This window comes from Sphingomonas glacialis, assembly GCF_006439055.1.
GTDB classification, from domain to species: domain Bacteria; phylum Pseudomonadota; class Alphaproteobacteria; order Sphingomonadales; family Sphingomonadaceae; genus Sphingomonas; species Sphingomonas glacialis_A.
Map to the genome: position 1 here is coordinate 169,261 of NZ_RCZC01000008.1, position 51,648 is coordinate 220,908.

Annotated in this window: 52 protein-coding genes, 1 tRNA gene, 1 rRNA gene, 1 pseudogene and 1 other annotated feature (1 of these 56 only partly in view); of the genes and pseudogenes, 34 read left to right on the plus strand and 21 right to left on the minus strand. The window is 66.5% G+C overall.

Annotation, left to right across the window (positions count from 1 at the left end; translation table 11 throughout):
• Positions 1-359, minus strand: the beginning of a protein-coding gene (locus EAH76_RS20150; protein WP_140852061.1) for a putative bifunctional diguanylate cyclase/phosphodiesterase. The gene continues 1,279 nt to the left of window position 1, outside the view; only the first 359 of its 1,638 coding nucleotides appear in the window; the start codon lies at positions 357-359; its stop codon lies off the left edge, out of view.
• Positions 360-586: 227 nt separating this feature from the next.
• On the opposite strand from EAH76_RS20150, the gene ffh reads away from it, so the two are divergent.
• The 3 genes and pseudogenes from ffh to rimM all read left to right on the plus strand — a co-directional run bounded on the left by ffh (position 587) and on the right by rimM (position 3,192).
• Positions 587-2,077, plus strand: a complete 1,491-nt coding sequence (gene ffh / locus EAH76_RS20155; protein WP_140852062.1) for a signal recognition particle protein — start codon at positions 587-589, stop codon at positions 2,075-2,077.
• Between the two features lie 42 nt (positions 2,078-2,119).
• Positions 2,120-2,560 (plus strand): annotated as a pseudogene (rpsP, locus tag EAH76_RS20160) (30S ribosomal protein S16); the annotation flags it as partial.
• Positions 2,561-2,700: 140 nt separating this feature from the next.
• Entirely contained in the window at positions 2,701-3,192 is a 492-nt protein-coding gene (gene rimM, locus EAH76_RS20165) for a ribosome maturation factor RimM (RefSeq protein ID WP_140852064.1), read from the plus strand.
• Here rimM and EAH76_RS20170 read toward each other — a convergent pair.
• Positions 3,182-4,087 carry an NAD(P)/FAD-dependent oxidoreductase gene (locus EAH76_RS20170; RefSeq protein WP_140852065.1) on the minus strand — a complete coding sequence of 302 codons (906 nt, stop codon included), beginning with the start codon at positions 4,085-4,087 and terminating at the stop codon, positions 3,182-3,184. The two genes, rimM and EAH76_RS20170, sit on opposite strands and share 11 nt — an antisense overlap.
• Positions 4,088-4,169: 82 nt before the next feature.
• On the opposite strand from EAH76_RS20170, the gene EAH76_RS20175 reads away from it, so the two are divergent.
• From EAH76_RS20175 to rplS, 4 genes are read left to right on the plus strand one after another with little or no spacing between them, the layout of a single operon-like run.
• Complete coding sequence (locus EAH76_RS20175) at positions 4,170-4,445, plus strand: AbrB/MazE/SpoVT family DNA-binding domain-containing protein (RefSeq protein WP_140852066.1); 276 nt, start codon at positions 4,170-4,172, stop codon at positions 4,443-4,445.
• Positions 4,442-4,819, plus strand: a complete 378-nt coding sequence (locus EAH76_RS20180) for a type II toxin-antitoxin system VapC family toxin (RefSeq protein WP_194151052.1) — start codon at positions 4,442-4,444, stop codon at positions 4,817-4,819. Before EAH76_RS20175 ends, EAH76_RS20180 begins: the two co-directional genes overlap by 4 nt.
• On the plus strand, positions 4,816-5,547 hold the full coding sequence (gene trmD / locus EAH76_RS20185) for a tRNA (guanosine(37)-N1)-methyltransferase TrmD (RefSeq protein ID WP_140852067.1): 732 nt from the start codon (positions 4,816-4,818) through the stop codon (positions 5,545-5,547). The genes EAH76_RS20180 and trmD overlap by 4 nt, the downstream gene beginning before the upstream one ends.
• A 1-nt stretch (position 5,548) precedes the next feature.
• Complete coding sequence (gene rplS / locus EAH76_RS20190) at positions 5,549-5,941, plus strand: 50S ribosomal protein L19 (protein ID WP_010186138.1); 393 nt, start codon at positions 5,549-5,551, stop codon at positions 5,939-5,941.
• A 69-nt stretch (positions 5,942-6,010) separates the two neighbouring features.
• On the opposite strand, the gene EAH76_RS20195 is transcribed toward rplS, so the two are convergent.
• From EAH76_RS20195 to EAH76_RS20205, 3 genes are all read right to left on the minus strand, one after another.
• A complete protein-coding gene (locus tag EAH76_RS20195) occupies positions 6,011-7,489 on the minus strand; it encodes a SulP family inorganic anion transporter (protein ID WP_140852068.1) in 1,479 nt (492 codons plus the stop codon).
• A gap of 72 nt (positions 7,490-7,561) precedes the next feature.
• Positions 7,562-7,617, minus strand: a sequence feature (sul1 is cis-regulatory element that is thought to sense ions involved in sulfur or methionine metabolism; They are found in Alphaproteobacteria).
• Between the two features lie 52 nt (positions 7,618-7,669).
• Positions 7,670-8,356: a pentapeptide repeat-containing protein gene (locus EAH76_RS20200; protein ID WP_140852069.1), complete on the minus strand. Its 687-nt coding sequence runs from the start codon at positions 8,354-8,356 to the stop codon at positions 7,670-7,672.
• 35 nt (positions 8,357-8,391) lie between these two features.
• On the minus strand, positions 8,392-9,252 hold the full coding sequence (locus EAH76_RS20205; protein ID WP_140852070.1) for an alpha/beta hydrolase: 861 nt from the start codon (positions 9,250-9,252) through the stop codon (positions 8,392-8,394).
• A 109-nt stretch (positions 9,253-9,361) separates the two neighbouring features.
• Here EAH76_RS20205 and EAH76_RS20210 point away from each other — a divergent pair, with 109 nt between their 5' ends.
• From EAH76_RS20210 to EAH76_RS20250, 9 genes are all read left to right on the plus strand, one after another.
• Positions 9,362-10,720, plus strand: a complete 1,359-nt coding sequence (locus EAH76_RS20210) for a DUF418 domain-containing protein (RefSeq protein ID WP_140852071.1) — start codon at positions 9,362-9,364, stop codon at positions 10,718-10,720.
• A gap of 82 nt (positions 10,721-10,802) precedes the next feature.
• A complete protein-coding gene (locus EAH76_RS20215; protein WP_140852072.1) occupies positions 10,803-13,031 on the plus strand; it encodes a S9 family peptidase in 2,229 nt (742 codons plus the stop codon).
• 4 nt (positions 13,032-13,035) lie between these two features.
• Positions 13,036-13,752: an MgtC/SapB family protein gene (locus EAH76_RS20220; protein ID WP_140852073.1), complete on the plus strand. Its 717-nt coding sequence runs from the start codon at positions 13,036-13,038 to the stop codon at positions 13,750-13,752.
• Between the two features lie 61 nt (positions 13,753-13,813).
• A complete protein-coding gene (locus EAH76_RS20225) occupies positions 13,814-14,842 on the plus strand; it encodes an aspartate-semialdehyde dehydrogenase (RefSeq protein WP_140852074.1) in 1,029 nt (342 codons plus the stop codon).
• 221 nt (positions 14,843-15,063) lie between these two features.
• Positions 15,064-15,516, plus strand: a complete 453-nt coding sequence (locus EAH76_RS20230; protein ID WP_241659811.1) for a GFA family protein — start codon at positions 15,064-15,066, stop codon at positions 15,514-15,516.
• Positions 15,513-15,959 (plus strand): GFA family protein, encoded by a 447-nt coding sequence (locus EAH76_RS20235; protein ID WP_140852076.1) that lies wholly within the window; start codon positions 15,513-15,515, stop codon positions 15,957-15,959. The genes EAH76_RS20230 and EAH76_RS20235 overlap by 4 nt, the downstream gene beginning before the upstream one ends.
• Positions 15,940-16,701 carry an alpha/beta fold hydrolase gene (locus EAH76_RS20240; protein WP_140852077.1) on the plus strand — a complete coding sequence of 254 codons (762 nt, stop codon included), beginning with the start codon at positions 15,940-15,942 and terminating at the stop codon, positions 16,699-16,701. The genes EAH76_RS20235 and EAH76_RS20240 overlap by 20 nt, the downstream gene beginning before the upstream one ends.
• 52 nt (positions 16,702-16,753) lie before the next feature.
• Positions 16,754-18,592 (plus strand): M2 family metallopeptidase, encoded by a 1,839-nt coding sequence (locus EAH76_RS20245; RefSeq protein WP_140852078.1) that lies wholly within the window; start codon positions 16,754-16,756, stop codon positions 18,590-18,592.
• Positions 18,586-19,311 carry an SIMPL domain-containing protein gene (locus EAH76_RS20250; protein WP_140852079.1) on the plus strand — a complete coding sequence of 242 codons (726 nt, stop codon included), beginning with the start codon at positions 18,586-18,588 and terminating at the stop codon, positions 19,309-19,311. Before EAH76_RS20245 ends, EAH76_RS20250 begins: the two co-directional genes overlap by 7 nt.
• A 27-nt stretch (positions 19,312-19,338) precedes the next feature.
• Here EAH76_RS20250 and EAH76_RS20255 read toward each other — a convergent pair whose 3' ends face one another.
• The 4 genes from EAH76_RS20255 to EAH76_RS20270 all read right to left on the minus strand — a co-directional run bounded on the left by EAH76_RS20255 (position 19,339) and on the right by EAH76_RS20270 (position 22,323).
• Entirely contained in the window at positions 19,339-19,851 is a 513-nt protein-coding gene (locus tag EAH76_RS20255) for a hypothetical protein (protein ID WP_140852080.1), read from the minus strand.
• A 69-nt stretch (positions 19,852-19,920) separates the two neighbouring features.
• Positions 19,921-21,375, minus strand: a complete 1,455-nt coding sequence (locus tag EAH76_RS20260; RefSeq protein ID WP_140852081.1) for an AMP nucleosidase — start codon at positions 21,373-21,375, stop codon at positions 19,921-19,923.
• An 83-nt stretch (positions 21,376-21,458) separates the two neighbouring features.
• Positions 21,459-21,734 (minus strand): hypothetical protein, encoded by a 276-nt coding sequence (locus EAH76_RS20265; protein WP_140852082.1) that lies wholly within the window; start codon positions 21,732-21,734, stop codon positions 21,459-21,461.
• 109 nt (positions 21,735-21,843) lie between these two features.
• Complete coding sequence (locus EAH76_RS20270) at positions 21,844-22,323, minus strand: peroxiredoxin (protein WP_140852083.1); 480 nt, start codon at positions 22,321-22,323, stop codon at positions 21,844-21,846.
• 119 nt (positions 22,324-22,442) lie between these two features.
• Between EAH76_RS20270 and EAH76_RS20275 the strand changes: the two genes are divergently transcribed.
• Both EAH76_RS20275 and ahcY read left to right on the plus strand, forming a co-directional pair.
• Positions 22,443-23,015: a YqgE/AlgH family protein gene (locus EAH76_RS20275; RefSeq protein ID WP_140852084.1), complete on the plus strand. Its 573-nt coding sequence runs from the start codon at positions 22,443-22,445 to the stop codon at positions 23,013-23,015.
• Between the two features lie 105 nt (positions 23,016-23,120).
• Entirely contained in the window at positions 23,121-24,542 is a 1,422-nt protein-coding gene (gene ahcY, locus EAH76_RS20280; RefSeq protein WP_140852085.1) for an adenosylhomocysteinase, read from the plus strand.
• Positions 24,543-24,658: 116 nt separating this feature from the next.
• Here ahcY and EAH76_RS20285 read toward each other — a convergent pair whose 3' ends face one another.
• Positions 24,659-25,288: a CC0125/CC1285 family lipoprotein gene (locus EAH76_RS20285; RefSeq protein WP_140852086.1), complete on the minus strand. Its 630-nt coding sequence runs from the start codon at positions 25,286-25,288 to the stop codon at positions 24,659-24,661.
• Between the two features lie 295 nt (positions 25,289-25,583).
• On the opposite strand from EAH76_RS20285, the gene EAH76_RS20290 reads away from it, so the two are divergent.
• From EAH76_RS20290 to EAH76_RS20300, 3 genes are all read left to right on the plus strand, one after another.
• Positions 25,584-26,174: a hypothetical protein gene (locus EAH76_RS20290; protein WP_140852087.1), complete on the plus strand. Its 591-nt coding sequence runs from the start codon at positions 25,584-25,586 to the stop codon at positions 26,172-26,174.
• 32 nt (positions 26,175-26,206) lie between these two features.
• Positions 26,207-26,734 (plus strand): DUF2141 domain-containing protein, encoded by a 528-nt coding sequence (locus EAH76_RS20295; RefSeq protein ID WP_140852088.1) that lies wholly within the window; start codon positions 26,207-26,209, stop codon positions 26,732-26,734.
• Between the two features lie 62 nt (positions 26,735-26,796).
• A tRNA-Asn gene (locus EAH76_RS20300) sits at positions 26,797-26,871 on the plus strand.
• Positions 26,872-26,921: 50 nt separating this feature from the next.
• Here the strand turns inward: EAH76_RS20300 and EAH76_RS20305 are convergent.
• Positions 26,922-27,716: an NAD kinase gene (locus tag EAH76_RS20305; protein WP_241659812.1), complete on the minus strand. Its 795-nt coding sequence runs from the start codon at positions 27,714-27,716 to the stop codon at positions 26,922-26,924.
• A 195-nt stretch (positions 27,717-27,911) separates the two neighbouring features.
• Here EAH76_RS20305 and EAH76_RS20310 point away from each other — a divergent pair, with 195 nt between their 5' ends.
• Together EAH76_RS20310 and EAH76_RS20315 are read left to right on the plus strand one after the other, a co-directional pair.
• Positions 27,912-29,900, plus strand: a complete 1,989-nt coding sequence (locus tag EAH76_RS20310) for a putative bifunctional diguanylate cyclase/phosphodiesterase (RefSeq protein WP_140852089.1) — start codon at positions 27,912-27,914, stop codon at positions 29,898-29,900.
• A 12-nt stretch (positions 29,901-29,912) separates the two neighbouring features.
• On the plus strand, positions 29,913-30,368 hold the full coding sequence (locus EAH76_RS20315) for a YybH family protein (protein ID WP_140852090.1): 456 nt from the start codon (positions 29,913-29,915) through the stop codon (positions 30,366-30,368).
• Between the two features lie 199 nt (positions 30,369-30,567).
• Here EAH76_RS20315 and mfd read toward each other — a convergent pair whose 3' ends face one another.
• Both mfd and EAH76_RS20325 read right to left on the minus strand, forming a co-directional pair.
• Positions 30,568-34,134, minus strand: a complete 3,567-nt coding sequence (gene mfd, locus EAH76_RS20320; RefSeq protein WP_140852091.1) for a transcription-repair coupling factor — start codon at positions 34,132-34,134, stop codon at positions 30,568-30,570.
• A gap of 147 nt (positions 34,135-34,281) precedes the next feature.
• Positions 34,282-34,548, minus strand: a complete 267-nt coding sequence (locus EAH76_RS20325) for a succinate dehydrogenase assembly factor 2 (RefSeq protein ID WP_140852092.1) — start codon at positions 34,546-34,548, stop codon at positions 34,282-34,284.
• Between the two features lie 84 nt (positions 34,549-34,632).
• Here EAH76_RS20325 and recG point away from each other — a divergent pair, with 84 nt between their 5' ends.
• Positions 34,633-36,708: an ATP-dependent DNA helicase RecG gene (gene recG, locus EAH76_RS20330; RefSeq protein ID WP_140852093.1), complete on the plus strand. Its 2,076-nt coding sequence runs from the start codon at positions 34,633-34,635 to the stop codon at positions 36,706-36,708.
• Between the two features lie 7 nt (positions 36,709-36,715).
• Here recG and EAH76_RS20335 read toward each other — a convergent pair whose 3' ends face one another.
• From EAH76_RS20335 to serS, 5 genes are all read right to left on the minus strand, one after another.
• Positions 36,716-37,036, minus strand: coding sequence for a PilZ domain-containing protein (locus EAH76_RS20335; RefSeq protein ID WP_140852094.1), 321 nt, complete (start codon positions 37,034-37,036; stop codon positions 36,716-36,718).
• A 101-nt stretch (positions 37,037-37,137) separates the two neighbouring features.
• Positions 37,138-38,364 (minus strand): tyrosine--tRNA ligase, encoded by a 1,227-nt coding sequence (gene tyrS, locus EAH76_RS20340; RefSeq protein WP_140852095.1) that lies wholly within the window; start codon positions 38,362-38,364, stop codon positions 37,138-37,140.
• Positions 38,365-38,540: 176 nt separating this feature from the next.
• On the minus strand, positions 38,541-39,662 hold the full coding sequence (locus tag EAH76_RS20345) for a M23 family metallopeptidase (protein WP_170208053.1): 1,122 nt from the start codon (positions 39,660-39,662) through the stop codon (positions 38,541-38,543).
• Between the two features lie 25 nt (positions 39,663-39,687).
• Positions 39,688-40,452, minus strand: coding sequence for a 5'/3'-nucleotidase SurE (gene surE, locus EAH76_RS20350; protein ID WP_140852096.1), 765 nt, complete (start codon positions 40,450-40,452; stop codon positions 39,688-39,690).
• A gap of 95 nt (positions 40,453-40,547) precedes the next feature.
• On the minus strand, positions 40,548-41,828 hold the full coding sequence (serS, locus tag EAH76_RS20355) for a serine--tRNA ligase (RefSeq protein ID WP_140852097.1): 1,281 nt from the start codon (positions 41,826-41,828) through the stop codon (positions 40,548-40,550).
• 95 nt (positions 41,829-41,923) lie between these two features.
• On the opposite strand from serS, the gene EAH76_RS20360 reads away from it, so the two are divergent.
• From EAH76_RS20360 to EAH76_RS20380, 5 genes are all read left to right on the plus strand, one after another.
• Complete coding sequence (locus tag EAH76_RS20360) at positions 41,924-42,364, plus strand: host attachment family protein (RefSeq protein WP_140852098.1); 441 nt, start codon at positions 41,924-41,926, stop codon at positions 42,362-42,364.
• 84 nt (positions 42,365-42,448) lie between these two features.
• Entirely contained in the window at positions 42,449-42,643 is a 195-nt protein-coding gene (locus tag EAH76_RS20365) for a hypothetical protein (protein WP_140852099.1), read from the plus strand.
• Between the two features lie 21 nt (positions 42,644-42,664).
• Positions 42,665-43,336, plus strand: coding sequence for a hypothetical protein (locus EAH76_RS20370; protein WP_241659813.1), 672 nt, complete (start codon positions 42,665-42,667; stop codon positions 43,334-43,336).
• 511 nt (positions 43,337-43,847) lie between these two features.
• Positions 43,848-44,312 (plus strand): RNA polymerase-binding protein DksA, encoded by a 465-nt coding sequence (gene dksA, locus EAH76_RS20375; protein WP_140852100.1) that lies wholly within the window; start codon positions 43,848-43,850, stop codon positions 44,310-44,312.
• A gap of 76 nt (positions 44,313-44,388) precedes the next feature.
• Entirely contained in the window at positions 44,389-44,769 is a 381-nt protein-coding gene (locus EAH76_RS20380; protein ID WP_140852101.1) for a PilZ domain-containing protein, read from the plus strand.
• A gap of 57 nt (positions 44,770-44,826) precedes the next feature.
• Here the strand turns inward: EAH76_RS20380 and EAH76_RS20385 are convergent, their stop codons facing one another.
• Positions 44,827-44,982: a DUF465 domain-containing protein gene (locus EAH76_RS20385; protein WP_140852102.1), complete on the minus strand. Its 156-nt coding sequence runs from the start codon at positions 44,980-44,982 to the stop codon at positions 44,827-44,829.
• A 177-nt stretch (positions 44,983-45,159) separates the two neighbouring features.
• Here EAH76_RS20385 and EAH76_RS20390 point away from each other — a divergent pair, with 177 nt between their 5' ends.
• Positions 45,160-45,357: a YdcH family protein gene (locus EAH76_RS20390; RefSeq protein ID WP_140852103.1), complete on the plus strand. Its 198-nt coding sequence runs from the start codon at positions 45,160-45,162 to the stop codon at positions 45,355-45,357.
• Between the two features lie 108 nt (positions 45,358-45,465).
• Positions 45,466-45,903 (plus strand): DUF1465 family protein, encoded by a 438-nt coding sequence (locus EAH76_RS20395; RefSeq protein ID WP_194151053.1) that lies wholly within the window; start codon positions 45,466-45,468, stop codon positions 45,901-45,903.
• 28 nt (positions 45,904-45,931) lie between these two features.
• Here the strand turns inward: EAH76_RS20395 and EAH76_RS20400 are convergent, their stop codons facing one another.
• Positions 45,932-46,891 carry an NAD(P)H-dependent flavin oxidoreductase gene (locus tag EAH76_RS20400; RefSeq protein WP_140852105.1) on the minus strand — a complete coding sequence of 320 codons (960 nt, stop codon included), beginning with the start codon at positions 46,889-46,891 and terminating at the stop codon, positions 45,932-45,934.
• A gap of 106 nt (positions 46,892-46,997) precedes the next feature.
• Between EAH76_RS20400 and EAH76_RS20405 the strand changes: the two genes are divergently transcribed.
• Positions 46,998-49,589: a M1 family metallopeptidase gene (locus EAH76_RS20405; RefSeq protein WP_140852106.1), complete on the plus strand. Its 2,592-nt coding sequence runs from the start codon at positions 46,998-47,000 to the stop codon at positions 49,587-49,589.
• A 47-nt stretch (positions 49,590-49,636) separates the two neighbouring features.
• Here EAH76_RS20405 and EAH76_RS20410 read toward each other — a convergent pair whose 3' ends face one another.
• On the minus strand, positions 49,637-50,161 hold the full coding sequence (locus EAH76_RS20410; RefSeq protein WP_140852107.1) for a gamma carbonic anhydrase family protein: 525 nt from the start codon (positions 50,159-50,161) through the stop codon (positions 49,637-49,639).
• 186 nt (positions 50,162-50,347) lie between these two features.
• On the opposite strand from EAH76_RS20410, the gene EAH76_RS20415 reads away from it, so the two are divergent.
• Positions 50,348-50,728 (plus strand): hypothetical protein, encoded by a 381-nt coding sequence (locus tag EAH76_RS20415; RefSeq protein ID WP_140852108.1) that lies wholly within the window; start codon positions 50,348-50,350, stop codon positions 50,726-50,728.
• A gap of 533 nt (positions 50,729-51,261) precedes the next feature.
• Positions 51,262-51,648 (plus strand): 16S ribosomal RNA (locus EAH76_RS20420); the annotation flags it as partial.

Genomic DNA, 51,648 nt, shown 5'->3' on the forward strand with positions numbered 1-51,648 from the left:
GCGCCTTCCTCGGCGAGGCTGCGCCGGTTGAGGAAACCGGTCAGCGGATCCTTGGCGGCGAGCATCTGCGCGCGCTCCTCGGCCGCGGTGCGAATCGTCACTTCGTTGGCGAGCTCGCGGTGGCGGCGCCAGCCGAACAGGATCAGCGCGACGTTGAGCAACAGCGCGATCACCAGCGTCTGGTCGGGCCCGTCGCCGCCGTCGACATAGTGCCGGATGGTGGTCGACAGCACCGAGCTCCCGGTGCCGACGAACAACAGGATCGAGGCGACCGTGATCGCGCCGTTGAGGATCTCGCGGCGTTTGGGCGGGGCAGCACCGCCCGCGTCGCTGGAATCGCCACGTGTCTCGACCGTCATAGAAAGCTGTCCACCCCGTAGTGAGGAAACGTCTTTCCACGCCAGCTGTGTAGATGGGGTTAAGCCCGAGAGTTGCGTGACGCATCGAAACGGCGTAGGGCGCACCGATCGTTCCTGTACAGGACCGTGAGGGCTGCCCCATGGGGCTACGCCGGCCGACGAGGTTTCGTCCGCCGGCGTTCTTTGCGTTACGGTGCGGACGCGATGTTTTGGAAGGTTTTTTTCGGATGTTCGAGAGCCTGAGCGACCGTCTTGGCGGTGTGTTCGATCGGTTGCGGGGGCGCGGTGCGCTTACCGAGGCGGACGTGCGCGCGGCGATGCGCGAAGTGCGAGTCGCGCTGCTCGAGGCCGACGTCGCGCTGCCGGTGGCACGCGATTTCGTCGATAAGGTCACCGAACTGGCGGTCGGCCAGAACGTGCTGCGCTCGGTCACGCCGGGGCAGCAGGTCGTCAAGATCGTCAGCGATGCGCTGACCGAGATGCTCGGCGCCGAGGCGGCCGAGCTCGAACTCGGCGTCACGCCGCCGGCGATCATCATGATGGTCGGCCTGCAGGGCTCGGGCAAGACGACCAGCACGGCCAAGATCGCGCTGCGGCTCGCCAAGCGGCAGGGCAAGAAGGTCTTGATGGCGTCGCTCGACGTCAATCGTCCGAATGCGCAGGAACAGCTTGCGGTGCTCGGCACGCAGGCCGAGGTTTCGACGCTGCCGATCGTCGCCGGGCAGCAGCCGGTCGATATCGCGCGGCGCGCGCTGCAGGCGGCCAAGCTGCAGGGCTATGACGTCCTGATGCTCGACACCGCGGGGCGTCTCCACGTCGATCAGGCGCTGATGGACGAGATGCGCGCCGTCGCCGAAGTCACCAAGCCGACCGAGATCCTGCTCGTCGTTGACTCGCTGACCGGTCAGGACGCCGTCAACGTGGCGCAGAACTTCTCCGAGCAGGTTCCGCTCACCGGTATCGTGCTGACCCGCATGGACGGCGATGCACGTGGCGGTGCGGCGCTGTCGATGCGCGCCGTCACCGGCAAGCCGATCAAGTTCGCCGGCATGGGCGAGAAGCTCGACGCGCTCGAGGCGTTCGATCCCAAGCGTGTCGCTGGCCGCATCCTCGGCATGGGCGACGTGGTCGGGCTGGTCGAGCGCGCGGCGGAAGCGATCCAGGTCGAAGACGCCGAGAAGATGGCCGCCAAGATGGCGAAGGGGCAGTTCGACCTCGACGATCTGCGCGCTCAGCTCAAGCAGATGCAGCGGATGGGCGGCATCGGTGCGCTCGCCGGCATGATCCCCGGCATGGGCAAGGCGAAGGGCATGGTCGATCAGGTCGGCGGCGAAAAGGTCCTCGTGCGGATGGATGCGATCATCACCTCGATGACCGCCAAGGAGCGCCGCAAGCCCGAACTGCTCAACGCCAAGCGCAAGATCCGCGTCGCCAAGGGCTCGGGGACGACCGTGCAGGACGTCAACAAGCTCCTGAAGATGCACCAGGAAATGGCCAACGCCATGAAGAAGATCAAGAAGATGGGCGGCCTCGCCGGCATGGCCAAGATGTTCGGCGGCGGCGGCGGTGGTGGCGGCATGGGCGGCGGCGGCCTGGGTGGCCTTGGCGGGATCGACCCGGCCAAGATGCTCAGCGGCGCCGGCGGCGGGCTCCCCGGTCTCGGCGGCGGCCAGACCAAGCTTCCCCCCGGCTTCGAGAATTTGCTCAAGAAGAAATAAGTTCAACCCAATCAACGTATTAAAGCAAGAAGGTACTCTATCATGGCAGTCAGCATTCGTCTTTCGCGCGGCGGTTCCAAGAAGCGCCCGTATTACCGCATCGTCGTCGCCGATGCGCGTGCACCGCGCGATGGCCAGTTCATCGAGAAGATCGGCACCTACAACCCGCTCCTCGCCAAGGATGACGAGAAGCGCATCGTGCTCGACACCGAGCGTGCGGGCTATTGGCTCGGCGTCGGCGCGCAGCCGACCGACCGCGTCGCCCGCTTCCTCGACGTGAAGGGTGTGCGCGAGCGCGCTGCCCGCAACAACCCGAACAAGGGCAAGCCCGGCGAGAAGGCCGTCGAGCGCGTCGAAGAGCGCCAGAAGAAGCTCGATGATGCCGAGGCCGCCAAGGTCGCTGCTGCCGCCGCTGAGGAAGAAGCCAAGGTCGCAGCCGCTGCCGCTGCGGAAGAGGCCAAGGCCACTGCCGCTGCCGAGGCTGCTGAAGCCGCTGCCGCTGCCAGCCAGGCCGAGACCGAGGCGGTTGTCGCTTCGGAAGTAGAAGCCGCGACCGAAACCCCGACCCCGGAAGCCGAAGCCGTTGCTGAGGCGACCTCGGAAGAAACCCCGGCGAACGGCTGATGCAAAAGGACAACCCCGTCACGCTCGCCGTCATCATCGGCGCGCACGGCGTGACGGGGGAGGTCCGTCTCAAGGTCTTCACCGAGGACCTTGCCGCGTATACCGACTTCAACGGCGGCACGCTGTCGTTGAAGTCGGTGCGCCACGGTAGCAACGGCATGATCGCGCGGATCGCCGAAGTGACCGACCGCAACAAGGCCGAGGCCTTGCGCGGGACCGAACTGACCGTGCCGCGCTCGGCGCTGCCGCCGCTCGGCGAGGGCGAATATTATCATGCCGATCTGCTGGGCTTGCCTGCGGTTTCGACCACGGGCGAAGCGCTCGGCCATGTCGTCGCGATCGACGATTTCGGCGCGGGCGACGTGATCGAGATCGAACGGCCAGCCGAAGACGGCAAGCCGGGCAAGCGTTTCATGATTCCGATGAACGCCGATGCAGTGCCCGAATGGGATGCCGAGAAGCTCGTCGTCGAGGTCGGCTTTATCGTCTGAGCGGCTGACGCTCGTCGAGCAGATTGCGGATCGTCGTCGCGGCGACGCCCGCTTCGCCCATCGCGTGGCTGATCTGATCGAGCCCTTTCACGACATCACCCGCCGCGAACAGGCCGGGGATAGAGGTGCGCTGGTGGTCGTCGACCTCGAGGCAGCCCTCGTCGGTCGCGTTTGCGCCGGCCGCTACCGCCAATTGTGATCGGATCGTCGAACCGAGCGCGGGATAGACGCTGTCGAAGCTGAGTGCGCCATCGGGCGTGGTCACGACGATCTGGTCGTCCTCGACCTGGATCGGGGTGCAGGGCCCGTCGCGGTGGACGATGCCGGCTTCGTCGAGCTTGGCGCGGCAGCTGTCGTCGAGGTCGTGCGCGCCGCCGGGCGCGATCAGCGTCACGTCGCGGGTATAGCCGCGCAGGAACAGCGCCTCCTTCATCCCGTGCGTGCCCGTGCCGATCACGCCGACGCGCTTGTCGGTGACCTCATAGCCGTCGCAGATCGGGCAATAGCGCAGCAAGCCGCGCGCGAGCGCTTCGTCATGCTCCACCGCATCCATCTTCGGACGGAGATTGACGACCCCCGTCGCGAGCAGGACCGAGCGCGTCGCATAGCGCTGCGACCCGACCTGCACCTCGAAGGCATCGCCTGTGGGGACGATGGCGGTCACCTCGGCCTCTTCGCGCGCCGCGCCGAACTCCGCGGCTTGTTCGCGCATCAGCCGCAGCAGCTCGGTGCCCTTGATGCCGCCGGGATAGCCGGCATGGTTGTGCGTTCGCGGGATTTGCGCGGCGCGGCTGCTGCCACAATCGAACAGGCGAATCCGCAGATGAAACCGCGCGAGGTAGATCGCCGCGGTCAGGCCGGCCGGGCCGGCGCCGATGATGATGCAATCGTCCATCGCGGCGATACGCGTATGGAGCGGCGTTGTTCCTTGACGGCCAGGTTCGAAGTATATACATAACGTGTATACGGAGGCCGAGATGGACGAAGAATCGTATCACGGGACCACATTCAAGTCGGGCAACTCGGTTGCCTTGCGGCTGCCCAAAGGCATGGGCATTCCCGAGGGCACCGAAGTGCGGATGGTCAAGGAGGCCCCCATGTCGTTCCGCATCGAGCCGGTCGATGCGCCACGGCGGACGATCGACATTAGCGGCTTCGCGGGCAAGGCGCCCGGGGCGAAGCTGATCCCGCACGGCGATTTCGACGAGCGGCCCAGCACGATCGCGAAACGGCTGGCGGCACGCGATAGGTGACGCAGTTTCTGATCGATGCCGACATGGCGATCTACGCAATGGCCGAACGGCATTCGCCGCTCAATGACAGGCTGGCCGCCTGTTATCCTGGCGACGTGGCGATCTCCGCGATCAGTTTCGCGGAGATCGCCGTTGGCACTTTTGCCGGCAAGCCACCGAGCGCCGAAGTTCTCGATGCCTTCATCCGGGTCGTGCCGATCCTTCCCTTCGACGAGGCCGCCGCCCGCGCTTATGCGCAACTCCCCTTCAAGCGCGCGCGGTTCGACCGGTTGCTGGCGGCACACGCGCTCAGCCTCGACGTGGCGATCGTCACCAACAACGCGGTGGATTTCGCCGACGTACCCGGCCTGCGTGTCGAGAACTGGACCCAATGACCTTCGCCGCCACCATCCTCACGCTCTATCCCGAGATGTTCCCCGGTCCGCTCGGCCTGTCGCTTGCCGGCCGCGCGCTGGGCGAGGGGCGGTGGAGCCTCGACGCGCGCAACATCCGCGATTTCGCGACCGACAAGCATAGTACCGTCGACGGCACGCCCGCGGGCGGTGGGGCAGGGATGGTGCTGCGCCCCGATATCCTCGCCGCGGCGATCGACAGCGTACCCGCCGGGCGCCCGCTGCTTGCCATGACCCCACGCGGCGCGCCGCTCACCCAGGCGCGCGTGCGCAGTCTTGCCGAAGGGCCGGGCGTCACCATCCTCTGCGGTCGCTTCGAGGGCTTCGACGAACGCATCTTCGGCGCGCGCGAGATCGAGGAAGTGTCGATCGGCGACTATATCCTGTCGGGCGGCGAGATGGGCGCGCTCGTCCTGCTCGATGCTTGCATTCGGCTGCTCCCCGGCGTAATGGGCGCGGCTTATAGCGGCGTGGACGAGAGCTTCGAAACGGGGCTGCTCGAATACCCGCAGTATACCCGACCATATGAATGGGAAGGGCGCACGATCCCCGAAGTGTTGCGATCGGGGGATCATGCGAGGATTTCGGCATGGCGCAAGCACATGGCCGAGACCGAAACACGGCTAAGGCGGCCGGATCTATGGGAGCGCCATGAGGGTGCTCGGGTCCAGTCGCCCTCTGGCGCGCGACGAACGAAGAAGGACGCATGAGATGAATCTCATCCAGACGATCGAAGCCGAGAACATCGCCAAGTTTCTCGAGAACAAGAAGATCCCCGAATTCCGCCCCGGCGATACGCTGAAGGTCGGCGTGAAGGTGGTCGAAGGCGAGCGCACCCGCGTCCAGAACTACGAAGGCGTGTGCATCGCGCGTTCGAACAAGGGCATGGGTTCGAACTTTACCGTACGGAAGATTTCGTTCGGTGAAGGCGTCGAGCGCGTTTTCCCGCTTTACTCGCCGAACATCGACAGCATCGAAGTCGTCCGCAAGGGCGCGGTGCGTCGTGCGAAGCTGTATTACCTGCGTGGTCGCACCGGCAAGTCGGCGCGTATCGCCGAGCGTCGCGACACGCGTCCGGCCAAGACGGTCGCTGCCGCCGAGTAATCGGATCGCTAGCGCCGCAAGGCACAGGAAGGGGCGCGGGGATTTCGATCCCCGCGCCCTTTTTTGTGCTTAGGCCTCGGCGCGGACCAGGGGCGCGTGCCGGTCTACCAGGATCGCGCTTGCCGCGTTCAGGCCGATCAGCTCGACGATCGTCCCGTGGCGCCGCATCTTGGTGACGACGTCCTCGAGCGTGCCGACCGCGGTCACGTCCCACAGATGCGCACGCGTCAGGTCGATCCGGACGGTCCGCGCGGTGTCGCGCAGATCGAACTGATCGGCGAAGATATCGGCGCTGGCGAAGAACACCTGCCCCGACACGGTGTAGCTGCGCGTATCGGTTTCAGGATCGAACGTGGTCTCGACGCGCAGCAGCTTGGTTACCTTGAAGGCGAAGAACACGCCGCTGAGCAGCACGCCGACGCCGACCCCGGCGGAGAGGTCGTGCGTCACCACCGTCACCACGACGGTCGCGAGCATGACGACGCCCGAGACCTTGGGATGCCGCGCCAGATCGGCGAGCGAGCTCCACGAGAAGGTGCTGATCGACACCATGATCATAATCGCGACGAGCGCCGCGACGGGCACCTGCGCGACCCAGGGGCGGAGCGGCACCATGATGACGAGCAGGAACACGCCCGCCGCGAGCGTCGACAGCCGCCCGCGGCCGCCATAGCGGACATTGCCGACGGTCTGGCCGATCATGCCGCAGCCCGCGATCCCGCCGAACAGGCCCGCCGCGACATTCGCCAGCCCGAGCCCGGTGCATTCGCGCGCCTTGGAGCTGCTGGTGTCGGTGAGATCGTCGACGACGCTCGCGGTCATCATCGATTCGAGCAGGCCGACCGCCGCCATCGCGAAGGCGTAGGGCGCGACGATGCGCAGCGTCGCCCAGTCGAGCGGGACGTTCGGCAAGGCGAACGCCGGCAACGATGTGGGAAGCCGGCCGAGATCGGCGACGGTGTGGATCGGCATCGGGAAGGCGATGCTAATCGCGGTCAGCACGACGATGCAGATCAGCGGGGAAGGGATCGCGGTCGTGATGCGGGGCACGAGGTAGATGATCGCCAGGCCGCCCGCGATCATCGCATAGGTGTGCCAGGTGACGCCGAGCATCTGCGGCACCTGTGCCGAGAAGATCAGGATCGCGAGCGCGTTGACGAAGCCCGTCCGCACCGAGCGCGAGACGAAGCGCAGCAGCACGTCGAGCTTGAGCAGCCCGAACACGATCTGGAGCAGGCCGGCGAGCACCGTCGCGTAGAGCAGGAATTGCAGGCCGTGGCCGTGCACCAAGGCGGCCGCGACGAGCGCAACCGATCCGGCGGCGCCCGAGATCATCGCCGGGCGTCCGCCGACAAAGGCGAGGACGATTCCGATGACGAAAGAGGCGAACAGGCCGACCTCTGGGTCGATCCCGGCGACGAACGAAAAGGCGATGACTTCGGGGATCAGGGCAAAGGTGCCGACCAGGCCCGCGAGCACATCGCGGCGGGCGCCACCGACGCCGCTGAACCATTCAGCGGCATAGCGTTTCAAGGGAGTAGCATTCATAAAAGGAGTGTCCGCAGAAATCGCAGCTGCGCCGTCTCTTTAGAGCGGCGTCAAAATTCGGATTGCGATGTGCGTTGTCCGGCGGATCGGCGGCCGGAATAGCCACCCGGATTTGCACCGGGTCCATGCGAGTGCGCTCTAGGTAATGCGGTTTGTGCTGCGGCGCAACACGGTGGGGCACTAAAGGACGCGCAAACCCAATTCTCCCAGCAACTGCCCGGCTTGCTCACGCGAGATCGTCGCGCCGCGGAACTGGCGCGCGTCGACCAAGGCGATCCCGCCGAGATCGCAACCGCGCAGGTCGGCGCCGTCGAACCTGCATCCGGCGACACCGGCGTCGCGCAGGCTGCAATCCTCGAACACCGCCGCGCGGAAATCGCTCTTGCGCAGATCGGCCTGGCCGAAGTCAATCTTGCGCAGCGTCTGTTTGCGGAACGAGAAGCTCGGCAGCTTGGCGTTGATCAACAGCACTTCGTCGAAGCGCAAATCGAACGCCTTGGCGCCGGACAGGTCGGCGCCGGTGAGCTTGCAGCGTTCGAAGCTGGCGGCGGTCAGCGTGGCATTGCGCAGGCTGGCATTGTTGATGTCGCTCGCCTCGAAGCGCGCATCGGCGAGGTCGGCGCGGGTGAATTCCGCGAAGGCTGCGCGACAGGAGACCCACGCCGTCCCCTCGAGCCGCGCGCCCGACAGATCGGCGCGGCGCAGGCTGCAGCGCTCGAAGCGCCAGTGCGACAGATCGAGTCCCGACAGATCGCTCTCGTCGAAGTCGCAATCGACGAGGTGCTGCGCGCCGGTCGCGATGAGGCGTTCGAGATCGTCGCGCTGCAGCGTTTCGACGCTCGACACGGTGGGGAGGGGAGCGGTCATCGCTCTTCCTAGCCCGATGCGCCGGGAAGTGCGACTTATCGGAACGCGATCAGCTTGACGGTGTCGGGCAGCGGCGGGGTGGCGGCGTCGGGATGGTCGAGACGCGCAGCGATCGCTTCGATGATCGCGGCGATCACCGCGCCATCGGGATGGTGTCCCGCGCCGCGGATTACCGCGCTGAAACCGTCGCGCTTGGCGAGGAAGGCTGCCTTGTGGAGCTCCTGCCCCATCGCGGCGGGGACGGTGTCGTCGGCCAGGCCGTGGATCAGGAAATACGGCTCGTCGAGCTTGGGCACCGCGGCGAGATTGTCGTAGCGATCGGCGATGAAGGCGCGCGCAATCTTGGGCGCCATCGCGCGCAGGCCGGTGAAGGTGCCGATCGTCACCAGCGCGTCGAGCTTCTGCCGCATGGCGAGGCCGAACGCGACGCCGCCGCCGATGCTGTGCCCGACGACGATCACGCGGTTCCCGGCAGCGAGACGGCGGGCTTCGGCGTAGAACGCATCGGCATCGCGCCCGAGGCCGGCTTCGTCGGCGCGGCCGGGATTGCCCGAATAGCCGCGATATTCGGCGGCGACGACGCCGTAGCCGGCGGCGACGAGCGGGGCGAAGCAGTCGAGCGAGTCCATCGCGCTCGACGCATTGCCGTGGAAGATAAGCAGTGTCGGCTTGCCCGGCCGAGGCGGGATCTCGGTGCCGGTGATGGCGAGGCCGTCGCTCGTCGTCAGCGTCACCCGCTGCGCGCCCGCGGGGAGCGACGCGGCGGCGATCGGGGCGGTCGGCGCGGGGTAGATCCGGTCATGGATCAATTGGCTCGACACCGGGCTTGCCGCCGCGACGAGGAGCGCGGCGCCGAGCGCCACCTGTGCGAGCAGGCGGATTTTAGGCGGTTTCATAAGTCCCCTTTGGCGGCGCCCGCGCTCCCCACAAGCGCGATTGTGTTATGGTTGCATAACACACGTCATCGCGCTATACTTTTCGCGATTTGAGGCCATGGGGGGGATCATGTCCGACGTCGCAATGACCACTGCCGCCGAACCCGATGGCGCGCCGCGCATCGCGGTGCTCGATATCCTGCGCGGGGTGGCGATCCTCGGCATCCTGTTCATGAACATCAACGACATGGGGCAGTCGCTCTATGCGTCGTTCGACGACATCCGCCATCTCGGCTGGTCGGCGAGCGATCAGGTGGCGTGGTGGCTGCGCGAGGTGTTCGCGAACGGCACGGCGCGCTGCATGCTCGAGATGCTGTTCGGCGCGGGGATGGTGATCCTCACCGACCGTGTCGCCGAACGGGCGGGCGAGTGGGTCGTGCTGCGGCGCTATTATGTCCGCAACCTGATCCTGTTCGGCTTCGGGCTGGTGCACGTTTTCATCCTGCTGTGGCCCGGCGACATTCTGCACACCTATGGGCTGGCCGCTTTGGTGGCGTTCCTGTTCCGTCGGCTGCGGCCGCGGCTGCTGATCATGATCGGACTGACGCTCGCGCTGTTCCAGCTCGTCGGCGGCGGGTATTTCGGCTATTATCAGACACTGCATACGCGGACGCAGGTCGCGGCGATCGAGGCGAAGGTCGCCGCGGGCGCCAAGCCGACCGTTGACGAGCGCAAGCTGCTCAAGGCCAAAGCCGAAAAAGCCAAGAAGCGCGCCGAGAGCAAGGCGAAGCTGCGCAGCGACATCGCCGCCGAGGACACCGCGCGGACCGGCACCTTCGCAACCTGGGCGACGAAGCAGTGGCGCATCTTTATCGATATGGAAGCGCAGTTCCTCGAGCTTCTGTTCATCTGGGAGGCGGCCAGCGTGATGCTGCTGGGTGCGGCGCTCTACAAGCTCGGCATCCTGCAGGGTCGGCGGTCGCGCCGGTTCTACGCCTGGACCGCGGTGATCGCTTACGGCGTGGGGATCCCGCTCCGTGTGATCGGCGCGCAGGAGCAGATGCAGTTCGGCAACGGCCCCTATACCTTCTGGGCGAGCTACGAGATCGCGCGCCAGGCGATGACGCTCGGGCATGTCGCGCTGATCAATCTGCTCGTCCAGACGGTGTTCGGCGCGCGGCTCTTGCGGCCGTTCGTCGCGGCGGGGCGGACCGCGCTGTCGATCTACATCGCGCAGACGCTGATCTGCCTGTGGGTGCTGTATCCGCCGTTCGTGCTCGGCCTGTACGGCAAGATGACCTGGGGGCCGCTGATGGTGACCTCGCTGGTGATCGACGCGGTGCTGCTGGTCGGCGCGAACCTGTGGGTGCGGCAGTACGACATTGCGCCGGTCGAATGGGCGTGGCGTTCGCTGGTCGAGCAGCGCGTGCTGCCATGGCGCAAGCGTCCGCGCGCGCCGCAGGCCGAGGGCGCGCCCGCACTCGCTTAAGGTCCCTTTACCTCGCGCACGCACCCCGCGATAAGCGCGCTCCACCGCCCGTCTGGGGCGCGATAGGGACTGGAGATGCGGGATGCGGGCGAGTTGGGCTTTTGCGGGCGTGATGCTCGCCTGTGCGGCGGTGCCGGCCATGGCTGCTGATCCCGTGGCTACCCCGCTGACGCTGAAAGCGGTGTTCGGCAGCCCCGATCTCTCGGGCGTCCAGCCGCGCGGCGTCAAGCTCTCGCCCGATGGCACGCTGCTCACCTCGCTGCGCCCGCGCGCCGAGGAGAAGGAGCGCTTCGACCTGTGGGCGCGCGACACGCGCACCGGGCAGGAACGGATGCTGGTCGATTCGAAGAAGGTCGGCTCGGGCGCCGAACTGTCCGAGGCCGAGAAGATGCAGCGCGAGCGCGCGCGGATCGCGGGCTCGAAGGGCATCGTCACCTATGACTGGGCGCCTGACGGCAAGACGATATTGGTGCCGATCGATGGCGACCTGTATCTCGCCGGGCTCGATGGCAGCACGCGACGGCTGACCAACGCGCCGGGCGATGGCGCGCTCAACCCGGTGATCAGCCCCAAGGGTGGCTTCGTCAGCTTCGTGCGCGGGCAGAACCTCTTCGTCCAGCCGCTCGGCGGCGGCGATGCGCGGCCGGTCAGCAGCGATGGCGGCGGGACGGTGCATTGGGGCGAGGCGGAGTTCGTTGCGCAGGAAGAAATGGACCGGCGGACGGGCTATTGGTGGTCGCCTGCCGACAGCCACATCGCGGTCGAGCGCTTCGACGAGGCGCCGGTCGGAATCGTCACCCGTGCGGCGATCGGCGCGAACGGGACCAAGGTCTATGGCCAGCGCTATGCCGCCGCTGGGACGCCGAACGTCGCGGTCGCGCTGTACGTGATGAAGGCGGATGGGTCGGGCAAGGTCAAGGTAGACCTCGGCAGCAACCCCGACATCTATCTCGCGCGCGTCGACTGGACGCCCGATGGCAGTGCTTTGCTCGTCCAGCGTGAGAGCCGTGACCAGAAGACGCTCGACATGCTCAAGGTCGATCCCGCGACGGGCAAGGCTACGGTGCTGTTTACTGAAAAGTCTGGCGAGCGCAGCTGGCTCAACCTCTCGGACGCATACCGTCCGATGAAGGACGGCAGCCTGATCTGGCGTTCGGAGCGGACCGGCTTCGGCCATCTCTACCGCTTCGCCGCGGGCAAGTGGACCGCGCTGACCAAGGGCGACTGGGTCGTCCAGGCGCTGCTCGGCGTCGACGAGGCCAAGGGGCGGCTGTTCTTCACCGGCAACAAGGACGGTGTGCTCGAGCAGCACCTCTATTCGGTCGATATCGCGCATCCGAACCAGATCACGCGGCTGACCGAGGCCGGCTGGTGGAACAACGGCACGATGGATGACGCGGCCACGCGGATGATCGTCTCGCGCTCGAGCCCGACCCAGCCGACGCAGGTCTATCTGGCGGATGTGGACGGTAAGCGGCTGTCGTGGATCAACGAGAATGCGGTCAAGCCGGGGCATCCGTACTACCCCTATCTCGCGAGCCACCAGCAGACCAAGTTCGGCACGATCAAGGCCGATGACGGCACCGAGCTCTATTACGAGATGATCACCCCGCCGCTCGAGCCGGGGAAGAAATACCCCGTCTTCTTCCAGCATTACGGCGGCCCCGGCACCGGGCAGCAGGTCACGCGCGGCTGGGGCGGGGCGTTGCCGCAGTACCTTGTCCAGCACGGCTATATCTATTTCCAGATCGACAATCGCGGCTCGTACAATCGCGGCAAGGCGTTCGAGGATCACATCTACCGCGCGATGGGCACGGTCGAGGTCGCCGATCAGCTCGCGGGCGCGAAGTTCATCAAGAGCCAGCCGTTCGTCGATCCGGCCAAGGTCGCGATCTATGGCTGGTCGTATGGCGGCTATATGACGCTCAAGATGCTCGAGGCGAACCAGGGCGTCTATGCCGCCGGCGTGTCGGGAGCGCCGGTCACGCAATGGGAGCAGTACGACACCCATTATACCGAGCGCTACATGGGCTCGCCGGTCGCCGACAAGCAGGCCTATCTCGCGTCCGACGCGCTCGGCAAGGCGCCCGACATCAAGGATCCGCTGCTGCTGATCCACGGCATGGCGGACGACAATGTCGTGTTCACCAACTCGACCGCGTTTGCGGCACGGATGCAGGCGACCGCTACGCCGTTCGAGATGATGTTCTACCCGGGCTACACGCACCGCGTCGGTGGGCCGGGGATCAGCGAGCATCTGTGGGGGACGATCCTGACGTTCCTCGACCGGAACGTGAAGGACAAGAAGTAAGTCCTTGCGCTTCCTGACGACCTTTCACCTCTGGCCGTTCCTCGACACGGTCGTCAGCTATCTCGTGGCGTTCGTGCTCGGCACTTTGATCGGTGCCGAGCGGCAGTATCGCCAGCGGACCGCGGGCCTGCGCACCAACGCGCTGGTCGCGCTCGGATCGGCCGCGTTCGTCGATCTCGGGCAGCGATTGGGCGGCGACGTCGAGTCTATCCGGATCATCGCCTATGTCGTGTCGGGGATCGGCTTCCTCGGCGCGGGCGTGATCATGAAGGAGGGGATGAACGTTCGCGGGCTCAACACCGCGGCGACGCTCTGGTGCTCGGCGGCAGTCGGCGCGATCGCGGGGAGCGACATGATCGCCGAGGCGGTGCTGCTCACCGGCTTCGTCATTCTCGCCAACACGATGCTCCGCCCGCTGGTCGATGCGATCAACCGCATCCCGCTCGAGGGGCGCAGCGTCGAGGCGACCTATAGCGTGACGATCACCACCGATGCCGAGGACGCCGGCCCGATGGGCGACCTGCTGACCGAGCATCTCGAGACCGCGCAGTTGCCGGTCGCCGAGCTCGATATCATCTCGCGTGGCGAGGACCGGGTGGAGATTGTGGCCAAGCTCGTCAGTACCAATATAGCGGTGAGCGAGCTCGACGCGCTGACCGATCATCTTGCGACGGTGCATGGAATAACCCATGCGACCTGGCAGGCGCGCACGCACGATTAGCAAAGCGATTGGACGTGCCGGCGTAATGACGCTACGGGCGCGATCCGAATTGGAGGAACTTATGGGTTATCGGATCGTGGTCGCGGGCGCGACGGGCAATGTCGGGCGCGAAATGCTCAATATTCTGGCGGAGCGCGAATTTCCGCTGGCGGATGTTGCCGTCGTCGCATCCTCGCGCAGCCAGGGCGACGAAGTCGATTTCGGCGAGACGGGGCGCAAGCTCAAGATCCAGAATATCGACCATTTCGATCCGACCGGCTGGGACATGGCGCTGTTCGCGATCGGCTCGGAAGCGACCGCGATCCACGCGCCGCGCTTTGCCGCTGCAGGCTGCACGGTGATCGACAATTCGTCGCTCTACCGGATGGACCCCGACGTGCCGCTGATCGTGCCGGAAGTGAACCCCGATGCGATCGCGGGCTATACCAAGCGCAACATCATCGCCAACCCCAACTGCTCGACCGCGCAGATGGTCGTCGCGCTGAAGCCGTTGCATGATTTCGCGAAGATCAAGCGCGTCGTCGTGTCGACCTATCAGTCGGTGTCGGGCGCGGGCAAGGCGGGGATGGACGAACTGTTCGAGCAATCGCGCAACATCTTCGTCGGGGATTCGGCCGAAGCCAAGAAGTTCACCAAGCAGATCGCGTTCAACGTGATCCCGCACATCGATAGCTTCCTCGACGACGGATCGACCAAGGAAGAGTGGAAGATGGTGGTCGAGACCAAGAAGATCCTCGATCCCAAGATCAAGGTCACCGCGACCTGCGTGCGCGTGCCGGTGTTCGTCGGGCATTCGGAATCGATCAACATCGAGTTCGAGAACGAGATCTCGGCCGCACAGGCGCAGAAGATCCTCCGCGAGGCGCCTGGCGTGATGCTGGTCGATAAGCGCGAGGACGGTGGCTATGTCACGCCGGTCGAATGCGTCGGCGAATATGCGACCTTCATCAGCCGCGTGCGCGAAGACCCGACCGTCGAGAACGGTCTGTCGCTGTGGTGTGTTTCGGACAACCTCCGCAAGGGCGCGGCGCTGAATGCGGTGCAGATCGCGGAGCTGCTCGGGCGGCGGTATCTGAACAAGGGGGACTGACGGCACCTCGTTCGGGGGCACCTACCCCCCGGCCGTCATCCCCGCGAAGGCGGGGATCCATCCTGGCTGGCCCCTGAACCATCGGGCGTCAGCGCTAATGGGTTCCCGCTTGCGCGGGAATGACGGATCAAGGGGGGGCGGATACTCCCGATCAATGGTTCCCGTTGCGCCAATCACGAACCCGCGCGATACTCCGCCCAGTCCTTGCCGGGAGCCAAGCTTTGCCTCAAACCCTGACCGGCGGCTGCCGCTGCGGCGCGACGCGCTACACGCTCGCGCTCGACGCGATGCCGCCGATCTATTGCTGCCATTGCCTGGATTGCCAGAGCTGGTCGGGCAGCGCGTTCAGCGAGCAGGCGCTCATCCGCGAGGACGCCATTACGGTAACGGGGCCGGTGGTCGACTATCGCATCACCAATGCCAGCGGAGCGGAATCGCACCAGTGGCTGTGCGGCGTGTGCCATGCCCGCATCTACAACACCAACAGCGCGCGGCCGGGGATCGCGGTCGTGCGGGCGGGCACGCTCGACGCAAGCGACACGGTGACCCCGCGCACGCATATCTGGGTGAAGCGCAAGCAGCCGTGGGTGACGATCGCCGACGACGTGCCAACCTTCGCCGAAAACGCGCCTCCGGCCGAGTTCATCGCCATTATGATGCGAGCACGCGCATGACCGAAACCGTCACCGGCGGCTGCCAATGCGGCCGCATCCGCTACCACGTCGAAATCGAGAATGACGACGCGTATCTCTGCCATTGCCGGATGTGCCAGCGCGCCACCGGTGGCGTGTCGATCGCGTTCAAGAGCGTCAGGATCGCCACCGTCACCTGGGAACGCGAACCCGATCGCTACCAATCCTCGCCGATCGCGCAGCGTGGTTTCTGCGCCGCGTGCGGCACGCCGCTGACCTTCGAATTTCTCGAGCCGGGCGAGACTATGGATCTCACCATCGGCAGCTTCGACGATCCATCGCGCTTCCGCCCGATGCATCATTTCTCGCCCGAGACTTGGCACGTGGCATGGCTCGACACTAAGGACCTCCCGACGACGCGCGTGGCGGATAATCCCTCCACGGCCGATCGATGGATGAAAGCGCTTGGCAAACTCCCCGACTGAACCGCAGTTTTTCGAAAGCTTCGACGGCACGCGCCTTGCGTGGCGCGAAATGGGCGAGGGGCGGCCCGTCGTGCTGATCCACGGCTATTTCTCGAACGCGACGATCAACTGGATCAAATACGGCCATGCCGCAAAGATCGCCGCGGCCGGTTTCCGCGTGATCATGCCCGACCTGCGCGCGCATGGCGACAGCGCCAAGCCGCATGATGCCGCCAGCTATCCGCCCGACGTGCTGATGCGCGACGGCTTCGCGCTGATCGAACATCTGGGGCTCACCGATTACGATCTCGCCGGCTATTCGCTCGGCGGGCGCACGACGATGCGGATGCTCGCCAATGGCGCCACGCCGCGGCGCGCGGTGCTGTCAGGGATGGGGCTCGAGGGGATCCTCCATACCGCGGGGCGCGGGCATTATTTCCATAACGTCCTGACCAATCTTGGCAGCTTCACGCGCGGGAGCAGCGAGTGGCTCACCGAGGCATTCCTCAAGACCACCGGTGGCGATCCGGAGGCGTTGCTGCGCATCCTCGACACGTTCGTCGATACGCCGGCCGAGGCGATCGCGGCGGTCGAGGTGCCGACCTTGGTGCTCACCGGCGTCGACGACGACGACAACGGTTCGGGCGAAGCGCTGGCTGCAGCGATGCCGCATGCGACCTTCCGGTCGGTGCCGGGCACCCATATGAGCGCGGTGCTCAAGCCCGAACTCGGCGCGGCAATTGCAGAGTTTCTAGCGGCTTGACCGGGCGCGTGGCGCGGCACAGATTGCCGCATCACGCAAAACGGGGCCCTTCATGATCCGCACTGGTATTTCTTCGCTCGCGCTCGTTCTGGCGCTGGCGACCACACCGGCTTTCGCCGCGCCCGCACCGACGCCCGCTGCCGCCACGGCCGCACCGACCACCGCCGAGGCCGACGCCTTCGTCGCCCGCGCCGAGAAGGAACTCGCCGATTTCTCGACCCCCGCGCAGCAGGCGGCGTGGATCAACGCGACCTACATCACCGATGACACCGATGCGATCGCCGCCAAGTTCGGCGCCGAGGGCACCGAGATGCAGGTCCGCCTCGCGCTCGAGGCCGCGAAATATGCCGCCGTGCCGGGCCTGTCGTTCGATACCAAGCGCAAGATCGACCTGCTGCGCAACGGCCTGACGCTGCCCGCGCCGACGACGCCGGGCGCGGCAGCCGAGCTCTCGACAATCGTGACCAAGCTCGGCTCCGACTATGGCAAGGGCAAGGGCACGCTCGACGGCAAGCCGATCAACGGCAGCGACATCGAGGCGGCGATGGGCGAGGTGCGTGATCCCGCCAAGTCGAAGGAGATGTGGGTCAGCTGGCACGACGCTGTCGGCGCGCCGATGCGCAAGGATTTCGCTCGTGAAGTGGTGATTGCCAACCAGGGCGCAAAGGGGCTCGGATACGCCGATGTCGGCGCATTGTGGCGCTCGGGGTACGACATGACCCCGGCGCAGTTCGAGGCGACCACCGACACGCTGTGGAAGCAGGTCGAGCCGCTCTACAAGGCGCTCCACACCTATGTCCGCTGGAAGCTCAACGCCAAATATGGCGACGCGGTGCAGCCCAAGACGGGCGCGATCCGCGCCGATCTGCTCGGCAATATGTGGGCACAGGAATGGGGCAACATCTATGACGTCGTCGCACCTGCGGGCGCGGGCGATGTCGGTTACGATGTCGGCGAGCTGCTCAAGGCCAAGCGCTACGATCCGATCAAGATGTTCAAGACCGGCGAGGGCTTCTACTCCTCGCTCGGCTTCAAGCCACTGCCCGATACGTTCTGGGCGCGCTCGCAGATCGTGAAGCCGGCCGATCGCGAAGTCGTCTGCCATGCCTCGGCGTGGGACGTCGACAGCCTCAACGACGTGCGCATCAAGATGTGCACCAAGGTCAATGGCGACGATTTCGTCACGATCCATCACGAGATGGGGCATAATTACTATCAGCGCGCCTACAACGCGCAGCCCTTCCTCTACCGCAACGGTGCGAACGACGGCTTCCATGAGGCGATCGGCGATTTCGTCGCGCTGTCGATCACGCCCGATTATCTGGTCAAGATCGGCCTGCTCGATCCCGCCAAGGTGCCGAGCCCCGACAAGGATATTGGCCTGCTGCTCAAGCAGGCGATGGACAAGGTCGCCTTCCTGCCGTTCGGCCTGCTGATCGACAAATGGCGCTGGGGTGTCTTCTCGGGCGCGACGCCCGAGGGGCAGTATGAGAAGAGCTGGAACGACCTACGGCTGAAGTATCAGGGGATCGTCCCGCCGGTCACGCGCGACGAGACGCGCTTCGATCCGGGCGCGAAATACCATGTCGCGGCGAGCGTGCCCTATGCGCGCTACTTCCTCGCGCGGTTGTACCAGTTCCAGTTCTACCAGGCGGCGTGCAAGCAGTCGGGCTGGACCGGGCCGCTGCATCGCTGTTCGTTCTACGGCAATAAGGAGGTCGGCGCGAAGCTCGACGCGATGCTCGCGATGGGTCAGTCGAAGCCGTGGCCCGAGGCGCTGCAGGCGTTTACCGGCAGCCGCGAGCTTTCGGGGCAGGCGATGGTGGAGTATTTCGCGCCGCTCAAAGCGTGGCTGGACAAGCAGAATCAGGGGAAACCAAGCGGATGGTGAAGTTCCTGACAGGCCTGGCGCTCTTCGCCATTGCCGGACCGGTGGTGGCGCAGACCACCGTTGGTCCGGGGGAAACGCTGCTCCAGATCCAGACGGTGGGGGAGGCGACGACGCGGCCAGACCTGGCGACGGTCTCGATCGGTGTGGTCAGCACCGGCACGACCGCGCGCGAGGCGACCGACGCCAACGCCACCCAAATCAGCGCGGTGATCGCTGCGCTGCGCAAGGCCGGCGTCGAGGCGCGGTATTTGCGCACGCAGCAGATCAACGTCCAGCCGCGCTTCGCGCGCAATAGCCCGACCGATTATGAGGGGCAGGCGCAGATCACCGGCTATGTCGCGCGCAACTCGGTCGGCGTGACGATCGTCGATCTGGCCAAGGCGCCCGACATCATCGCGGCCGGCTTCGGAGCGGGGGCGAATTCGGTCAACGGCCCGTATCTGTCGCTTCGTAACGACACGGCTGCTTTGGCGGAGGCTCGGCGCGATGCGCTCGCCAAGGCGCGGGTCGAGGCGGATGCCTATGCCGACGGGTTGGGGATGAAAGTGGTGCGTGTGCTGCGGCTGAGCGAGCGGGGCAACACCGCGACCCCTGATCTCTTCGTCAGCGCAAATAGAGTCAGCGTCGTGGGTTCGCCGCCACCCCCGACGCCCATGTCGTCGGGGGAAATGCGCGAGCGGGCGACGCTCTGGATCGATTACGCGCTGGCGCCGAAATAGCGCCAGCGCGCGCCGACAGACCTTACCTCACTCGGGGATCGTGCCCTCATCGGCGATCCCGGCTTCGAACGACGCGCTCGAATCGGTGCCGTCGGCCTGATGCGCGTGCGCGCCGGGGGTGAGCTTTTCGTCGCGCGGCGTGCTGGAGCGCAAGGCGAAGAGCGCGGCGGTGGCGGCGGCGCCGATCGCGGCGATCCCGCCGACGACGGTCGCTTTGCCCCAGCGGCTGCCGGACTTGGCACGCGGCGTGGCGGCAGCGGCGGTCGTCTTGGCGGGCGCCTTGCGCGCAGTCGCTGGCTTGCTTGCCGTCGCGCGGGTCGAGGTCGTCGGACGCGGCTTGGCGGGCTTGCGCGGGGCGGGGGCCTTGACGGTGGTGGCCTTTACGGGGGGGCTGGCCGAGGTCTTAGCGGTCGCTGCCGCCTTGCGCGGGGTGGCGGGCTTGGCCTTCGCGGGTGGGGTCGGCTTGGCCGGCGTCGCGGCTGCGTCCGCCGCCGGGCGCTTGGACTCGGTATCGGTCGGCTTTTTCGGCGGCGTTGCCATGGACTCTTCCTTGTTCGTTGAGCTTGCGTAACGCATGAAGTCGTCAGGGTTTCCCGGGCGGCGGGCGGCTTAGCGGAACGGCGGCTCGTTGAACGCGCGCAGTTTGCGGCTGTGGAGCTTCTGCCCCTCGCGGCGCAATTCCTCGCACGCTTCGATGCCGATCCGCATATGCTCGCTGATCGCGCGCTCGTAGAAGCGGTTGGCCTGGCCGGGCAGCTTCAATTCGCCGTGGAGCGGCTTGTCCGACACGCACAGCAGCGTTCCGTACGGCACGCGGAAGCGATAGCCCTGCGCCGCGATCGTCGCCGATTCCATGTCGATGCCGACCGCGCGGCTGAGCGAGAAGCGCAGAGCCGAGCGCGAATATTGCAGCTCCCAATTGCGATCGTCGGTGGTGACGATCGTGCCAGTGCGCAGCCGCCGCTTGAGCTCGTCGCCCGACTGGCCCGAGATCGTCTCGGCCGCACGCGCGAGCGCGAGCTGCACCTCAGCGATTGCCGGCACCGGAATTGCGGGCGGCAAGACGTCGTCGAGCACATGGTCGTCGCGCAGATAGGCGTGGGCGAGGACATAGTCGCCGATCCGCTGGCTGGGGCGCAGGCCCCCGCAATGGCCGATCATCAGCCACGCCTCGGGCCGCAGCACCGCGAGGTGATCGCAGATCGTCTTCGCGTTCGCCGGTCCGACGCCGATATTGACGAGCGTGATGCCGGTGCCGTCCGCCGCCATCAGGTGATAGGCCGGCATCTGGTGCCGCCGCCATGCGCTGGTGTCGGCGAGCGCCGCCTCGACATCGTCGCCCGCGTGCAGCAGCACGCCACCGGCGCCCGACACGCCGGTGTAGCGCGACGGCTTGCCCTCGGCGTCCGGCGCAAGCTGGCTGAATGCCCAGCGGACGAACTCGTCGACATAGCGGTGATAGTTGGTGAACAGCACATAGCGCTGGACATGCTCGGGCGGCGTCCCGGTGTAATGCCGCAGTCGCGCGAGCGAAAAGTCGGTGCGCAACCCGTCGAACAGCGCGAGCGGCCGCGCGCCGTCGCTGACTTCGTAGAGGCCGTCGGCGATCTCGTCGCCGATATGCGCGAGTTCGGTCGCGGGGAAGTGTCGCGCCAGCTCGACCGCCGAGACCTGGTCGAGGCTCAGCGCGTGGCCGGGATCAATGACGTACGGGAAGGGGATTTCCTGACGCCCCGGCACGGCTTCGACCGTGACGTCATAATCCTCGATCAGCAGCGTCAGCTGTTCGGTGAGATAGTCCGCGAAGATCGCGGGCTTGGTGACGCTGATCGCGTAATCGCCTTCGGTGACGAGACGACCGAACGAGCGCATCGGCGTCGGCCGGTCGCTTCCGCCGCGATAGTGGAGGTGGATCTCGGGATAGGCGAAGCTGCCATCGTGGCGGCTGTCGGGCGCCGGACGTTCGCCGGTCGCGAGATAGGCGGTCAGTGCCGCCTGAAGCCGCGCCACCGAGGCGCGATAGAGCCGATCGAGTTCGGCGACGATATCGGATGCTTGCGTCATCCCGAAGGGGCTAAACCGGGAACGTTACGCTGGCAAGTCGGCGCCATCCCGAACGATGCCGGGATGGCGCGTATCGGCTCGGCTCAAGCCTTGTCGGTCTTGGTCTTGCCCGTTGCAGGCTCGTCGTCCTTGGCGAGCAGCTTGCTCGCGCCGAACGCAGCGCCAGCGACCGCCGCTGCAGCGCCCGCTGCGATACCCGCGGCGGCGAGCGGGTTGGCCTTTACCGCATCGACCGTCGCCGAGAATGCCTCGGACACGGCATCCTTCGCCTGCTCGAACAGCCCTTCGGCCTGTTCGATGATCGTTTCGGTCGTGCTGGTGTCGGCGGACTTGGTCGAACCGCTGTTGGTGTCGCTCATGGCACTGCCCTTTTCCAATAAATCCAACTCAAGCAACGCCTTGAAACCGGCCAAGTTCCCCGCGCCGCGACAGGGCGGCGCGGGGATCGCTCGGCTGGCCGTGGCGGGCTCAGATTTCGCTCAGCAGATGCTCGGCCGACGACACTTCGAACGCGCCGGGGGCTTCGACGTTGAGCTGCTCGACGACGCCGTCATTGACCAGCATCGAATAGCGCTGGCTGCGCTCGCCCATGCCGAATTTCGAGCCGTCGAAGCTAAGGCCGACCGCCTTGGCGAATTCGGCATTGCCGTCGGCGAGCATCACGATGTCGCCGGCGTCGCTCGCCTTGCCCCATGCGCCCATCACGAAGGCATCGTTGACCGAGGTGAAGGCGATCTCGTCGACGCCCTTGGCCTTGAGTTCGGCGGCCTTGTCGACGAAGCCGGGGAGGTGGCGCGCCGAGCAGGTCGGCGTGAACGCGCCAGGGACGGCGACCAGGGCGACCTTGCGGCCCTTGAAGAAGTCATCCGAGCTGATTTGATCGGGGCCATCGGCCGTAGCCTTGGTGAGGGTGACGCTCGGGATACGGTCGCCGACGCTGATCGTCATGGGAATCTCTCCTGTTGGGCCGCCCGGCAAGAAGGGTGCGAGCGGCGTGCCGTACGTCGTATAGGCGTCGGCGGATTTCAAGCGTGGCGAGCCGCGCGCAGGCGGCCTATGTTCGCTGCATGGACCAAGCAACCTTCCTCACCGGCCAGTTCCTGCTGGCGATGCCGGGAATCGGCGATACGCGCTTCGATCACGCGGTGATTGCAATGTGCGCGCACGATGCCGAGGGCGCGCTCGGCATCGGCATCGGCACGACGATTGAAGGACTGGGGCTGCACGCGGTGCTCGAGCAGCTCGAGATCGATCCGGGCGTCGCCCCCGATGCGCCGGTGAATCTCGGCGGGCCAGTCGAGCCGCGGCGCGGCTTCGTGCTGCACACGCTCGATTGGGCGGGGCAGGATACGGTCGAGGTGGCTGGCGGCGCGGGCGCGCTGTGGGGGCTGTCGGGGACGATCGACGTGCTGAAAGCGATTGCCGAGGGGCGCGGGCCGTCGCGCTGGCTCGTTGCGCTCGGCTATGCCGGGTGGGGCGAGGGGCAGCTCGACGGCGAGATGACGCGCCACGGCTGGTTCAACGTCGCGGCGACCCCCGACCTGCTCTACGACATCGCGACCGACGCCCGCTGGGAGGCCGGCTTCGCCACCGCCGGGATCGATCCGCGCCTGCTGGTGAGCGAAGCCGGACGGGCCTGAGACGGTTTTCGCGATTCCCGGACAAGACATAAAGATATCTTTATATTTGATCCGGGGGTGTTTTGCGGGTAGGGGCGGCGGCATCACATAACCGGAGATAGCCCCGTGGCCACCGTTCTCGACCGCCCTGCGAACGACTATGTCGTCGCCGACATCACGCTTGCCGATTTCGGTCGCAAGGAAATCAACATCGCCGAGACCGAGATGCCCGGCCTGATGGCACTGCGCGAGGAATTCGCGGGTTCGCAGCCTTTGAAGGGCGCGCGCATCACCGGTTCGCTCCACATGACGATCCAGACCGCGGTGCTGATCGAGACGCTGACCGCGCTCGGCGCCGACGTCCGCTGGGCGACGTGCAACATCTTCTCGACGCAGGACCATGCCGCCGCTGCGATCGCCGCGACGGGCGTTCCCGTGTTCGCGATCAAGGGCGAGAGCCTCGCGGATTATTGGGACTATGTCGGCGACATCTTCAACTGGGGTGCCGATACGGACGGCCAGACCGCCAACATCATCCTCGACGATGGCGGCGACGCGACGATGTTCGCACTGTGGGGCGCCAAGCTCGAAGCCGGCCACACGCTAGGCGAGCCCGAGAATGACGAGGAAGTCGAATTCCAGCGCGCGCTCAAGGCGTTCGTCGCGAAGTATCCCGGTTACCTCACCGAGACCGTCAAGAACCTGAAGGGCGTTTCGGAAGAGACCACCACCGGCGTCCACCGCCTGTACGAGATCGCCAAGAAGGGCGAGCTGCCGTTCCCGGCGATCAACGTCAACGACTCGGTGACGAAGTCGAAGTTCGACAACCTTTACGGCTGCAAGGAATCGCTGGTCGATGCGATCCGTCGCGCCACCGACGTGATGCTCGCCGGCAAGGTCGCCTGCGTCGCCGGCTTCGGTGACGTCGGCAAGGGTTCGGCCCAGTCGCTCCGCAACGGCGGCGCGCGCGTGATGGTCACCGAAGTCGATCCGATCTGCGCGCTGCAGGCGGCGATGGAGGGCTTCGAAGTCGTGACGATGGAAGAGGCCGTGACCCGCGCCGACATTTTCTGCACCGCGACCGGCAATGCCGACGTCATCACCGCCGATCACATGAAGGCGATGAAGCCGATGTCGATCGTCTGCAACATCGGCCACTTCGACTCGGAGATCCAGATCGCCGCGCTGTCGAACTATGAGTGGGACGAAGTGAAGCCGGGCACCGACCTGGTGAAGTTCCCCGACGGCAAGCAGATCATCATCCTCGCCAAGGGCCGCCTGGTGAACCTCGGCTGCGCGACGGGCCATCCCTCGTTCGTGATGTCGGCGTCGTTCACCAACCAGACGCTCGCGCAGATCGAGCTGTGGACCAAGGGCGAGAACTACAAGAACGAAGTGTACGTCCTGCCGAAGCATCTCGACGAGAAGGTCGCGGCGTTGCACCTCGAAAAGCTCGGCGTGAAGCTCTCGCAGCTGACCGCGAAGCAGGCTGGCTATATCGGCGTTCCGGTCGAAGGCCCGTTCAAGCCCGACCACTACCGCTACTAAGGTCGCGGCGCCTTCGGGCGCCGCCCCACCAAAAAAGCCGCATCCGCGTTACGCGGGTGCGGCTTTTTCGTGTTCGCATCGCGGCCCGGTCGCGCTCGGCGCGACCGGGCTGGACATCACTTCGGCGTGACGATGCTCGGCCCGAGATTCGCGATCACCTCATGCGCGTCGAACGCGCGGATGTTGTCCTTGGGCTTTGGACCCTTGCCGATCACGATCTCGGCATTCGCCTCATATTTGTCGATCGTCGTGACATCGATCCCGCGATCGAAGAACGGGTCGCCGAAATACGGGTCCCAGTTGCGCCAGCCGAAGCCGCGGCCACGATAGCGCCAGCTCGGGCCCCAATAGCCGCCGCCGAAGCCGCCGCCATAGCCGAACCCGCCATAGCCGCCACCGAAGCCGCCGCCAAACCCGCCGATGCCAGGCGAGGTATAGGTCCGCGTCTTCTTGTCGACGTCGCGATCGGCGAAGACGAAGTAATCGCCGCCATTTTGCACGGTCAACTCGGCGGCGCGATACAGCAGGTATTTTTCGACCGTGTCGCGCGCGGTGTAGCTGTTGCCCGAGAAGCTGACCATGAAGCGGTTCGCCTCGATCTGGCGATCGCTATAGCCCGAGCGTTCGAAGCCGCGGCCGACCGCGGGCCGGTAGGTCGATTCGGTCGCGCAGGCGGATGTCAGCAAGGTGACGGCGCCAAGCGCAACCGCCAGGGATTTCTTGAGCGTTGGGGAAGCTGTCGGCATTTCGATCTCCAGAGGCGGTCCAGTGCGGCGAACCGTGCCGTGCGGGCCATGAAGCGCAGAACGATCGAGGTGGCGCAAGGCTCCGGCCAATCTTCTGGTCGCGTGTGCGATAGGGCATCGCACATGAACGCAATCTGACACGGCGATGAAGACAGTCGAATCCTTTCGTCGATGCGTCGAACCGTTTTGTCGCAGGTTGAGAAGGTCCGTGGCGGTTCTATCCGCGCGGTACCGTCATGTCATCGAGGACGAAAGCAGGGCGGGGGCGTCGTGCGGTCGGCTCGGGGGATATGCCATGCGGATTGTGCTTGGGGTTGCGTTGGGATTGGCAGCGGCATCGATGTCGGTTGCAGCGACCGCGGCGTCGGCCGATCCGCTCGATCCATCGTCCCCCGCTGTGGTCGGTCGGCTGTTACCGGTCGAGACGAAACTCGCACCTGATTTCCGCGTTCGGACCGATCTGCTCACCACCTCGGCCAGCGTCAACCCGATCGGCGATCCGAACAGCCCGATGCAGCATCGCTTCGCGAGCTCGATGATCGATTATTATCCGCTCGGCGGGAGCGGTCTGCGGCTGTCCGCCGGGATGCGTTTCTTCCAGGTCGCCAATTTCCTCAAGGATGCCGAGAAGGCGACCGCCGGGCTGCTCTACAACCCGCGGCTGCCGGGGAGCGGCAATGCGGTGCGCACCGGCTTCAACCGGCACACGCCGGCCGCGACGGTCGGCTATACCAGCAGCTTCAAGAACGCGCTGGTCGGCTTCGAGGTCGGCAGCCTGATCGGCAATGCCAATGCCAATTTGCCGCGCGCGATGGACCGGCTGAGCAATCGCGCGCGCGGAGGGATGAACCCGATCGCCAATGTGGTGGTCGGCCTGCGTTTCTGACGGCCGCCATCGGCCAAGCTGTGGACCCGACGATGAAGACGATCCTGCGCCTTGCCCTAACCGCCTGTGGCGCGATCCTTGCGCTCCCGACAGCCGTCCACGCCGGCGGCGTGATGGGCACCGACGCGGCGCTCTGCACATCGGGCAGGGGGCCGGCGATCCAGGTCAACGTACAGCACCTCAAGGATCGCCGCGGCCAGCTCAAGCTCGAGCTCTATCCCGCGACCGAAGCCGATTTCATGCGCTCCGACACCGATCTGCTCGCCGAGGGCAAGGTGTTCCGCCGCGTGACGGTCGATGCGCCGGTGGCCGGGCAGGTCGCGATGTGCATCCGCGTGCCGCATCCGGGGCGCTATGCGCTGCTGTTCCTCCATTCGCGGCGCGCGCAGGACAAGTTCGATTTCTGGCAGGACGGCGTCGGCTTGCGCAGCAACACCCGCATCGGCCGTGCGCGGCCCTCTGTAGCGAATGCCGCGGTCGAGGTCGGTAGCGGCGTCTCGGTGCTCGAAATCGAGACGCAATATCTGCGCGGACTCGGCGGATTCAGCCCTTCTCGATAAAAGCGCAATACGGGCCTTGCGCGTTTGCGAAACCCGCTGCTATAGGCACGCCACTGCAGTGTTCCCCGATAGCTCAGCGGTAGAGTAGGTGACTGTTAATCACTTGGTCGTTGGTTCGAATCCAACTCGGGGAGCCATTTTCTGCGGGCTCCGGCCCGCGCGCTGCATCAGCGCCGGCTAGCGGACATCAGACCGCAAACTGTTCCATCGTTATCCGATCGTCGAGCGCGTGCTCGGGATCGAACAGCAGCGTGAGCTCGCGCGTGCGGTCGATCATGATCTCGACGCGCGCAACGTCGCGGATCTCGCGCTGGTCGGCGACCGCGCTGACCGGGCGCTTGGCGGGTTCGAGCACACGCAGCGTGATCCGCGCCTTGTCGGGCAGGATCGCCCCACGCCAGCGCCGCGGGCGGAACGGGCTGATCGGCGTCAGCGCCAGCATGTTCGAGCCGAGCGGCAGGATCGGACCCTGCGCCGAGAGGTTATAGGCGGTCGAACCGGCGGGCGTGGCGACGAGGATGCCGTCGCAGGCGAGCTCGGACAGCACGACGCGGTCGTTGACGGTGACCTCGAGCTTGGCGGTCTGGCGCGTCTCGCGCAGCAGCGACACCTCGTTGATCGCGGGAAGGGCGAAGCTTTCGCCGGCAACCGTCGTCGCAGTCATTGCGAGCGGTACGACCTTGAACGCCTTGATCCGCTCGAGCCGCGCATCGAGCCCGTGCGGGCGCCATTCGTTCATCAGGAAGCCGACGGTGCCGAGGTTCATCCCGAACACCGGCACGACGGGCTTACGCCGTTCGAGCATCGCATGGAGCGTCTGGAGCATGAACCCGTCGCCGCCGAGCGCGACGATCAGCTCGGCGTCCTCGACCGGCACCCAGTCATGCGCGTCGGCGAGCATCGCGGCGGCATCCTGCGCGGCCTGTGCCGGTGAGGCGACGAGCGCACGGCGAGCCCCTGCCATGTTGGCGGACGGTGTCATCGCGGGGTCCTGTCGTGGCGTCGGGCGCGTGCGGGAAGCAACGGCTCGGCGCGGGCCTTGCGGTCGGTACAATCGGCAAGGACGCGCGCGCTGGTCATCTCGCCTGGAGCTAAGCCTTCGGATCGGGCCTCACAAGGGCGATTGCAGACGCAACACCCTCTTCTTTAACCGGACACCCGGCATTAGGGTCGTTGCATGACCGTTACGCCCAACGCCCCGCTTTTCATCCTGTCGTTCCGACAGCGCGACGAGCTGGCGTCGCTTGCGGCGGGCGCGGGCTGGCAGGTCGTCGCGGCACGCCGCGCGGGGGGTGCCGAGCGGCGCTTCCTGTCGAGCGGCGCCGCCGTAGCGGTGATCGATGCGCGCGGGGCGCCCAGCGAGGGCGTTACCGCGGCACGCACGATCAGCGGCGCGGTCGAGGCGAATGGCGGGGCGCTGCTCGCCTTGGTCTCGCGCGGCGAGGCCGCGACAGTGACGACGCTATACGATGCCGGCGCGACGCACTTTCTCGCGAGCCCGTTCAGCGAGGCCGAGTTCCTCCAGGCGGTCCGCTTTGCCGCGCGCCATGCCGAGCGGATGGCGCGGGAATGGGCGGCGGGGCCGGTGTTCGCGCCGCTTGGCTGGCGCTACGATCTCATCAGCCGCACGCTGATCCTGACGCCTGGCTTAGCCGCCTTGCTCGCGATCGATGACGCACCGAGCGTCCGCGCGATGCTGCGCCGGTTCGATCGGCCCGATCGCGCCGCGGCGCTGGCCGCGCTGCGCCGCGTCTCGCCCGAACGCCCCGCCACCGCCTTTGCGCACGATTCGGACCTGACCAGTGTCGGGCGCGTCGTCCAGCACCTCCAGCTCGATGTTGAAAACGGGCAGATCGACGCCGTCGTCGAACCGCTCGGCAGCGCGCCCGAGCCCGCCGCCGAGCTGCGCGAATCGCTCGCCGGTGCGCGCGATGCCGGCAGTGCGCGGCGCTGGCTGACGCGGCGGTTGGGTGAGGAGGCGGGTGCGCCGCTGCACGCGATGCTGATCGCGCTCAACCGCTTCGACATGGTCAATACCGCCTACGGTCGCGCGACCGGCGACGCCCTGCTGAGCAGCGCACAGAAGCGGATCGACGATGTCGTCCGCGAGATGCTCGGCCGCGACGCGTTGATCGTGCGGCTCAGCGGATCGACCTTCCTGGTGGCGGCGCGCAGCATCCGGCTGCGGATCGACCTCGCGGTCGAGCGGATCGCAGGCACGCTGGCGCGACCGTTCGTGACGGGCGAATCGATCGCCGTGCTCGGCTGCCGGATCGGGCTTGCCGAAGCGTTGCCCGACGATAGCGCAGCCAGTCTGCTCCGCCGCGTCAGCGAGGCGCTCGCCGATGCGCGCGAATCCGACACCGCGACGATGCGGGTCGCCGATGCCGAGCGCGGCGATGCGCCGATCGACCGGCTCGCGGTGGAATTGAACCATGCGCTCGAACGCGACGAGATCAGCGTGCTGTACCAGCCGCAAGTCTCGGTCTCCTCGGGCACGATCGTCGGGGTCGAGGCGCTCGCGCGGTGGGAGCATTGCGTGCTCGGCACGATCGGGGCCGAGACGCTGTTCGCCGCGGCGGCGCGTGCCGACCTCGAGATCGGGCTGTCCGATCATATCCAGAAGATCGTGCTCGCGCAGGCGGCGGCGTGGCCGCAGGCGCTCGCGCGGCTGCGGCTGTCGCTCAACCTCACCGCGGCCGACATCGCGCGCCCGGGCTTTGCCGATCTGTTCCTCGATCGGGTCGATGCGAGCGGCTTCCCGCGATCGCGCCTCACGCTCGAAATTACCGAAAGCGGGCTGATCGAGGATCTCGGGATCGCATCGGGGTTGCTCTCGGTCTTGCGCGGCGCGGGGTGCCGGATCGCGATCGACGATTTCGGGACGGGCTATTCGTCGCTGGCGTATCTCAAGGCGCTGCCGCTCGATTACCTCAAGATCGACAAGAAGCTGGCGCAGGACATTACCGGGTCGGCGCGCGACCGGATCGTGGTGCGCGGCGTGATCGACATGGCGCGGTCGCTCGGGCTGACGGTGATCGCCGAGGGGGTCGAGACGCAGGCTCAGCTCGAGGCGCTGGCGGCCGAAGGCTGCCAGATCTATCAGGGCTTCCTGTGTGCGGAGCCGCTTTCGATCGATGCTTTGATCGCGTTGGTCGAACGCTAGGGGAGGGCTGGTATGAGGCGTCTTGCGTTGGGTCTGCTCTTCGTCGCGGTGCCGCTCGCGGTCCAAGCGACGCCGCCTGTCGCTGCCACGCAAGCAGCGCCGCAAGCCGGCGTCGAGGCGGCGATGGCCGACAGCGCGGCGGGGTGGAATGCGGGCGATCTCGCGCGCTTCATGGCGGTCTATTCGGACGCGCCCGACACCAGCTTCGTGACCAAGACCGGCGTGCTGCGCGGCAAGGCGGTGATGGCCGAGCGCTATCGCACCAAATATGATTTCGCCGATGCCGGGAAGCGCGGTGTGCTGAGCTTTGTCACGCTCGACTTCCGGCTGCTCGATCGCGGCCACGCGCTCTATATCGGCCGCTACACGCTGCGCGCGGGGGACGGTAAAGAGCAGTCGGGGATGACGTCGCTGGTGTTCCGCAAGGAGCCGGCGGGCTGGCGGATCATCGCCGACCATAGCTCGTAATCCGCCACCCGGACCCTCAATCTGCCAGCGAGCGACGCTCCCCCCAACACGTCACCCCAGCGAAAGCTGGGGTCTCAAGCGGCTGACGCGGCGCCCTAGAACCATGAGACCCCAGCTTTCGCTGGGGTGACGGGGGCGTGTTCCCAGATCGATGACCGGCGCGCGAGGGGGCGCTGGCATGGGATGCCGAGGGGGGCTCTCAGCCAGCCGCCTTCGCCAACCCTTTCGACAGTTGCAGTGCGCCGTGCAGCCGCGCCTTGGGGTCGCCCCAGGTGCGCGTGACCACGAGTTTGCTGTCGGGCCGCAACCGCGCGACGCCGTCGAGCTTGCCGACCCAGGCGAGCAGGCCGTCCACATTCGGCGGCTTGTCGTCGAAGAAGGTGACGAGCGCACCCTTGGGGCCGACGTCCATCTTGGCGACGCAGGCCTTCTTCGCGTTCAGCTTGATCTCGATGATGCGGATCAGATTCTCGGTCGGCTCGGGCAGCTTGCCGAAACGGTCGATCAGCTCGGCGGCGAAGGCCTCGACCTGGTTCTGGTCCTCGAGATCGTTGAGGCGGCGATACAGCCCCATGCGCAGGTCGAGATCGGGGACATACTCCTCGGGAATGAGGATCGGTGCGTCGACGGTGATCTGCGGCGAGAAGTCCTTCGGGCGCAGCCGCTGTCCACCGGCCTTGGCATCCATGATCGCCTCCTCCAGCATCGACTGGTAGAGCTCGAAGCCGACCTCCTTGATGTGCCCCGATTGCTCGTCGCCGAGCAGATTGCCCGCGCCCCGCTGGTCGAGATCGTGGCTCGCGAGCTGGAAACCCGCGCCGAGCGTATCGAGGTCGCTCAGCACCTTGAGCCGCTTCTCGGCGGTCTGGCTCAGCGTGCGGTTCTCGGGCGTGGTGAGATAGGCGTAGGCGCGGGTCTTCGCCCGCCCGACGCGGCCGCGGAGCTGATAGAGCTGCGCCAGGCCGAAGCGGTCGGCGCGGTGGATGATCATCGTGTTGGCGCTCGGAATGTCGAGCCCGCTCTCGACGATCGTGGTCGAGATGAGGACCTCGAACTTCTTGTCGTAGAAGGCCGACATCCGCTCCTCGACCTCACTCGGCGCCATCTGGCCGTGCGCAACAACGTAGCGCACCTCGGGCACGTGATCGCGCATGAACGCCTCGATCTCGGGCAGGTCGGCGATGCGGGGCGTCACGAAGAAGCTCTGCCCGCCGCGATAATGCTCGCGCAGCAGCGCCTCGCGCAGCACGACCGGGTCCCACGGCATGATGTAGGTGCGTACCGCAAGGCGATCGACCGGCGGGGTCTGGATCACCGACAGCTCGCGGATCCCCGACATCGCCATCTGCAGCGTGCGCGGGATCGGCGTGGCGGTCAGCGTGAGGACGTGGACGTCGGTCTTGAGGCCCTTCAAGCGCTCTTTGTGGGTAACGCCGAAGCGCTGCTCCTCGTCGACCACGACGAGCCCGAGCCGCTTGAACTCGATCCCCTTGGCGAGGATCGCGTGCGTGCCGATCACGACGTCGATCGTACCGTCCGCAAGGCCCGCCTTGGTCGCTTTGGCCTCGGCGCCGGGGACGAGCCGCGACAACCGGCCGACGTTGAGCGGGAAGCCTTCGAAGCGCGCGGTGAAATTGTTGAAATGCTGGCGGGCGAGGAGGGTGGTCGGGCAGACCACCGCGACCTGCAGCCCGGCCATCGCCGCGGCGAAGGCGCCGCGCAAAGCAACCTCGGTCTTGCCGAAGCCGACGTCGCCGACGACCAAGCGGTCCATCGGCGTGCCCTTGAGCAGGTCGCCCATCACGTCCTCGATCGCGCGGTCCTGATCGTCAGTTTCCTCGTATGGGAAGCGGTCGACGAAGGCGGCATAGCCGCTGTCGCGGTCGATCGTCTCGGCGGGGCGCAGTGCGCGCTCGGCTGCGGTGGCGATGAGCTCGCCCGCGATTTCGCGGATCCGCTCCTTCATCTTCGACTTGCGGCGCTGCCAGGCTTCGCCGCCGAGGCGATCGAGGCTCGCGCCCTCGCTGTCCGAGCCGTAGCGGCTGAGGACTTCGAGGTTTTCGACGGGGACGAACAGCTTGTCGCCGCCGGCATAGGTCAGCGCGACGCAATCGTGCGGCGCCTGGCCGACGGGGATTGAGGTCAGGCCTTCATAGCGGCCGATGCCGTGGTCGGCATGGACGACGAGATCGCCGGGCGTGAGCATCGCCAGTTCGGCGAGGAAGGCGTCGGCCGATTTCTTGCGCTTGGCGCGGCGGACGAGGCGGTCGCCGAGCATGTCCTGCTCGGTGAGGAGCGCGACCTGCGGGCTGGAGAAGCCGTGGTCGAGGGGGAGGATGATGAGCGCGACGGTAACTCCCCTCCCGCTTGCGGGAGGGGTTGGGGGAGGGGCGTGCTGCGCTTTCGCGGCTGGTTGCTTGGGGACAGGCCCTCCCCCAGCCCCTCCCGCGAGCGGGAGGGGAGCAGAAGGAGCAGAAGCACCCAGCGCCTCCTGCCATGTGTCCACCAGCTTGAGGTTCGTCGCGCCATGATCGCGCAGCAACCCCGCCAGCCGCTCCCGCGCGCCCGCCGAATAGCTCGCCAGCACTGCTTTCCGCCCATCGCGCTCGAGTGTGCGCAGATGATGCACCACCGCCTCGTACACGTTCGCGCCATTCGCGCGCTCGGCCCCGAAATCGCGCGGGCCGTCGACGCCGAAGTCGAGCACGCTCGCGCTCTCGGGCTCGTGGAACGCGGTGATCCGGTGCGCCGGCGCTTCGTCCAGCCGCGCCGCGAAATCCTTGGCGGTCAGGTACAGCGCATCGACCGGCAGCGGGCGATAGCTGCCGGGATCACTGACCTGCGCCTTAACGCGGTTGGCGTGATAATCGGTGATCGCCTCGAAGCGCTGCTCGGCCGCCGCGACTGAACCCGCGTCGCGGAGGATGACGGCATCGTCGCCGAGATGGTCGAACAGCGTCGTGAGCTTGTCTTCGAACAGCGGGAGCCAATGCTCCATCCCGGCAAGCCGACGCCCTTCCGAAATCGCCTGGTAGAGCGGATCGCCCGTCGCGGTCGCGCCGAAGCGTTCGCGATAGCGTGCGCGGAAGCGCTTGATGCTGTCCTCGTCGATCAGCGTTTCCGAGGCGGGGAGCAGGATGAAGCCGTCGACGCGGCCGGTGGTCCGCTGGTCGGCAGGGTCGAAGGTGCGGACGCTCTCGATCTCGTCGCCGAAGAAATCGAGCCGCAGCGCGTGCTCCTCGCCGCTCGGGAACAGATCGACCAAGCCGCCGCGCACCGCGAACTCGCCCGAATCGGCGACGGTCTCGACGCGGACATAGCCATTCGCCTGCAACTGCGCGGCGAGCTTGTCGCGGCCGATCCGCTCCTTGGGCGCGAGCTTGGCGACGAGCTGGCGGATGCGGAACGGCGTCAGCGTGCGCTGCGCCACCGCGTTGACCGTGGTGAGCAACAGCTGCGGGCCCTTGGGAGGCTGCTGCAGCCGGTGGAGCGTCGCCATGCGCTCGGCCATCACCCGCAGCGTGGGGGAGGCGCGGTCGTAGGGGAGGCAGTCCCACGCCGGGAAGGTGAGGATCTCGAGCTCGGGCGCGAAGGTCTGCGCGGTCGCGGCGATCGCGCGCATCGCGGCTTCGTCGGGCGCGACGAACACCGCGCGTGACTTGGCGGCGCGCGCGAGGTCGGCGAGCAGCCACGGCTCGAACCCGGTCGGCACGCCGGCGAGCGTGAGCGGGGTCTTGGCGGTGAGGATTTTGTTCAGGTCGGGCATTCTTCTGACTTTCTCCCTCTCCCCGCTTGCGGGGAGAGGGTCGGGGAGAGGGGCAGTATCAAGAGCTGCCGTCCGAGTGACTGCCCCTCTCCCGCGCTTCGGCTTCGCCTCGCTTGCCCTCTCCCCGGAGGGGAGAGGGAGATCGCGTTACTCCGCGATCGGCACGTAGTTAAGCGTCTGGAGCGCCTCGAGGATCGACCCGCGGTACCGCTCCGGGCAGGTATCGGTCCCGATCGCCCACGCCATGATATCGACGTCCTGCTCCTCGAGCAGCTCCTCGACCAGCGTGATCTCGACATCGTCCCAGCCGCCCGAGCGCGCGTCGAAGAAGCCGCCGATCAGCAGATCGGCTTCCTTGGTGCCGCGGTGCCAGGCACGGAAGCGCAGGCGTTTCAGGCGGGTTTCGCGGTCCATGCTCGTCCAAACACAAATGCCCGGCACCGACCGACAGCGACGCTGGCGGCGGAAGCCGGGTGGGGGTAGAGGACCCAGATAGTCATGCGACCCGATATCCTCAATCCATTGTTCGCCGAAGTCACGGCGCTGAAGGGCGTGGGGCCCACGCTCGCCAAGCCGCTCGACCGGCTCGGGCTGTCGCGCGTCGTCGATGTCGCCTTCCATCTGCCGACCGGCTGGGTCGATCGCCTGGCGCGCGAGGAGCTCGACATGGCCGATGCGGGGCGGGTGATCGCGATTACGCTGACCGCGCAATCGTACCGCTCGAGCGCGGGGCGCGGGCCGACGCGGGTCCATGCGACCGATGCGCTCGGCAACGTCGTCAGCTTGGTCTATTTCGGCGGAAATTCTGGGTGGGCGAAGAAACTCCTGCCGGTCGGCGAGCCGCGTCGCGTGTCGGGCCGGCTCGAAATGTACGGGCAGGATCTGCAAATGGTCCATCCCGATTACGTGCTGCCGCTCGAGGAGGCTGGCGACACGCCCGAGCGCGAGGCGATCTATCCGCTGTCGGAGGGGATGACCTCGAAACGGCTGGGGCAGCTCGCCGCTCAGGCGATCGAGCGCGCGCCCGACCTTCCCGAATGGATCGAGCCCGGATTGCTCGCCAAGCAGCAATGGCCCGGCTGGCGCGAGGCGCTCGCGCGGATCCATGCCGATCCGTCCGACGCGATGGCGCGCGAGCGGCTCGCGTATGACGAGATCTTCGCCAACCAGCTCGCCTTGATGCTGGTGCGGCAATCGTCGCGCGCGCGGCGGGGGCGGGCGCTCGCGGGGACGGGCAAGCTGCGCGATGCGCTGCGGCTGCCGTATGACCTGACCGGCGCGCAGGCGCGCACCGTGCGCGAAATCGAGGGCGACCTCGCCCAGCCGCAACCGATGCTGCGGCTGCTGCAGGGGGATGTCGGCTCGGGAAAGACGCTCGTCGCGACGCTGGCGATGCTCACCGCGGTCGAGGCGGGTGCGCAGGCGGCGTTGCTCGCGCCGACCGAGATCCTCGCGCGCCAGCATTACGAATCGCTGCGCCGCACGCTCGCCGGGCTGCCGGTCGAGGTGGCGGTGCTGACCGGGCGCGACAAGGGCAAGGTGCGCGAGGCGACGTTGATGGCGCTCGCCGCGGGCACGATCGATATCCTGATCGGCACGCACGCGATCTTCCAGGAGGCGGTCGGCTACAAGGATCTCGGCCTCGTCGTGGTCGATGAGCAGCACCGCTTCGGCGTCGCGCAGCGGATGATGCTCCAGGCCAAGGCCAAGGCCGCGCCGCACCTGTTGGCGATGACCGCGACGCCGATCCCGCGCACGCTGACGCTCGCCAATTATGGCGAGATGGACGTCAGCCAGCTCGACGAGATGCCGCCCGGGCGCCAGCCGATCGAGACGCGCGTCATTTCCGAAGACCGGCTCGCCGATATCGTCGATGCGCTCGGCCGGCACCTGTCCGACGCCAATGATGGACAAGGGGGCCAGGCCTATTGGGTCTGCCCGTTGGTCGAGGAAAGCGAGAAGAGCGACATGGCCGCCGCCGAGGCGCGTGCCGAAACGCTGCGCGCGCGCTTCGGCGACCGCGTCGGGCTCGTCCACGGCAAGATGAAGCCCGCCGAGAAGGACACCGTGATGAGCGCGTTCGCCGCCGGGCAGCTTGGCGTGCTGGTCGCCACCACCGTGATCGAGGTTGGCGTCGACGTGCCCAATGCGACGCTGATCGTGATCGAACATGCCGACCGCTTCGGGCTGGCGCAGCTCCACCAGTTGCGCGGGCGCGTCGGGCGCGGGTCGGGCAAGTCGAACTGCCTGCTGATCCGCGGTGGGTCACTCAGCGAGACCTCACGCGCGCGGCTCGCCTTGATGCGCGAGACGACCGACGGCTTCCGCATTGCCGAGGAGGATCTGCGGTTGCGCGGGGCAGGGGAATTGCTCGGCACCAAGCAATCGGGCGAGGCGGGCTTTCGCCTCGCGACGCCCGATATGCTGATGACGCTGCTCCCGGTCGCGACAGACGATGCGCGGCTGTTGATCGACCGCGACGGCGGGCTCGAGGGGACACGCGGGCAGGCGGCGCGGACGGCGCTCTATCTGTTCGAGCGCGATGCGGGGGTGGCGTTGCTGCGATCGGGCTGAGGCGGCGTTACTTTTCCTTCAAGAGCACCGCGAGCAGCTCGTAATATTCGGGCAGCGGGATCGGCGCATCGAGTTCGCACCCGATCCGCCCGCCGAGCGACCAGCGGATCTCGGCCACCACCACCCCGACCACCGGCAGCGTGACGCGGAGCCGATCGCCGACGGCATAGCTCATCTCGGTCCGCGCCATCAGCCCGGCGGCGGAAAGATTGACGATCAATAACGACAGCTGCCTTGCATCGGGACCGAACGCCCGCGCCCGGTAATGAACTTCGTCGCGAACGAGCGCTCGGCTCTCCGCAGTTTGCATTTCCAACGCCTTAGCCATTACCAAACCCCCCTTTGGGTAGCTTGGACGCTAGGGCGTCGGGTATGAAGCGGAGCGGAACGAACCCGCTTAACAGCGGGTTACCCGAGTCTCGAAAACGCTCAGGCGCGAACCAGCAGCCCGTGGTTCTTCTTGCCCGCCGCGATCCGCACCGGCTCGGCACCGACGCTGACGATCATCGCCTCGTCGCTCACCTTGTCGGCGCCGACGCGCGCGCCGCCGCCCTTGATCAGCCGCTTCGCCTCGCCCTTCGATGCCGCAAAGCCCAGACCGATCAGCGCATCGACGATGCCGATGTCGCTGCTTACGGTGAAGGTCGGGAGCGAGCCGCCGGCCGCGCCCTCCTCGAAGGTCCGGCGCGCGGTTTCGGCCGAATCGACCGCCGCCGCTTCACCGCGGCACATCGTCGTCGCGGCATTGGCGAGCACGATCTTGGCGGCGTTGATCTCGGCGCCCTCGAGCGCCTCGAGCCGCGCGATCTCGTCGAGCGGAAGGTCGGTGAACAGCCGCAGGAAGCGACCGACATCGCGGTCGTCGGTGTTGCGCCAGAACTGCCAGTAATCGTAATGCGGCAGCTGGTCCTCGTGCAGCCACACCGCGCCCGACATCGTCTTGCCCATCTTCCCGCCGTCGGCGGTGGTGATCAGCGGGGTGGTGATGCCGAACACCTCGGTGCCATCCATCCGGCGCGAGAGTTCGATCCCGTTGACGATGTTGCCCCATTGATCCGACCCGCCCATCTGCAGCCGGCACCCGGCGCGGCGCGACAGTTCGAGGAAGTCGTAGGCCTGGAGGATCATGTAGTTGAACTCAAGGAACGACAGCGACTGTTCGCGGTCGAGCCGCAGCTTGACCGAGTCGAAGCCGAGCATCCGGTTGACCGAGAAATGCTGCCCGACATCGCGCAGGAACGGGATGTATTCGAGCTTGTCGAGCCATTCGGCATTGTCGAGCATGATCGCGTCGCTTGGCCCGTCCCCGAAGGTCAGGAAACGTTCGAAGATCCGGCGGATCGAGGCGACGTTGTGCGCGATCCCGTCATGGTCGAGCAGCTTGCGCGCTTCGTCCTTGAAGCTCGGGTCGCCGATCTTGCCGGTGCCGCCGCCCATCAGCACGATCGGCTTGTGCCCCGCCTGCTGGAGTCGGCGCAGCAGCATGATTTGCACCAGGCTGCCGACGTGGAGCGAGGGCGCGGTCGGATCGAAACCGATATAGCCGGGCACAATCTCCTTCGCCGCAAGCGCATCGAGCGCCGCCGCATCGGTGGTCTGGTGGATATAGCCGCGTTCCGAAAGGAGGCGGAGGAGATCGGAAGTGTGCTCGGTCATACGACCGCCATAAGATATCGCGCGGTCGCCTGTCATCCCCGCGCAAGCGGAAGATAGAAAGTGGGTTCACGCGAAGGCGCGAAGATCGCGAAGCGGATCCGATGCTTCGCGCTCTTCGCGCCTTCGCGCCTTCGCGCCTTCCCGCTTTCGCGTGAACCCGCTCTCTTTCTTCTACCTCAGATTCCCGGCAATTGCCGTTGCGGATCGACCGGGGTGCGGCCTTTGCGCATTTCGAAATGGACCTCGGGCCGGCTTGCCTGACCCGAATCGCCCGACAGCGCGATCGTCTGGCCGCGCTTGACCGCCTGGCCGCGGCGCACGAGCAGCTGGCTCGCATTGGCATAGACCGTCGTCCAGCTCGACCCGTGCTTGACGATCACCAACCCGCCGAGCGTCGGCACGCCGCTGCCGGCATAAGCGACGACGCCGTCGGCCGAGGCAAGGATCGGCGTGCCGAGCGGCACCGCGATGTTGACGCCGTTGAACTTCTCACCCGAGGCGCCGGGCCCGAAGCGCGTGATGATCTTTCCATGCACCGGCCAGGCGAAGCCGCTGGTCAGCTGCGCCGGCTCGGCGAGCGCCTGGGTCGGCGCGAGCACGCGGCGTGGCGAGGCGGTCGGCTGGGCCGGACGCTGGTTGGCGGCGAGCGCCGGTTCGCTGCCGGTGAGGATATCGTCGATATCGAGCGTGAAGGCTTTCGCGCGCTCGGCCGCCGAGACGCCACCCGCGGTGCCGGGGATCAGCACGCGCATCCCGACGCGCAACGTATAGGGCGCGGTCAGATCGTTCGCGGCGATGATCCGCGACCAGTCGACCGCATAGGCGCGCGCGATCGCGATCCCGGTCTGCCCGGCGCGGACGAGGTGATAGCGCCCGCCGGGGATCGTCAGCCGCTGGCCGGCGCGGACCACGAAAGGCGGGGGGAGCTGGTTGGCGCGCGCGATCGCCTCCGAACCGCCGCCGGTACGATCGGCGATCGCGCGCAGCGTATCGCCGGGGCGGACGAGATAGGTCGTCGTGTCGATCGTCGCGGCATCGGCCGACACCGGGCGCGCCTGCCACGCCGGTGGCGGCGCGGGGAGCGCGGAGACGCGCTCGTCGATGCGGTGCGGCTCGTAGCGTTCGGGTGGCGCGTCGTCGCGCGGATCGGCGCGCGGCCGATCGTCGCGCCACCGCGGTTCCGCGCGGTCGCGCGGCGGGCGATAGCCGCTATCGGGACGGTCGGGATTGGGAATGCAGGCGCCCAGCATCGTCAGCAACAGCGTCGCCGCCAGGCCTATCTCTCTGCGATGCCCCATCCTCATCCCCCGATCCTGCCCACCCCTAGGCGTATAAGCCGCCGAGCATAGCGAGCGATGCGTGATGTGTCAGGTCGAGATGCAGCGGCGTCACCGCGATGTACCCGTCGGCGACCGCTTCGAGGTCGGTCGCGTGCGCCGGCGTCTCGACCGTGCCGGCGAGCGCGAACCAGTGATATTCATAGCCGCGCGGATCGCGATTGGTCACGATCTGCAGCCGTCCGTAATCGCGCAGACCCTGCTGCGCGATCCGCACGCCTTTCACCGCTGCTGCGGAAACGGCGGGGAAGTTGATGTTGACGAGCGTGCGCGGCGCGAGCGGCGCATCGAGCAGCGGGCGCAGCACGCGCTCGCCCCAGGCTGCGGCGCTGTCGAACGGGACGGCGTCGCCCATTCCGCGCTTCTCATAGACCTGGCTCAGCGCGATCGAACGAACGCCGGCGAGCGCACCCTCCATCGCCGCGGAGACGGTTCCCGAATAGGTCACGTCCTCGGCAAGATTGGCGCCGCGATTGACGCCCGACAGGATCAGGTCGGGCTTGTGATCGGGCATGATCTTGGCGAGCGCCATCATCACCGCGTCGGTCGGCGTGCCGGCGACGGCGAAGCGCTTCTCGCCGTGCTGGCGCACGCGGATCGGGCGGGTGAGCGTGAGCGAATGGCCGGCACCCGATTGCTCCTCGGCGGGTGCTACGACCCAGACATCGTCGGAAAGCGTTGCGGCGATCGCCTCGAGCACCTTGAGGCCAGGGGCATGATAGCCGTCGTCGTTGGTGAGGAGGATGCGCATCTAATCTCCCGTTTGGCTCCGGCGTCGTGAAACGCTGTTCGTCGCTGCCGTCGTCGAGGGCGCGGCATCAATCGGCTCGCCCCAAACGGTTTGGTTCAGCGCCTCAGCTCCAGCCGCGACATGCCGCCCGTATAGGACAGCAATGCCTCGGGTACCGAGACGCTGCCGTCTTCATTCTGGTAGTTCTCGATCACCGCCACCAACGTCCGACCTACCGCGAGGCCTGAGCCGTTGAGGGTGTGGACGAACTCGGTCTTCTTCTCGCCCGCCACCCGGTACCGGGTGTTCATGCGCCGCGCCTGGAACGCGCCGGTGTTCGAGCACGAGCTAATCTCGCGATACGCGTTCTGGCCCGGCAGCCAGACTTCGAGATCGTAGGTCTTGCGCGCGCCGAAGCCCATGTCGCCGGTGCACAGCAGCAGCTTGCGATAGGGCAGGTTGAGGCGTTCGAGGACGGTCTCGGCGGCACGTGTCATGCGCTGGTGCTCGGCCTCGCTGTCCTCGGGCCGCACGATGCTGACGAGTTCGCACTTCTCGAATTGGTGCTGACGGATGAAGCCGCGCGTGTCGCGTCCGGCCGCGCCCGCTTCGGAACGGAAGCACAGCGTGAGCGCGGTAAGCCGAACCGGGAGCGCGCTCTCGTCGAGCAATTCACCCATGACGCTCGCGGTCAGGCTGACTTCGCTCGTCGGGATGAGCCAGCGATCGTCGGTCGTGCGAAAGCTGTCCTCGGCAAACTTGGGCAGCTTGTCGGTGCCGTACATCGCCTCGTCCTTGACGAGTACCGGCGGGTTGCATTCCTCATAGCCATGCTCGCGCGTCTGGAGGTCGAGCATGAACTGGCCGAGCGCGCGGTGAAGACGCGCCATGTCGCCGCGCAGGAAGGTGAAGCGCGCACCCGAAAGCCGCGCGCCGGTTTCGAAATCCATGCCGAGCGCAGGGGCGAGATCGGCATGTTCGCGCGGCGTGAAGTCGAAGCCGCGCGGGGTGCCCCAGCGGGCGACTTCGACATTGTCCTCCTCGCCCGCGCCGTGCGGCACATCGTCGGCGGGCAGATTGGGGATCATCTCGAGCGCGGCCTTGAGCTGTGCCGCAACATCCTTTTCCTCGGCCTCGATCGCGGGCATCCGCTCCTTCAACGCGGCGACCTCGGCCATCAGGCTTGCGGCGGTGGCGTCGTCCTTCTTTGCCTTGGCTGCGCCGATCGCCTTCGAGGCTTCGTTGCGGCGCGCCTGGCCGGTCTGCGCCTCGGTGATCAGCGCGCGGTGGCGTTCGTCGAGCGCGACCAGCCCGGCGGCGACGGGCGACAGCCCGCGGCGCGCGAGAGCGGCATCGAAAGCGGCAGGGTTTTCGCGGATCGAACGGATATCATGCATGGTCGCAGGCTATGCCCAGCCTGCCGCAAGCGCGCAACCCGCGCGGCGCGCGGTGCGTTCTTCCAGCCTCACCAACCATAAGAGGCAAACGCCCCATGCAGATCCCCAACAACGCCGTCGTGCTCGTGGCCGACGGCCGCAAGTCGCTATTCCTGCGCAACGAGGGCGACGCGACGCACCTCAATCTCGTCGTCGAGCGCGCGGTCGAGCAGATCAATCCGAGTGATGGCGACCAGAAGACCGACCATGCCGGGCGCGCCTCGTCGAGCGTCGGCGGTGGGCAGAATTCGATGCAGGAGGTCGACTTCCACCAACAGGAGAAGGATCGCTTCGCGGTCGATACCGCCGACCTGCTCAAGCGCCGTGCGCTCGCCAACGACTTCGCCTCGCTGTTCGTCGTCGCGCCGCCGCAGACGCTCGGCGAATTGCGCAAACATTATCACAGCGAAGTCAGCGCGCGGCTCAGCGGCGAGCTCGACAAGGATCTGACGAGCCACCCGATCGACCAGATCGAAAAGGCGCTGCAGGCGGCCTGAAACGCAAACGGGCTCCCGCGATGGTCGCGGGAGCCCGGTTTACAAGAAATGCGATAGGCCGGTCAGGCGGCGACCGCGGTCCGCTTGGAGAACCGCTTGCGCGCGACCAGCGCCGCGGCGGCCGCGCCGAACAGCAGGACCATTGGCGGGGCGGGAACCGGCGCGGGCGGACCGCCGGGATCGCCCGGCGTGCAATTCGCGCCGCAGCTGCTGCTGCTGCTGCTGCTGCCATGGCCCCAATTGCTGCTCGAATTCCAGCCATGGCTGCTCGAGCCATAGCTGCTCGAACTGGCCGACGACGTGCTCGTGCTCGACCCGTTGGACGAGCTCGCGGAAGAGACGTTGCCGCTCGATGCCGAAGAGACGTTGCCGCTCGATGCCGACGACACGTTGCCGCTCGATGAGGTCGATGACGTGGACGATATCGAGGGGTCAAACGCGACGTTACCGCTCGACGAGGTCGACGAAGACACGTTGCCGCTGCTGCCGCCCGACGCCGAGGACACGTTGCCGCTCGACGACGATCCTCCGGTCGACGACGTGCTCGACACGGTCGCGCCGCCGGTGCTGGTCGAGGTGGAGCCACCGCTGGTCGAGGTCGATCCGCCGCTGGTCGAGGAACTGGTCGACGATCCGCCCGACGAGACGTTGACGGTCGTGCCGCTGCTGCCGGTCGAGGTCGACGAGATCGTGATGTTGCCGCCGCCGCCACCACCGCCGCCACCGAAGAAGCCGCCCGCGAAGAAACCGCCGCCGCCGCCGAAGCCGCCGCCGATCACGGCCGGACCGACCCCGCCCGACGACCCGCTGAAACCGTTGAACGCGGGCGGCAGCGGGATCGGTGCGCCCTGCGTCGTCACCACCACGACCTGCGGGGGCGGGGTGGTGTGCGTCGTCGTCACGACTCGGCGAACGCGGCGCACCGAGGCGACCGCGGTCTTGCGGACGATTCGCTTGGTCTTGTGGACATAGGCAGCGCGAGCGCGGGAGGAATCAGCGACATGTACCGCGCCGCCGCCGACGATCGCGCCGCCGCACGCACAGGCACACAATTTCGCCAAGGCCATCCGCACCGACATATCCGCCACTTTCTCTTTACCGTAAAATCAACGCTATAGGTCGTTTCACGGTCTTCCGTGCCATTTCGCTCTAGCAGGTTAAGGCCAACAAAGCGTTAAGTTGAAGCGCTTTACCTTCCCCGCACATCTTAATCTACGATTTTGTCCGGATGGCAAAGGTTGATTGTGGGTTAACGTTTCGTCTTGGGACAGGGCAACGCCATTCTTCGGCGGCGCGCGCAATCCGGGCCCGCGCTGCAGCGGCAATCGGGCCGCGGCAATCGGATCGTCGCAGGAACGCAGGACAATCGCATCGGATTGCTTGTGGAGCTTCAAGGGCATGGCTATAGGCCCGCACCACGTGAGTTAACCCGGGGGCGGACCCACGATGCACTCGGCATCGTGCGGCTGTGGGAGAAAATGGGATGGCGACGGTCTTGAATCGACACGATGACTCCGAGAAATTCGCGGTCCCGCCGGTCGGCGGTGACGACGGCTATCGGCCAAGTGCGGACGAAGAGTTCATGAACCCACGGCAGCAGGCGTATTTCCGCGCCAAGCTGCAGGGGTGGAAGGACTCGATCCTGCGCGAGGCGGCGGGAACGCTTTCGCAGCTGCAGGTCGATACGCTGCGCGAGGCCGACCTTACCGATCGCGCCTCGAGCGAGACCGATTGGTCGATCGAACTGCGCACGCGCGATCGCCAGCGCAAGCTGATCTCCAAGATCGAGGCCGCGATGCGGCGAATCGACGAAGGCGAATACGGCTATTGCGAAGTCAGCGGCGAACCGATCTCGCTCGCCCGGCTCGAGGCGCGGCCGATCGCGACGATGACGGTCGAGGCGCAGGAGCGCCACGAACGCCACGAAAAGATTTCTCGCGAGGAATGATCTTCGGGGCGCGTTAAGCGGTTCGATACATTTGCCCGGCTATTACGATCATAACGGAGGCCGTAAGATTCAGGCGATGGATCAATATTCCCAAGATCCCCTCAGCGCTCCCGACGAGGATGGCGCCCACAACCGGCAGGAGTCGCGCGACAGCCTGTTCCTGATGGCGGATTTCCGCGTGGTCGGGAGCAGTGACGTTCACGCGCTTCGTGTCCGCAATCTCTCGGCGGGCGGGCTGATGGCGGAACTGGCGGGTGGCCTCGAGCAAGGATTGCGCGTCGAGTTCGACGTGCGCGGGATCGGGTGGGTGCCGGGACAGGTTGCCTGGTCGGCTGCCGGCCGAATCGGCGTCGCGTTCGATCAGCAGATCGATCCGCTGCTGGCGCGCAAGCCGGTCGGGCAGGGCGCTCAGACGCCGACCTTCGTCAAGCCGATCTTCTCGCGCCCGAGTCGCTGAACGCGGCGGCGCGCTAAGTAAGCGGACCCGGACGCAGCGCGCCCGGGCCCTGCGGCGCTAGATCTGCGCCAGCTCCTGTTTGATCTTAAGCTTCTGTTTCTTCAGCGCGGCCAGCGTCACGGCGTCGGGCAGCGGTCGCTGCGCCTCGGTGGCAATCTGTCGATCGAGGACTGCATGCTTGGCCGTCAAGGCCGAGTGATGCGCGGTCTGCATGGATGCGTACCTCCTTCATATGCTGCTTGGGGGAGGCAAATAGAACATGGGCGCGGTTAATTGTCTCCCTATGATTTGGTGTGGTCGCGACGCGCGCACCGAATTGCGCGACCGGTCGATTTTATCCGTGCTGCAGCCCCGCGATTTGCTAAGACGCGGCAATCGAGCGGGGACCGAATGGACGACAGCCTTATCGCAAAGCGCCTCGAGGTGTTACGCGTCGAACATCGGGATCTCGATTCGGCGATCGGTGCGCTGATCGGCAGCGGGGCGGCCGACCAACTGCAGCTCGCGCGCTTCAAGAAGCGCAAGCTGCGGCTGCGCGACGAGATCGCTCTGCTCGAAGATCAGTTGATCCCCGACATCATCGCCTGAGCCGCACCGCTTTGGGACAGGTCGCGGTGAATTTTCGCGCGACCGGCTACCCTCGCCCGCGCGATTGTGGGAAGGTCTGGAATGCGCGGAAATCGGCAAGACTTACGGATGCAGCGGCGCGTGATCGACACGTTGTACATCGATGCGATGGTGCTCGCGGACGAAGCGCGCAGCTATTTCGACGAAGGCGGGCGCGCCGATCGCGAGGCGCTCGATCCGATCGCGCGGGTCGCCTTCTCGTGTGAATCGCTGAAGGTGACGACGCGGCTGATGCACGTGATTGCCTGGCTGCTGACGCAGCGCGCGGTCGAGGCGGGGGAGATGCTGCCGCACGATGCGCTCGATCCGTCGCGCCGGCTCGGTACCGCGCCGGCGACAGATCCGGCTGCGCTCGAGCATATGCCCGAGTCCGCGCGGTCGCTCATCGCCGCGAGTGTGGAGTTGCACGGTCGCGTCGCCCGCCTCGACGAGTCGCGCGCGGGGGACGGTCTCGCGCTCGAAAGCCCCGTCCGCTCGCTGCACCAGCGGCTGGCGATGGCGTTCTAGCGGGCGCGTCGATCGCGCCCGCGCGGGCTTAGAGCTTCAACCGCGCGCGCGCCGCGCGATATTGCGCCTCGAACCGATCGACCATCGCCGCGACGGGTTCGACCCGGTCGATCACGCCGATCCCCTGGCCCGATCCCCAGATTTCCTTCCACGCCTTGGGCTTCGCGCCGTTGCCGGTGCCGAAGTCCATCGTCTTGAGATCGCCCTCGGGCAGCGCATCGGGGTCCATGCCGGCCGCAACGATCGAGGCGCGCAGGTAATTGCCGTGCACACCGGTGAACAGGTTCGAATAGACGATGTCGGCGGCCTTGCCCTCGACGATGCCCTGTTTGTACGCGGGTTCGGCATTCGCCTCGAGCGCGGCAATGAAGGGCGAGCCCATATAGCCGAAATCCGCACCCATCGCTTGCGCCGCGAGGATGGCGTCGCCCGTGGCGATCGAGCCCGACAGAGCGAGCGGCCCGTCGAACCACTGGCGGATTTCCTGGATGATCGCGAACGGCGACAAACGCCCGGCATGGCCGCCCGCGCCGGCGGCAACCGCGATCAGCCCGTCGGCGCCCTTTTCGATGGCTTTGCGCGCAAAGCGATCGTCGATCACGTCGTGCAGCGTGATCCCGCCCCAGCTGTGTACTGCGGTATTCAGATCCTCGCGCGCGCCGAGAGAGGTGATGACGATCGGCACCTGCCACTTGGCGCAGGTCGCAAGATCCGATTCGAGTCGCTCGTTCGAGCGATGGACGATCTGGTTGACCGCGAACGGTGCTGCCGGGCGCTCGGGATGGTCGCGATTATGCGCCGCCAGTTCCTCGGTGATGCGGTGGAGCCATTCGTCGAGCATCGCCTGCGGCCGCGCATTGAGCGCGGGGAAGGACCCGACGATCCCCGCCTTGCACTGCGCGATCACCAGTTCGGGACCGGAAATGATGAACAGCGGCGAGCCGATCAGGGGAAGCCGCAGCGACGAGAGAAGGGGCGGTGTGCTCATGTCCGTTTCATAGCGCAACCGAAAGGACTGTCCAGCGGCCTCGATTTGCCTCGCGAGCAGAAACCCTTATGGCGCGCAAATCCCCGTTTGTTTCCGGAGTAACGAAGTGAAGCTTACCCTTGCCGCCGCGCTGTTGCTCGGAACCGCGACTCCGGCGTTTGCCGTGGGGCAATTGCCCAGCGGGATCGCCCCGGTCTCCTACGACATCACGATTCGCCCCGACGCCAAGGCGATGACCTTCTCGGGCGAGGAGACGATCAGCATCGCCGTCGCCAAGCCGACCCGCACGGTCGTGCTCAACGCCGCCGACCTCAAGATCTCGCGCGCGATGGTCGATGGTGCGGCGGTGCCCTTCACGATCGATACCACCAAGCAGCAGCTGACGTTGACGCTGCCGACGATACTCGCCGCGGGGCAGCACAGCGTTCAATTCGCCTGGACGGGCACGATCAACACCTCGGCCGCCGGCCTCTTTGCGATCGATTACAGCAATCAGGACGGCTCCTCCTCGCGCCTGCTGGTCACGCAGTTCGAGGCGCCCGACGCGCGCCGCTTCGCGCCGATGTGGGACGAGCCGGGCTACAAGGCGACCTTCAAGCTCAGCACCGTCGCGCCCGGCGACCAGACCGCCTTCTCGAACATGCCCGTCACGAGCGTGACCAAGCAGGGCGACGGCACCAAGCTGTATCACTTCGCCGAGACGCCGAAGATGTCGAGCTATCTGCTCTTCCTCGGCATGGGCGATGTCGAGCGCAAGACGGTGATGGCGGGCAAGACCGAGATCGGCGTCATCACGCGCCGCGGCGTCGTCGACCAGGGCGACTATGCGCTCGAATCGGCCAAGCGCCTGCTCACCTATTACAACGACTATTTCGGCCAGCCCTATCCGCTGCCCAAGCTCGACATGATCGCTGGCCCCGGCTCGAGCCAGTTCTTCGGCGCGATGGAGAATTGGGGCGCGGTCTTCTATTTCGAGCCGGAATTGCTCTACGACCAGAAGCGCGCGACGCAGAGCGGCAAGCAGCGCATCTACACCGTCGTCGCGCATGAGATGGCGCACCAATGGTTCGGCGATCTCGTCACGATGAACTGGTGGGACGATCTCTGGCTTAACGAGGGCTTCGCCTCGTGGATGGAGAACAAGTCGAGCGTCGATCTCAACCCCGACTGGTTCGCCGGCGCGACCGCGGTGGCGCAGGATCGCGAGGGTGCGCTGCAGGTCGATGCGACCGCCGCGACGCACCCGATCATCCGCCATGTCGAGACGGTCGATCAGATCGGCGAGGCGTTCGACGGGATCACCTATTCCAAGGGGCAGGCGGTTATCGGCATGATGGAGTCGACGCTCGGCCCCGACGTGTTCCGCGACGGCATCCGCCGCTACATGGCGAAGTACAAATATGGGAACACCACGACCGACCAGCTGTGGGCCGAGCTTTCGGCGGCGTCGGGGCATTCGGTCGCCGATGTCGCGCACGATTTCACGCTCCAGCCGGGCGTCCCGCTCGTCACGATGACAGGCGCGCGCTGTGTCGCGGGCAAGACGCAGGTGACGCTGACGCAAGGCCGCTTCGGCTATGACGCGACCGCCAAGCAGCCGCTCGACTGGCATGTGCCGTTGACGCTCGGCGTGGTCGGTCAGCCGGTGACGCGCGCAACCGTCCACGGCGCCAAGCCGATGACGGTCGACGTAGCGGGTTGCGGTACGATCGTGCTCAACCGCGACAAGGGGAGCTACGCGCGGGTACTCTACAGCCAGGCTGGGCATGACGCGATCGTCCGCGACTTCGGCAGCCTCGCGCTGACCGACCAGCTTGGCACGCTCGGCGACGATTTCGCGCTCGCCAAGGGCGGCAACCAGAAGCTCGATCGCTATTTCGCCGATGTCGCGGCGGTCGCGCCCGACGCGAACCCGCTATTGTGGCAGACGATCGCTGGCCAATTGTCCGATCTCGAGGGGCGTCTCCCCAAGGGCGCGGCGAAGGACGCGATGCGGGCGCGGATCCGGGCGACGCTGGCGCCGGCGATGGCGCGGGTCGGGTTCACCGCGACGAAGGATGAGTCGCCGCTCGTCGCCACACTGCGCGAGACGCTGATCTCGGTCCTTGGCCATCGCGGCGACCCCGCGATCACCGCGAAGGCGCGGGCCTATGTCGCCGCATTGGCGACCAACCCCGACGCGATCCCGGCCGCGATCCGCCAGCCGATTCTCGGGACCTACGCCACCAATGCGACGCCTGCCGAATGGGATGCATTGCTCAAGCTGACGCTCGCCGAGAAGAACCCGGTGGCCAAGAACGGCTATGTTCGCCTGCTGGGTGCGGCCGAGAACGATACGCTGGCGCAGCGCGCGCTCGACCTGCTGACGACCGACCGCTTCACCGCGCCGCAAAAGGCCGGGTTGCTGAAGGCTGTGGCGGGCGGGCATCCCGACATGGCGTTCGGCTTCGCGCTCGCGCATCTGCCGCTCGTCAACACGCTCGTCGAGACGAGCACGCGCGCCGGCTTCGTCGCGAGCCTCGGTGCCGGGTCGGACGATCCGGCTATGCCCGGCAAGATCACCGCCTTCGCCGCTGCCAACCTCCCGCCTGCGGCGCGCGGCGGGGCCAAGGCGGCGGTGGCATCGATGGGCGCGCGGCAGATGGTCAATGCCCGCATTCGCGGCGACATCGCGGCCTGGGCGACGGGCGGACGATAAGCGGTATGCCCTTCCCCGGCGTCCGGCGCCGGGGAAGGGGGGGGGCGTCAATCGATCCGCTTGAGCCCGGCGGCATATTTACGGCCGTTGGTGACATAATGCTCGGCCGAGACGCGGAGCATCGCCTGTGCGGCGTCGTCGAGCGTCTTCACCGCACGCGCCGGCGCGCCGACGATCAGGCTGCCAGGCGGGAACACCTTGCCCTCGGTCACCAGCGCGCCTGCGCCGACAATCGATCCTTCGCCGATCTCGGCGCGGTTTAGCACGATCGCGCCCATCCCGATCAGCACACGGTCGCCGAGTATGCAGCCATGCAGCACGGCGTGATGCCCGATCGTGCAATCCTCCCCGATCGTGAGGGGGGCACCGGGATCCGAATGGCACATCGCCCCTTCCTGAATGTTGCTGCGCGCGCCGACGATGATCGGGGTGTTGTCGCCGCGCAGCACCGCGCCGAACCAGATGCTGACGTCGTCGCGCAGCTGCACATCGCCGATCAGCTCGGCGCTCGGTGCGATCCAGGTCGCTTCGCCCAGCGTCGGGCGGAGTCCGTCGATTTCATAAAGCGGCATGGCGATCCTCATAGGTGACACCGCTATCGTGCGCATCGTTCCACCCGATCGGCAAGTCGCACGCAGTTTTGCGCGACGCGTTCCGCGGCTTGATCCGCCTCAAGTAGATATAAAGAAACGCATTTACACGGATCTGAGGGCGTTTCCGTGTCGTTGAGCAGCCATTGCAATCGAGAGGAAGAGAGCATGGCTATCAAGTTCGCCGGGACGACCAACGCGCTCAATCGTGGCATCGCATCGACCAAGCCCGACAAGGGCGCCGACATGATCGAGGATTGGGAAGCCGCACTGTCGGAGATCGACACCGCTGGCGCCAAGGGCATCCTCCGCGACCTCGGATCGCTGCGCAAGCAGCTCGAGCGCGCCGAGCCCGATGCCGACCGCATCCACGCGCTGCTCCACCGTCTCGGTGTGGCGACGACGCGGATCGCCGAGAAGGCCGAGACCAACCAGGAAAAGCTCAAGACGCTGGGCGAGGCGCTGACCGAAGCGGGCGAGGATCAGCCCGACGAGGAAGAGGATGTCGCTGCAGCGGCTGCCCCCAAGCGTGGTCGCGCCAAGGCCTGATGGAGCGGGGCAGGGGAAACCTGCCCCACTCCGGTCCTGCCGCCAGGCCGCCTTGAGCCGACCCGGCAAATCATCGTTCGCTACGTCGAACCCGTGGAGATCCCAGGATCTCCGCGGGTTTGGTGCGTTTTGCAAGAAAGGTGCAAAAAAGGGTTTGACCGAATCAAACTCCCCGCCTAGAGACCACTCCACCGCAGCGACGGACCAGACGGTTCGCTTCTGCAGTCACCAAATTGTCGGCGCCGAGGGGCTCTTTGAAAGAAGGGCATTTCCTTAGCGTCGGTATTTTGCGCTCTTTGACATTGTCGGTTTAGATGAAGGGACATGTGGGCGGCGGCTCCGGGTCCAACGTTTTCAAGGCGTTGGTAATTCGGTTAAAGCTAAGTCGTTCTCATATGTCCTTCACGTATCCATACGTAATGGACGTTTCATTCGGCTTTGGCTGGGTGAGGCGTCTGAAAGATATTGTGCAGAGCGGCTCCTTGAGATGGACGAGATTATCGTGGAATTCCACTGCGATGATTTTGTGACATAAACTTGAGAGTTTGATCATGGCTCAGAATGAACGCTGGCGGCATGCCTAACACATGCAAGTCGAACGAAGGCCCGATTTCGGTTGGGTCCTTAGTGGCGCACGGGTGCGTAACGCGTGGGAATCTACCCTTAGGTTCGGAATAACAGTTGGAAACGACTGCTAATACCGGATGATGACGTAAGTCCAAAGATTTATCGCCTAGGGATGAGCCCGCGTAGGATTAGCTAGTTGGTGTGGTAAAGGCGCACCAAGGCGACGATCCTTAGCTGGTCTGAGAGGATGATCAGCCACACTGGGACTGAGACACGGCCCAGACTCCTACGGGAGGCAGCAGTGGGGAATATTGGACAATGGGCGAAAGCCTGATCCAGCAATGCCGCGTGAG

Bases quoted from the DNA above. Each gene is read 5' to 3' on its own strand.
- ffh (WP_140852062.1), top strand. From the start codon at position 587: ATGTTCGAGAGCCTGAGCGACCGTCTTGGCGGTGTGTTCGATCGGTTG.
- rimM (WP_140852064.1), top strand. From the start codon at position 2,701: ATGCAAAAGGACAACCCCGTCACGCTCGCCGTCATCATCGGCGCGCAC.
- EAH76_RS20170 (WP_140852065.1), bottom strand. From the start codon at position 4,087: ATGGACGATTGCATCATCATCGGCGCCGGCCCGGCCGGCCTGACCGCG.
- EAH76_RS20175 (WP_140852066.1), top strand. From the start codon at position 4,170: ATGGACGAAGAATCGTATCACGGGACCACATTCAAGTCGGGCAACTCG.
- trmD (WP_140852067.1), top strand. From the start codon at position 4,816: ATGACCTTCGCCGCCACCATCCTCACGCTCTATCCCGAGATGTTCCCC.
- rplS (WP_010186138.1), top strand. From the start codon at position 5,549: ATGAATCTCATCCAGACGATCGAAGCCGAGAACATCGCCAAGTTTCTC.
- EAH76_RS20195 (WP_140852068.1), bottom strand. From the start codon at position 7,489: ATGAATGCTACTCCCTTGAAACGCTATGCCGCTGAATGGTTCAGCGGC.
- EAH76_RS20200 (WP_140852069.1), bottom strand. From the start codon at position 8,356: ATGACCGCTCCCCTCCCCACCGTGTCGAGCGTCGAAACGCTGCAGCGC.
- EAH76_RS20205 (WP_140852070.1), bottom strand. From the start codon at position 9,252: ATGAAACCGCCTAAAATCCGCCTGCTCGCACAGGTGGCGCTCGGCGCC.
- EAH76_RS20210 (WP_140852071.1), top strand. From the start codon at position 9,362: ATGTCCGACGTCGCAATGACCACTGCCGCCGAACCCGATGGCGCGCCG.
- EAH76_RS20215 (WP_140852072.1), top strand. From the start codon at position 10,803: ATGCGGGCGAGTTGGGCTTTTGCGGGCGTGATGCTCGCCTGTGCGGCG.
- EAH76_RS20225 (WP_140852074.1), top strand. From the start codon at position 13,814: ATGGGTTATCGGATCGTGGTCGCGGGCGCGACGGGCAATGTCGGGCGC.
- EAH76_RS20235 (WP_140852076.1), top strand. From the start codon at position 15,513: ATGACCGAAACCGTCACCGGCGGCTGCCAATGCGGCCGCATCCGCTAC.
- EAH76_RS20245 (WP_140852078.1), top strand. From the start codon at position 16,754: ATGATCCGCACTGGTATTTCTTCGCTCGCGCTCGTTCTGGCGCTGGCG.
- EAH76_RS20250 (WP_140852079.1), top strand. From the start codon at position 18,586: ATGGTGAAGTTCCTGACAGGCCTGGCGCTCTTCGCCATTGCCGGACCG.
- EAH76_RS20255 (WP_140852080.1), bottom strand. From the start codon at position 19,851: ATGGCAACGCCGCCGAAAAAGCCGACCGATACCGAGTCCAAGCGCCCG.
- EAH76_RS20260 (WP_140852081.1), bottom strand. From the start codon at position 21,375: ATGACGCAAGCATCCGATATCGTCGCCGAACTCGATCGGCTCTATCGC.
- EAH76_RS20265 (WP_140852082.1), bottom strand. From the start codon at position 21,734: ATGAGCGACACCAACAGCGGTTCGACCAAGTCCGCCGACACCAGCACG.
- EAH76_RS20270 (WP_140852083.1), bottom strand. From the start codon at position 22,323: ATGACGATCAGCGTCGGCGACCGTATCCCGAGCGTCACCCTCACCAAG.
- EAH76_RS20275 (WP_140852084.1), top strand. From the start codon at position 22,443: ATGGACCAAGCAACCTTCCTCACCGGCCAGTTCCTGCTGGCGATGCCG.
- EAH76_RS20285 (WP_140852086.1), bottom strand. From the start codon at position 25,288: ATGCCGACAGCTTCCCCAACGCTCAAGAAATCCCTGGCGGTTGCGCTT.
- EAH76_RS20290 (WP_140852087.1), top strand. From the start codon at position 25,584: ATGCGGATTGTGCTTGGGGTTGCGTTGGGATTGGCAGCGGCATCGATG.
- EAH76_RS20295 (WP_140852088.1), top strand. From the start codon at position 26,207: ATGAAGACGATCCTGCGCCTTGCCCTAACCGCCTGTGGCGCGATCCTT.
- EAH76_RS20305 (WP_241659812.1), bottom strand. From the start codon at position 27,716: ATGACACCGTCCGCCAACATGGCAGGGGCTCGCCGTGCGCTCGTCGCC.
- EAH76_RS20310 (WP_140852089.1), top strand. From the start codon at position 27,912: ATGACCGTTACGCCCAACGCCCCGCTTTTCATCCTGTCGTTCCGACAG.
- EAH76_RS20315 (WP_140852090.1), top strand. From the start codon at position 29,913: ATGAGGCGTCTTGCGTTGGGTCTGCTCTTCGTCGCGGTGCCGCTCGCG.
- mfd (WP_140852091.1), bottom strand. From the start codon at position 34,134: ATGCCCGACCTGAACAAAATCCTCACCGCCAAGACCCCGCTCACGCTC.
- EAH76_RS20325 (WP_140852092.1), bottom strand. From the start codon at position 34,548: ATGGACCGCGAAACCCGCCTGAAACGCCTGCGCTTCCGTGCCTGGCAC.
- recG (WP_140852093.1), top strand. From the start codon at position 34,633: ATGCGACCCGATATCCTCAATCCATTGTTCGCCGAAGTCACGGCGCTG.
- EAH76_RS20335 (WP_140852094.1), bottom strand. From the start codon at position 37,036: ATGGCTAAGGCGTTGGAAATGCAAACTGCGGAGAGCCGAGCGCTCGTT.
- tyrS (WP_140852095.1), bottom strand. From the start codon at position 38,364: ATGACCGAGCACACTTCCGATCTCCTCCGCCTCCTTTCGGAACGCGGC.
- EAH76_RS20345 (WP_170208053.1), bottom strand. From the start codon at position 39,662: ATGGGGCATCGCAGAGAGATAGGCCTGGCGGCGACGCTGTTGCTGACG.
- surE (WP_140852096.1), bottom strand. From the start codon at position 40,452: ATGCGCATCCTCCTCACCAACGACGACGGCTATCATGCCCCTGGCCTC.
- serS (WP_140852097.1), bottom strand. From the start codon at position 41,828: ATGCATGATATCCGTTCGATCCGCGAAAACCCTGCCGCTTTCGATGCC.
- EAH76_RS20360 (WP_140852098.1), top strand. From the start codon at position 41,924: ATGCAGATCCCCAACAACGCCGTCGTGCTCGTGGCCGACGGCCGCAAG.
- dksA (WP_140852100.1), top strand. From the start codon at position 43,848: ATGGCGACGGTCTTGAATCGACACGATGACTCCGAGAAATTCGCGGTC.
- EAH76_RS20380 (WP_140852101.1), top strand. From the start codon at position 44,389: ATGGATCAATATTCCCAAGATCCCCTCAGCGCTCCCGACGAGGATGGC.
- EAH76_RS20385 (WP_140852102.1), bottom strand. From the start codon at position 44,982: ATGCAGACCGCGCATCACTCGGCCTTGACGGCCAAGCATGCAGTCCTC.
- EAH76_RS20390 (WP_140852103.1), top strand. From the start codon at position 45,160: ATGGACGACAGCCTTATCGCAAAGCGCCTCGAGGTGTTACGCGTCGAA.
- EAH76_RS20395 (WP_194151053.1), top strand. From the start codon at position 45,466: ATGCAGCGGCGCGTGATCGACACGTTGTACATCGATGCGATGGTGCTC.
- EAH76_RS20400 (WP_140852105.1), bottom strand. From the start codon at position 46,891: ATGAGCACACCGCCCCTTCTCTCGTCGCTGCGGCTTCCCCTGATCGGC.
- EAH76_RS20410 (WP_140852107.1), bottom strand. From the start codon at position 50,161: ATGCCGCTTTATGAAATCGACGGACTCCGCCCGACGCTGGGCGAAGCG.
- EAH76_RS20415 (WP_140852108.1), top strand. From the start codon at position 50,348: ATGGCTATCAAGTTCGCCGGGACGACCAACGCGCTCAATCGTGGCATC.